Raw genomic sequence first — 57420 nt, forward strand, 5'->3', positions numbered from 1 at the left:
GCGAATATTGTCGCCGAGCACCACATAATCCTCGGTGGCGAAGTGGCGGTCCATCGCCAGCCAGATGAGAACGCCCAAGCCCAGCAGCACCACGGCAGAGCAGAGCGAAAACAGGATGGTCAGACGCATCGTCAGGGACAGGCGATGCGTCATGCCTGCTCCTCCGGCGCTTCCAGCACGTAGCCCATGCCGCGCACGGTCTGAATCAGCTTAATATCAAAGTCATCGTCGATCTTCGCCCGCAAGCGGCGAATGGCCACATCGATCACGTTGCTATCGCTGTCAAAGTTCATGTCCCAGACCTGGGAGGCAATCAACGAGCGTGGCAGCACCTCGCCGCGCCGGCGAGCGAGCAACTCCAGCAGCGCAAACTCCTTGCTGGTCAGCGTGATGCGGCGCCCGGCCCGCGACGCCCGGCGCCTGCCCAAATCCAGCACCAGATCGCCCACCTGAATGCGGTCCATCGCTAGCTGTACAGTACCGCGCCGCAATAGCGTACGTACGCGCGCCAGTAGTTCCGAGAACGCGAATGGCTTGACCAGATAGTCGTCAGCGCCCAACTCCAACCCCCTGACCCGATCGGCCACGCTGTCGCGGGCGGTCAGAAATAACACCGGAACCGGGTTGTCCGCGGCGCGGATCGTCTGCAAAATACGCCAGCCATCGAGATCGGGTAGCATGACGTCGAGGATAATCAGGTCGTACGCTTCGTTAAGCGCCAAGTGCTGTCCGTCCAGCCCGTTGGCGACCAAGTCGACCACGAATCCTGCCTCGGTCAGCCCCTGGCGCAGGTACTCGCCGGTCTTGGATTCATCTTCTACCACCAGCAGCTTCATCTTCGTGCCCTCCCCCTCGTCTTTCGGATTATGTGCCCGCCTGTTGGACCGGCTCTAATACGGGGTAGTCTACCGAGACGCTCTGTGGGTAACCCAGACCTTACCGGAATGTAATGTTTGGGTAAGTTGACGGTAGCCTCGCTGTCGTTACTCTCTTGCTGCCGCCTTCCGACGCGGCCATTCAAGCAAAAAGGACTATTTCATGCGACGTGATCGACCGTCTGGCCTTGTGCTGCCTAATCTGCCGCGCCGCCGTTTTGTACAGGGTCTGGCCGCCGGTGGCGTGATGGCGGGGCTGTCTGGCTTGGGCGGTGCGGCCTGGGCTCAGCCGTCAGGCCGACCGGCAGATGTCTTATCCGGCACAGCACCAGTGCTGCGCGGGACCGACTTCGACCTCGTGATCGGCGAGTCGGTGGTCAACTTCACCGGGACGCCACGCGTCGCGACCACCATCAATGGCATGTTGCCGGGGCCGACGCTGCGCTGGCGTCAAGGCGAAACGGTGACGATTCGGGTCACGAACCGGTTGCGCGAGCACACGTCGATTCATTGGCACGGGATCATTCTGCCGTTCGAGATGGACGGCGTGCCGGGGATCAGCTTTGCGGGCATTGCGCCGGGCGAGACCTTCACCTACCGCTTCAAGGTCGACCAGATTGGTAGCTATTGGTATCACTCGCATTCGGGCTTCCAGGAGATGACCGGCGTGTATGGCGGCATTGTCATCGATCCAGCCACCGGCGTGGATGGCGTGCGAGCCGATCGCGATTATACCGTGCTGCTCTCGGATTGGACCGACGAAGATCCGATGCGCGTGCTCTCGAAACTGAAGGTTCAGAGCGACTACTACAACTATAACCAGCCGACGGTTATCGATTTTTTCCGCGACGTCTCCAGTGAAGGGATGAAGAGCGCGCTCGCTAAGCGCAAGATGTGGAACGAGATGCGGATGAGCCCGACCGATCTGGCGGATCTCTCGGGCGCCACGCTGACTTACTTGATGAACGGCGTCACACCGGCCGGCAACTGGACCGGCGTGTTTAAGCCGGGCGAGAAGGTTCGTCTGCGGTTTATCAACGGCGCAGGCAACACGTTCTACGATGTGCGCATTCCCGGCCTCAAGCTTAAGGTCATCCAAGTCGATGGACAGAACATCGAACCGGTAACCGTCGATGAGTTCCGCTTCGGCCCGGGCGAGACCTGTGACGTGCTGGTCGAGCCGCGCGACGAGGCCTATACCATTTTCTCGCAGTCGATGGATCGCACCGGCTATGCCCGCGGCACCCTGGCAACTCGAGCCGGGCTGGCGGCACCGGTGCCCGCCGTGGATAAGCCGCAGTGGCTCACCATGGCCGACATGATGGGCAGTATGGGAGGCATGGGCGGCATGGATCACAGCGCCATGGGCGGAATGAGCCATGGCGGCATGGCCATGCAAGGCATGGACCACGGCTCGATGGGCATGCAAGGCATGAACCATGGCGCTATGGCCATGGATCACAGCCAGCATGCCATGGGTAGCATGTCGGGGGGCATGGCGACCGATGCGTCGCTGAAGGTGCCCAGCACCAAGGCGCGCCACGCCAAGACCGAGTATGGCGCCACCACCGATATGCGCGTTGACATGGCGCGCACCAACTTGGACGACCCGGGCATCGGTTTGCGCGACACCGGGCGCCGCGTCCTGACACTGGCCGATCAGCACACCATTGGCGGTCCGTTGGACAAACGCGGTCCCGGGCGCGAAGTGGAACTGCACTTGACCGGTAATATGGAGCGTTACTCGTGGTCCATCGACGGGGTGGAGTTCGGAAATTCGACGCCGGTGCACTTTAAGTATGGCGAGCGGCTGCGCGTCATTTTGCACAACGACACCATGATGACGCACCCAATGCACATGCATGGCATGTGGAGCGAACTCGAATCGCCGGATGGCGCCTTCCTCGCGCGTCGACACACGATCGCGGTGCAACCGGCGCAACGCATCAGCTTCCTCGTCACCGCCGACGCCTTGGGCCGGTGGGCCTGGCATTGCCACCTGATGTTGCACATGGACGCCGGGATGTTCCGCGAAGTGGTGGTGGCCTGACCCTAACCGATATGCACATGGAAAAACCAACAAGAACAGTACTTGCCGCCGTGCTTGCTTCCGCTGGCATGAGCGCAGCTTGGGCCCAGCACGCCCACACCGAAGCGGTTCCAACGCAAACTTCGTCGCCCGCCGTCGCGGAAAAGGCGAAGTCCATTCCGAAAGCAAAGTCTTCGGGCAAGGTTGGCGGCACCGCTGCCACCGACGGCCAGATGCAAGGCATGGACTCGATGCAGGGCATGGACCACAGCCAGATGCAAGGCATGGACTCGATGCAGGGCATGGACCACAGCCAGATGCAAGGCATGGACTCGATGCAGGGCATGGACCACAGCCAGATGCAGGGCATGGACTCGATGCAGGGCATGGACCACAGCCAGATGCAGGGCATGGGTTCGATGCAGGGCATGGACCACAGCCAGATGCAGGGCATGGGTTCGATGCAGGGCATGGACCACAGCCAGATGCAGGGCATGGGTTCGATGCAGGGCATGGACCACAGCCAGATGCAAGGCACGGGTTCGATGCAAGGCATGGATCATGGCGACATGCAGATGCAAGGGGGGAGCGCGCCCGCGGATGCGCGCGACCCGCACGGTTACTCAGGGGGCTATCAGCTCGGCGTGGGTCAATACGCCATTGGTCCGCACCGTTCGCTGCACATGGCAGACGAACACCTATTTGCCTCGGTACTCGTTGACCGGCTGGAATGGGTCAAGGGAAATGAGAGCAATGCCGCTGCCTATGAGGCGCAAGCGTGGATTGGCAGCAGCTTTAACCGCCTCGTGATCAAGGCCGAAGGCGAATCCGAGAGGCGCAAGATCCACGAGGCGCGGACCGAATTGCTGTGGGGTCATGCCATTGCCACCTATTGGGACACGCAGCTGGGTATCCGCAACGATGCCGGCTATGGCCGGCCAACCCGAAACTGGCTGGCCTTCGGTATCCAGGGCCTGGCGCCATACTGGTTCGAGGTCGACGCTACTGGCTATATCGGCACCGAAGGTCGCACTGCGCTGCGCCTGTCAGCCGAGTATGAATTGCTAATTACCCAGCGCCTGATCCTGCAACCCCGAATCGAGGCCAATCTTTATGGCAAGAACGATCCCGAGGTCGGCGTGGGCAGCGGGCTTTCCAGCGGTGCCGTGGGTCTGCGCCTGCGCTATGAGTTCAGCCGTCAGTTCGCTCCCTATATCGGCATTGAACGGTACCAAACCTTTGGCAATACCGCCGACATGGTTCGCACCGCCGGCGGCCGAAGTGGCGAAACCCGTTTTGTAGCGGGTGTTCGCATGTGGTTCTAACCACGTATTTCAATCCACACTCATATTTGGAGTTCACCATGCAAGCGCCCCGCTTCACCATTCGTGCCGCTCTGGCAGCCGCCGCTGTGCTGGCTAGTACTGCAGCCTTCGCCCATCCAAAGCTGGTATCGTCCATGCCCGCCGACAAGGCCGAGGTGGCGGCGCCGCAGAAGATCGAGCTGAAGTTTTCAGAGAACCTCGCGACCCAATTCTCCGGGGCCAGCCTCGTCATGACCAGCATGCCCGGCATGGCCAACCATGCGCCGATGAAAATTGCCGCCAAGGTTGCCGGCAGCGACGACCCCAAGACCATGGTGATCACCCCGGCCCAGACGCTGGCGCCTGGCAGCTACCGCGTCGATTGGCGTGCAGTGTCGTCCGACACGCACCCGATTAATGGCAACATCGCGTTCACCGTGAAGTGATCCGCCGATGGACTGGGCAACTGTTGCAGTGCGTTTCGCACTCTATTTCGACCTGACTGCACTGTTTGGTCTGCCGCTGTTTGGCTTGTACGCACTGCGCCGTGAGGAAATGGCGTCGCCAACGGGTGCGCGCTTTTTGACGCTTGGCGCGGCGGTCGCGGCCCTGGGCATCGTCCTGTCGCTGGCCAATATCACCATCATGGCCAAGGGCATGACCGGTGCCGCATCCTACGCCGAACTGCAAGGCCATGTCTTCGAAATGATTGTGACAGGCACCGCGTTTGGCGCGGCCTGGGTCGTGCGACTCGTTGCCCTGGTCCTCTGCGTGCTGGTCGCGTTGTTTGTCCGCAAACGGCCAGAACTTCAATTCTGGGTTCTGGCTGCAGCGGGCGGCGTCGCGCTGTCCACGCTTGCCTGGGGCGGCCATGGCGCCATGGATGATGGCATTCGACGCTACATTCACCTTGCCTCGGATATCGCGCATCTAATGGCCGCCGGCGCATGGGTCGGCGCTCTGCTCGCGTTCGTGTTGTTGTCGCATCCCTCTGCCACACCTGCCAAGGTTGCCCTACTGAGCCGCACCTCAAACGGCTTCGCTCAGGTGGGTATGATCGTTGTCGCAACCTTGGTCATTACCGGCGCAGTGAACTATTGGTTGATTGTCGGTCCGGTCTTGCCAGAACTGTCGCTGAACTCATACGGTGGACTGCTGGCGTCCAAGCTGGCGCTGTTCGGTACCATGCTCGCCCTTGCCGCGGCTAACCGTTTTCATCTGAGCCCGCGCCTGGAGCATGCCCTACGGACGGGCGACCATGCCGTCGCCGTTCGTACCTTGCGGCGCAGCCTGATGTTCGAGACCAGTGCGGCAACGCTCATTCTAGCTCTTGTCGCCTCGCTCGGCATCCTATCCCCCGCGGGCATGTAGCCACGTTTTCACGAACCGCGCAGCAAGGCTGCGCTTGTCTTGCTCTCAAACAACCGCCAAGGAGATGCCATGAAGACGCTCAAGTCGTTGCTGCTGGTGTTGGGGCTGTCGCCGATGCTGGTGTGGGCTGCCGGCAGCATGGAGGGCCATGCGAGCCCAGCTAGCGCCAGTAAGTCCGCTGCCGGTCAGCCGGGCAAGCCGGCCAAGGTCTCACGCACGGTTAACGTGACCATGAGCGACACGATGCGGTTCGCGCCCGACTCGATTCAGGTCAAGCGCGGTGAAACCGTGCGTTTTGTCGTGCGGAATGTCGGCAAAGTGGAGCACGAAATGGTGATCGGTACCGCCGCTGAGTTGAAAGAGCACGCGCAGATGATGCGCAGCATGCCTGATGCTAAGCACTCTATCCCGAACCAGATTATGCTCGCACCTGGCAAACAAGGCACACTGGTGTGGCAGTTCGACGGTCCTGGGACCGTCGACTTCGCTTGTCTGGTGCCGGGCCATTTCGAAGCCGGCATGGTCGGCAAGGTGGCCGTCAAGTAAAAAGCGCGACGACGGGTGCGTCCGGCGGCGAACAAAACGGCGCACCGATGCTGAGGGTTCGACAGCGTAGGTTGGGTCATGGTGCCGCCGTGGCGGACCCGTTTTCTTGCGCGTGATCCTCCCCACTTGGAAGCGTTGACTTGTGGGGCATGACGTGGACCACATTGTTACCTGTCCAGAATGTAACGTTTGGGCAACGTTATCGTTGGAATGCCCTGATTAGACTAGATCGTGCGGCAACTCGCGTTTGGGTGCCGGTAGCCTTGCCAGTTGCCCACAGATCAGCGCAGCACCAAGCTGCGTGCGTCCTTGGCGCGGGTGGAAGTCGGGTTGTCGCAAAGGCGGGTCCGTTAGACCTTGCCGCACATCGACAGGGAGTCTCATTATGACTACCACGCAGGCTTTACGGATCGCACTGGCACTCTCTGCCTTCGGCATGGCGTCGGCGTGTGCGCCTTTGCCACCTGCTAGGGCCGATTTGTATGGTACCGTCGCTGCCGTCGAGACGGCGACTCGGTCGATCACGCTGCGGCCAGGTGCGCGATACGTTAATGTCACCTCTGGAGAAACCGTTGCTTTCCGGGGCGCCAACCGCACGGTGGCTTGGACCTTTATGACCACAAGTAGTGGACGATCGGCAGTTGCGCTGAACTTCCTTTTGCCGGATCTGCCGGAAGCCAAAGGCATCACGGCCATCATCGCGCCAAGCCCGCTCTATCGGGGCAGCTCATGACGTATTGGTTGCTTACTGGACGCTGTGCCAGACGACCACTTCGACAGCCCTCCCCCACGCCGCATCCGGACCAGTAGGCGGTGGAACGTCCGCCTTGGTCCGCTGACTTGGCGCTTGCAGACCCGAGGGGCACCGCCGGGTCTAGCCATATCGCGGCATACTGCGCAACGCGCAACGCATAGCCTTCAGTGCGCAAGTGCGTTTGCAGACCAGCCTAATGCAATTTAGCGAGAGCATGCAAAAAGTCACTGCCCCGCGGCGTGATGTGCAGACGATCGCCGTAAGCCAATTTTTCCAGATGCACCAGCTGCCGCTCAATCAATGCCTCGATCGACGCGTGATCGAGGTCGGCGAGATTGGGGGCTGCGTCGTCGATCAGCATAAGGGTGGCCACTTCATGTGGTGTCAGCATCGTAGTCTCCAGGACCCCTAGAAGTGAATCGGCGGATGGTTCCGCTCTCGTGGCGACGCGTTTCAGCATTCATTCAATGACCGCCGTGCAGACACGTCAAGGTAAATCACCGGCGCTGGGTCTACCATATGGCAATGCTCGACTTTCCATAACGGCTATGAGACTCGTCTTTCACCGGCGAGGCCATCCAGACCAGCCCCTGCATGGCATGCGCTACTACTCGATCATTGGGGCGGCGCTGGTCGTGCTTGGGCTTTTGTATCTCTTCTGGACGACGTAAGGGGATTAGTGCGGCGCAGCGTTCGCCGATCTTCGCCCACGACGAGTCATCGGCGTAGCGGCACGCGTGTTCGAGCCGTTTCGACGGCGCGCGACCGCTGCTCGCATACAGCTGTGTGCCACGCGCGAGCGGGCAGGCAGGCAAGAGACAGAAATTACCAGGCGCGATCCAAGCGCCTGAATACCAGCAAGCCGGCCGCTCAACGCGACATGTTCGTCAGCTGTGGCGTACACACCGCGACAGCTCGTGCAGGGTCACTGCAGCAGCCCAGGCTAGGCTCGAAACGGACGTAGGCGCCATCGCTGACCGGAGCGCCTGCTTGCGGTGTTTGCTTGGGTCGCTACTTCGGGCTCGCATACTGCGCGGTCGCTTCGCGCTGCGCTACTGCCATTTTCTCAGGCCAAGTGCTCTTGATGTACGCGAGCACGGCAATGATGTCGTCATCCGACATCGACTGGCCGAAGGCTGGCATGTCACTGACATAGCCTCTCGGCGCGGTCACGCCGGCAACGAGCCCGTTCTTGGTGATGGCAAACAGCACCGCGTCCGCATGGTGCCAGGTATGACCCGATGCATCATGCGGGGGCGCCGGCATCCGGCCATTTGCGAGCCGCTCGCGCCAGTTAGGCTGGCCTTCGAGCTTGACGCCATGGCACGACGCGCAGGCCTGTGCGTACAGCTGCCTGCCGCGACCGAGCTGCGCGGCATCCGTGGCATCGATGCGCAGTTGGCGCCCTTCCCTGAGCGTCTGCGGTCCACCGGAGGGTGGCTCCAGATAGCGTTTCGCCTTGAGCGCGACCCCGGTGGCCGCCGCGGCGGCCACCACCAACACGCAGGCCACGATCCAGCGCGACTGAGTTGACTCTTCCATGTCCTTTGTCTGGCAGTTCTGAAGTTCTGGCAACGCTTACCCGCGCAGCCCCGCTGCAGTCCTAGTCTTTCGAGAATGGCTTGCCGCTAAAATCCACTGTCACAAGCTTTCCGTCCATCTGCCCCATGCCTGGCGAGTTTGCCGGCATGCCGGGCACTGCGACCCCTTTCAAGGTCGGCTTCGCAGCGAGCTTGCGCACCGCTGCTGCCGGCACGTGCCCCTCCACCACCTGCGCGCTGCCATCGATCACCGCGGTATGGCAGGAGCCGAACTGGGTCGGGACGCCGAGCCTGGCTTTGACCGCCGTCATGTCGGACGAATCAATGACCTTGGTCTGGATGCCGGCCTGGTTCACGTGTTTGACCCATTCTGCACAGCAGCCACAACTGGGATCCTTGTACACCGTTAGCGTCGGCGAGGCCGCTTGCGCGCCGGTGGCGGCCGCGAGCAATGCGGCAGTGGCCAAGAAATACTTCATGGATTCTCCGAAAAACATCATGTCAATAGACAAGTCAGCACCGGTCGAGTGCCTCATCGCCAGCTTAAATCTCTGCCTGCCGCAGGCGTAGCGCATTGGAGATCACCGAGGCCGAGCTCAGGCTCATTGCCAACGCGGCAATCATAGGCGAAAGCAGCAAACCGGTGAACGGGTACAGCACCCCTGCCGCTAACGGTACCCCGAGCGCGTTATAGATAAACGCGAAGCCAAGGTTTTGTTTCATGTTGCGAATGGTTGCCTCGGATAGCTCGCGTGCGCGCGCAATGCCACGCAGGTCGCCTTTGACCAGCGTCACCTGAGCACTGTTCATCGCCACATCGGTGCCCGTGCCCATGGCGATGCCCACATCCGACTTGGCCAGCGCCGGGGCATCATTGATGCCGTCACCGGCCATGGCGACCACCGCCCCGCTTTGCTGCAGTTGGCTCACCAGCTGAAGCTTGTCCGCAGGCTTCACTTCGCCGTGGAACTCCGCAATGTCCAGCCTTGCGGCCACCGCCTTTGCCGTGGCCACGCCGTCGCCGGTGGCCATGACCACGCGGATGCCCTCGGCCTTCAGGGCCGCCAGCGCTTCGGGCGTTGAGCCTTTGACGGGATCCGACACCGCCAGCAGCCCGGCCAGACGGCCATCGACGCCAAGATACATAACGCTCGCGCCTTGTACGCGCAGCGTATCGGCTTGGGCGCGCAGCGCCTCGGTGTCGATGCCGTCGGCTTGCATCAGCGCCGTGTTCCCAATGGCGAGTGTCTTCCCACCGACCGTACCGCGCACACCGATGCCCGTGCTCGATTCAAAGTCCTGTGGCTTCTCCAGCGCCAAGCCACGAATGCGGGCCGCCTCCACCAGCGCCGCGGCCAGCGGATGTTCGCTGCCCTGGTCCAGGCTCGCCGCCAGCCGCAGGACCTCGTCGTCGGCATAGCCATTGGCGCCAATTGCACGCTCGAAGGCTGGCCGCCCCTCGGTCAGCGTACCGGTCTTGTCGACGATCAGGGTGTCGACCTTGCGCAGGTTCTCGATCGCGGCGGCATCGCGGAACAGCACGCCGTTGGTGGCGCCCTTGCCGCTGGCAACCATGATCGACATCGGCGTGGCCAGCCCCAATGCACAGGGACAGGCGATAATCAAGACCGCAACTGCATTGATCAGACCGAACACCCAACTCGGCGGTGGACCGAACAGGCCCCAGGCAAAGAACGTCACCACGGCGACGCCGATGACGCCGAGCACGAACACGCCCGCGACCTTATCGGCCATGCGTTGCATCGGCGCCTTTGAGCGCTGCGCCTGCGCCACCATCTGCACGATCTGGGAGAGCACCGTTTGTGCGCCAACCTTCTCCGACCGGATGATCAGGCTGCCTGAGGTATTCATGGTGGCGCCAATAACGCGGTCGCCTTCGCGCTTGGTGACCGGCATCGGTTCACCGGTGATCATCGATTCGTCCACCGAACTGCTGCCTTCGGTCACGATGCCGTCGACTGGCACCTTTTCCCCGGGCCTGACGCGCAATAAATCGCCGACATGCACATGAGTGAGAGGCACATCCTCCTCGGCGCCATCGCGCCCGATGCGGCGCGCCGTCTTGGGCGCGAGCCCGAGCAACGATTTGATCGCCGCGGAGGTTTGCGATCGCGCCTTGAGTTCAAGCAGCTGGCCGAGCAGCGTCAACGAGATGATGACGGCCGCGGCCTCAAAGTACACGCCGATGCGGCCGTGGGCGGCAAAGGTCTGCGGGAACGCATCCGGTGCCACGGTTGCCACCACGCTATAGGCATAGGCCGCACCGGTCCCCAGACCGATCAGCGTCCACATATTGGGGCTGCGATGCAGGAACGACTGGGCGCACCGCACGAAAAAAGGCCAACCCGCCCAAAGCACCACCGGCGTCGACAGGACCAATTCGACCCAGCTCTGCGTCGCCGCCTGCATCCACCCGAATCGATGGCCGAGCATGGCCAACACCGTGGTCACCACCGTCAACGGCAGCGTCCACCAAAAACGGTGCCGAAAATCCACCAGCTCCGGATTCTCGGTCTCGTCCAGGTCTGGCAACAGCGGCTCCAGCGCCATGCCGCATTTCGGGCAGTTGCCGGGATGATCCTGCCGGATCTCGGGGTGCATCGGACAGGTGTAGATCGTGCCCGGCGGCCCCGATTCCGCATCCGGGGCGGCTGAAGGGGCCGCGGCAGGCGCTGCCGCAGCCACGGCATACTTGGCCGGGTCCGCCTCGAACTTGCGCTGACACGATGCGCTGCAAAAATAATAAGGGTTGCCAGCGTGTTGGGTCTGGAATGCCGAGTCAGCCGACACCACCATGCCACAGACCGGATCTTTGGCCGTGCCGACACTTGACACAGGGCTCTCGTGCGGCGCACCGTGGCCATGGGAATGGTGCTGGTCAGCATGCGCGCCATGACCGGGGCTTGTTGCGTTGTCATGGTGGCCCGCTTTCGGTGGGTGGCGCTGGCTGCTGGGTTCATTCATGGAAGGCCTCCTGTTAGTCGTGGCGCTGTCCGTCCACTGGATCGCCGCCCTCTTTCGAAGGCGCGCTGCGCCCGTGGCCGCCATGGAATAGATGCATCAACGGGCACAATAACACTAGCGCAAACGGCAACCAGGAAGCAACCGCACTCCAACGCGGCATCCCGAGCGCGATGGCGGCGATCATTGCCACGGCAGCAAGGACGATCCCCCAACGCAGCGACCAGCGAAACCGACGGACTTGGCCGGCGTTGGTGCCGTGATGCGTCGATGGGGAATGACATGCTTTCATGACAGACTCTTTACTTGACCATGACGGGAAGCTGACCGGCAGTCAATCGCCGCGCCCAGCTTTCTTGTGATAACGGTAGAGCTTCCGATAATGGGAAGGTCAAGCCGGTTCGCGTCAACATTGCGCCAGGTCAAAAGGCCTCACGGTGATACACTGCCCGGCAAAAATGCACACCATGACCGACACCATCCGCATCCTCATTGAGCGCTGGAAGACCGATCCCGCCGGCGCCTATCAAACCTGGTTTCTTTGGCCGGAGCGGCTGAAGAATTTCCGCTCGATTCGGCGTGGCATCGGCGCGGTGGTCGACGAGATCCAGGCCGGTACATTCGGCAACGCGTATCGGGGGTCATCGCTCGAGACCGTGGTGTCTTCAATCGCAGAGCAACGGCAGATTTTCAAAGGCGCGGATCACGCCTTTCTGTGGAAGCCAAAACTGCGCATTCCAGACATCTATGAGCATGCCGACAATCAGCGTGCTTTTGCCAGACTGCTCCATACCTGCAACTGCTGTGACACCGAATCCGAAGTCCTTGATGCGATTCGCCAGCTGAGCAGCCTCGGCATCAAGGGTCTCGGGCCGGCGGCGGCCAACCTGCTGTATTTCATTCATCCCACGCTGGTGATGCCATTCAATACCGCGATTGTCAATGGCTATAACGCCCTGACAGGCTCGTCGGTCAAGCTTGGCAAATGGGATCACTATCTGGCGATGCGCGAGGGGGTGCTCGCCCTGAATCAGCGTTATCGGGATTTGCTCTCCAATGACCTTGGCGCGATCGCGGGCCTGCTGTTTGACATCGGCATGCAGCGCTATCCGCTGCCACCGCGGCAAGCGCAGGCCCACGATGTGGCCGTCTGGCAGCAGGAACTGGCCAAGGTGCGCGAGCAGGCTGCCGCGCTTGCCAGGCAGATTCAGCTGGGGCAGGCCGAAGACGCCACCCATACCGAAGTGCAGGGATGGCTGCGCGATCTCGGCAAGTCGCTCGGCTTTGCCGTTTGGATTGCCACGAACGACCGAAGTCGGCTGTACAACGGCGAGCCCTTGAGCCAGGGCTGTCTCTCAACGTTGCCGCCGGCGCTGCTTGTGGCGGGAGGCGATACCGTTCCATTGATTGACACTGTCTGGCTAAACGCCACCACCCTCGAGGTCGAAGCCGCCTTTGAAGTCGAACATACCACCTCGATCTATTCCGGCATCGTGCGCATGCTGGATCTGGCGCTCGGTTCCGACCAGTCCGCCCGCAAGCATCTCTTCCTCGTCGCACCCGATGATCGCGAAGGCGACGTGCGCGCGCAACTGAGCCGCCCGGCCTTTAGCCGTGTGTCGGCACTTAATATCCGCTATGTCCCCTATTCCAGCCTGCGCGAGCATCGCGAAAGCATTGCGCGCTTTGGCAGTGGCTTAAAGCCGATCGAGGCCATCGCGAGACAGTTGTGAGTCGCGTTCTGGCGGTGGTCTGCGATGGCGCGGGCAGTCTTCCTGGCTTTGGCGCGGCGCGGCGCTGGCTAACCGCACGTCGGCTCCCAGCGCCCACGCGAGTAGCAAACTTACCGCCCACGCCACCCAGAGGGTCGCGAGCGTGTGCGACAGGAAGTGCGCGCCCTGCGCCATGCGGGCCGCGCCAAGTGTGCCGCCCAGTAGCAGTCCGCCAGCCAGCCCAACCCACGCCCAACGACGGCCGGCGGGACGCAATGCGATCCCCCACACGACCCAGAGAAAGCCGGTGGCCGCGTGACCGGCAGGAAAGCATTGTCCCGGCTTGACGTCAGCTGGCAGCGGATCCAGCAGCCGCATATAGGGCAGGCTGCCGCCGAACTGAGCCATGTCCCAGGGACAATGGCGTCCCGTCATGAGCTTCAGGAGCGTGACGCTCAACGGGATCACCACCATGCCCGCAGCGGCAAGCAACACATTGCGACGCGGCAGCCAAGGCAGACGCCCTCGCCAGCCCAGCCAGCAGACACCCATGGCCGCGGCTACGGCGAGGTAAGTGAGCCACTTCGCGCCTTTGTGGAGCACCGCTTCAAATAGCCAGTGCTGGCGCAATGGGAAGACCGCCCGACCGGCATCGTAGAAACGGCCCTCAAGCCAGAGGTCAAGTTCGGTGCGCTGGAACACGTAGGCCAGCACCAGCGCGGCCGATGCCAGCAGCCACCATTGCTGGCGCAGCCAACGCTGACTGGCGGGCGTCTGAACCAACGGCATTTCTCTCATGAGCGGCATTATCCGTTGCGGCAGCGTGCCGACAAATCCATGGTGGCATCCCGGGTCTGGGTGCGGATATCCAGCAGGCCCAAGACCGTGGAGAATAAGTGGTCATGCGTGGCGGGTTCGCGCGCACGCGCGCGCAGGCAGGAGACATCGAGCCGCATGCGGTGGGCGAATGAGGCTGAGAACCACATCACCATCGGTACATCGGTCTGCTCCCGCGGAGCAATCGCGTAAGGCATGCCATGCAAGAACAGTCCGCGCTCTCCCAGCGACTCGCCATGGTCGGATACATAGATCATGGCCGTGTCATAGCGCGCCTCGAGTTGTTGTAGCCAGTCGATGGTGCGTGCGAGCATATGATCGGTGTACAGCAATGCATTGTCGTACGCGTTGCGAATTTGCTCTGGGGTACAGCGCGAGAGATCATCGGTGTCGCAAGTCGGACCGAACTGCGCGAATCGGGCCGGATACCGCCGGTAGTACGCGGGACCATGATTGCCGAGTTGGTGCAGGACCACGACCAAGCTGCCAGGTAGCTGGTGCCGCAAAGCTTCCGCCCCGGCTAACAACACTTCATCCAGGCAGCGGTCGCGATCGCATAACGCCGACATAGCCTGAGGATCCGGCTGCCACGTGGGCAGGCCTGCACAGACGCCTTTGCATCCCGATTGATTGTCTGCCCACCCCACCTTCAGTCCCGCTCGTCCGATGACGTGTAGCAATGACTCGCTGGCCTTGATGGCATCTTCGTCGTAATTGCGACGTCCCTGGGACGAGAACATACAGGGCAGAGAGACCTCGGTATTGGTGCCGCAACTGGTGACTTGAGCGAAATTGATCACAGCGCGCTGCGCCAGGTTCGGCGTCGTGTCATGAGGCGACCTGCCACTGAGCCCCCAGTTCGCCGCTCGTGCGGTTTCTCCCACGACCATCACGAAGAGCAGGGGCTTGTTGTGCTCGCCCCAGCTAGCGCCGAGCCGGGCATCGGTGCCCACCGGCTGGCGCGGCCGGTTCGCGATACTGGCATCGCGTGCCAGCGCCCCGCTAAAGGCGTACACTACATTGACCGGCGCGAGCAGATAGCGGATCTCCTTATGATTGCGCATCTGGGCTGCGAAATCCTTAAACACCAAGGACAGCGTCCCCACGCCGACAACAACGGCCACCAACATCGCGACCACGCGCAGGCCAACGCTTCGCGTCAGTGAACGCTGGCGCAGCGTCACCCACGGCAACAACAACAATGGTGGTAGTGCCAAGAGCGCGATGCTGCCCATCATACGCAGCGTCAGCAACTCGCGAGCTTCCGCCACGTCGGTGCGCAGCACATTGCGGGCCATGCTGGGGTCAAGGTAGATGCCGTATTGACCCATGAAATAGCTGGCACCGGCGGCCACTACGACCAAAATTGTCAGCAACGGTTTGGCCGTCCAGCGGTTTATGAACGGCGCCAGCAGCACAAAATGCGCCGTGACCAGCGCGGTGCCCACTGCCACGCCGTAGCCCAGATCACGGAGCCCGCTCAACGTCCGTTCGGCGAATAGCGCCCGCCAGAACGGACCGTTCAGGACGAGAACAAAGTATAGGCAGAAGCCGAGTAGCAAGGTCTCGACGCCGACCTCCAGACGCCAGGGGCGACCCACCTTTGCGCGCGCGCCGCTTGGTGGTGTGTCGGGCGAAGCCGGGTCACGGCGCGACCGGTTTAGATTCGGTTCCATCATTGGCGCATGGCGCGAAAGGCGGGACATTACCAGCCCCAGGCGTTGCAGTACGCAACGCTGTGTTGAGCCAGTGGTGGACAAAAAGAATCGCGCCGAAGGCGCGATGATGACTCGCTGGGCTGGGTGCGGTCCGACCGCTGCAGCCTATGCCGTCTGCCTAGATCAGGGCCTGGTCCGACCCGAGCCGGCGCATCGGCAAGGCTGAATCTCGGCGCGTGCGCAAGCACGATAACGGGTATCGGGACAGTTTCCCCGATACCCGCCCCGCGTCAACGCACCGGCCCACCGAGCGGCCCATCGCCCCGGCGAGTCGGCGCGTTGCCGAGATTTAGGCGCCGTCGCTGAACGTGTCGCGAGGGCCTACGGCGTGGCTACCGTCGGTGAACGGGTCCCGCGTGCCCATGGTGTGACTGCCATCGGTGAACGGATCGCGCGTGCCCATGGCGTGCCCGCCGTCGGTAAAGGGGTCTCGCGGCGAATTGACGCCAGCATTCGCGATGCCCGCGACGCCACCAAGGGTTGCCACGGTCAATGCCACCAAGGCAGTCTTCTTCAATGTACGCATTCTATTTCTCCTTGTTTCGATAGTGGCTCAGTGAGCCTGCACTTGCAGTGTAGAAAGATGTACCCCACCAGGGCCTGACGACAAAATTACAAATGTGTCATGTTTTCACTCCTGGCAAACCGGCCTTTCTTAGCCACCGGTATAGAGCTTGCTGCGCTCGATATAGACGCGCACGCCTTGGGCGTTGGGCATCGCTGGGAACAGGACGCCAAGATCCACGGATTTTCCTTGAACAAGCTCGGCGAATGTCCAGGTGGCTTCCTGCGCGCCGCTGCGAAAAGTAACGGTGTCGCCGGAGGCCACATTGACAGACTTCAGGCCGGGAGCGAGCGTCACCGCGCGTGCAGCCGTGTTCGCTGGCGCCAGGCTACCGAAGAGCGTCGCCTGCGGCCCCAATGGAGTAGCAGCCTGCGCTATAGCCATCGCGCTGGGCACTGTGAGCGGTGCCGGTGAGCTGGCTTGGTCGGCGGCTTGCCGCCGCACGTGCTCCGCCCAGTTGTCGCCCGCATTGGTTCTGGTCTGGTCCGCACTCCACGCCGGTGAACTGGATAGGACGGAGAGGGCCGCCAGCGCCAATGCAGTCAAAGCGGTCAAAGCGGTCTTCTTGGTGTTCATGATGCGCTCCATAACGTTTCGAGGCATAACCTCTTAGGTGTCATGGTAGGCGGCTGGGACTCACGACGACGTTACTCGCGAATTACATCCCCGTAAGCTTTCCCGCATCCATCTGCGTTGCAGAAATGGGTACGTCGTCGCGGTTAACGACCTGGATTGTCAGTCGCGAGGGCCGCGCCTGCGACGCTTGCCCTGACGGCAGCGCGAGCCAAGGCATTCCGGAAGAAGGTCCGCTCTTGCGCACAGACGAGCCTGGCGAGCGCTTGAGACGCGGCCCGCGGCGTCCTCGTCGTTGACGCTAAACGCCGCGATGGGCCCATGCGTGACTGCGCTCTCTACAAAGAACATCCCTTCTTCCTGGCCACCAGCAACAGCGAGCCGCCTGCCGGGAAACGCAAGCCGGCCCGTATTAGGTTGTGCTCGAGGGTGCAAACACACCCGAGCGTGCCGTTCATGGCCGCCCCAATGCGAAACCCGTCGTCCATGGCATCGCCGGGCGGCTTGGCGCGCTGCCACAACCGGGAGATGGCCATCGCAGGCAGCAGCAGCGTCATGAAGGAGGTGACGTCCACGATTTCGAATCCGGCCGCCTCCACTTTCTTCACCAGTTCTTGGCGGGTATAGCGCCGCTTGTGCTTGGCCGCATCGTCCATATGGCTCCACAGCGACGGATGCTGGGGCACTGTCAATACGATTCCCCCATCATTCCTGCAGGCACGGTACATCTCCGCTAGCACTTGGGCGTCGTCGTCGACGTGTTCGATGACGTCAAACGCCCCGAGGACATCGAAGGCGTCGCTGTAGGGAATTGCGCGGGCATCCATCTGCAACAACTGAGCTTTGCATTTGCGCTGCCCCTTCATCAGTGCGCGCAACGAGGCCTCGCCGCCGACCAGGCGTGCACGCGGGAAGCGGGCCTGGACTGCGCGCAGGTTCTCCGCGGTCCCGCAACCGACGTCCATGAACGAGCGCAAGGCCGGAAAGTAGCGCTGCAGTGCGTCCAGGATCAGTTTGCGGCGATAGACGAACCAGAAGTGCGTCGCTTCGAGCTTCTCATACTCGACAAAGAGCGGTTCGTGAAACCCATCATGGTCGACCATCATGGCAGGTGCCAGGCAGAGCACGCCGGCGAGAACACGGGGCTGCCAACCGCACGCGGTGCACGCCCACACGTCAATTTTGAGCGGGGCCTTACATTGATTACAGATGCGCATCGCTGTCTCCAATATCGTGCTGCGCGCGCGACCGCCAGGCGACATCGCACGCCGCACCATAATTGCCCTGCCTTGCTCTCGCACAGGGACGAGCGCAGGCAGGTTTGTTTCGTCTTCGGTCAGGCCGAAGGACGACATCTACGAAGGTGGAGGTAGCCAGCCCAGGAGTTGCGTGGGCGGCGTCAGAGATGGCGGGAAGGCGGGCGCAGCAACGTCTCAGGCGTTGTGCTGGCAAATATCCACAGAAGAGACGCAGGTAGTGCGCCGTTCATGGGCAACGCTTGGGTCCCCAAGAAGGCAAAGATGGCAAGTGGCGAGGCGGCCGAGCAGGCAGAACACGCCTGACAACCGCGCGCCTTGCCGCGCGCTTTGCTTGCTGGACAGTGATGCGACCTCGGATCGCAGTGTGCGTCGGCCTCGTCGGCGCTCGCCTCGTCAGCGACGTCGATGGTGGCAAGGGTGGCAAAGAGACCGGCGCCCTGCCGCAGCTCGGTCAGCTCGCCGCACGAAAGAGTAGCCGCTGCGCCGACGTTCTGCATCGGCAATGCAAATACAACGAGCCAAAGCAATAGGTGGCGCAACAGCCTTCTCATCCGGCGGCATCAAGCATCAATTGAGTCGGGAGTCTATACGAGCCGCCTGTCAGTAGAATGACGGGGACATGACAGACGCAGCGCTTCCCCTGACTTTTTCCAACGGACGCCGGCGTCACTACCGGCGTCGGCACGCCTGCGGGCAATCAATATGACAGGCGAGTGCGTCAGTGGCCGCGTGAACCGTGAGCGGCATTGTGCCGGCGGCGCTCAGGCTCACGTCGCCCATGTTCGATGCCGTGGCGCGGCTGGCGATGCGCCTCGCGCAGCGCAGTGCCATGCCCGTACGAGGGCTGCGCATCATGTACCACCGCAACCGCGGGCACGACGTGCACAGCGGCAGGCGCCGGCCGTGACGGGTAGAGGCCTGCCCGACCATAGCCATCATGCGTGTAGACATGCGTCTGCGCATTGGCGTAACTGAACCCGATGACCAGCGCGGTGCCGACCAGGATTGGAAGCTTTTTCATGTTTTCTCCTTTGCATGTGTAGAGGGTGGGAGCATACGACTTCTGCATTGCCGGCAGTGTTCGCGTTTCCCTACAAATGTGAGCGCTTGTAACGCTATTGCCCTGGCAATGACGCGCGAGTCGAATTTGATGACTGCCGCGTAATGCTCGGGTAATGATGGCGGCAATTTCCAAACGGAAACGCTTGCTGCCAGGCCAAGACAACACAGAAAAAATTTCCTGCACGTAATGGTCGCGTAATACGAGCTGGTCGTGAATGTCAGCCGAGGAACATCATTGGGACGAAAGCCCAACCGAACATGGATGACCAGCTTGAAATGGTTGGGTAATTGCATAGCAATCTGAAGTAAGGTCGCTGAAAGATGGCCCGCAGCGGGCCATTCTGCAAAGGCAGATCTTGGTGCAAAAGCAATCAGAACCTAGATTCACGATAACGGCATCGCCGTTTGCACACCGCTTCGCTGGTTCCCGGTCGTGTCGCGCCCTGGACCACCGCAACGGACTCCCTTCATCTAGGAGCAAAGGAGAAATTCATGCGTGTCTTATTACTCATTACCGTCATGTTGTCCGGGTGCGCGACCGTCGCTGAACGTACCGCGCACGCCGAGCGCGATATGGAGACCTCATTACGCGTTGAGGGGCCTGCTTGCGAAAAGCTCGGCTATCAGAAAGACTCGGATCCGTGGCGTGACTGCGTGTTACGCCTCAGTGCCGGAAGTGGACCGTGTATGCATCGACGGTTTTGAAACGCATGCGCCGCGAATGCCGGGGCGATTCACGGCGGGTTCGCTCTCTACACCAGCCTGACGCCTAGCGCCTGCGCATGGGTGGCGCTTACCGGTCGTCTTCAATCGACGCGCGACGCCAGCCTACGCACTGCTTGACCTTACCCCCGTGGGAAGGTCCATAGTGCAAATGAGGACGGCATCGCGGCGATCACGCCTTGGCCGAACCACGCATCCAGCGGGGAATGCATGACGACTGCAACGCCAACGTTATTTGATGACGTGTTCGCCGCGTTCCGTCTGGCATGCGCACAGCAGCAGTACGGCGTGGCCGAGCACCTCCTGGCTGCCCTGGAACAATTGGCCGGCGACAAGCATCGCATGCTCGACGAGGTCTACCTGTCGTTCGCGTCGAACTGCCCTGCGGGCAGCGCCATGTCGGACTCAACCGTGTCTCGCGCAAGATGAAGTTCCATACTCAATATGGTTCCCGCGACGGCGCTACCGCACGTCGGCTCGGAGGGGCCCAATGTGTAAGCCCATGAATCGCCTTTGGCGTCTCGTCGTGCTGCTGACCCTGGCGCTGGCTTTGCCCCTGCGGGCTCAGGCCGGGCCGTTGGACAGCTGCTGTATCGCTGGCATCGCTCAAATGCCAGCACACATACCTGCTCAAGCGGCGCAAGCCAGTGTCGAGAGCGGCAGTCCCCATGACTGCGTCAGTCAATTCAGTTGCGCCGATGACCGACATGTCAGCGGCCCATCTCGTCTTCCCTGCACGATTTCCGCTTGTGCAATCCTCGCGGGCACGCCGTTGGCCACCGCCGCCGCCACGGATGCATGGACCAGCGTGTTGGTCGCGCATCCGGAGTTCGCATATCGCTCCGTCGTTCCGCCTCGCCTCGAGCGCCCGCCCAAACGGTTCTGTCTGTAGGGCGGTCCCGCACGGCAGGGTGCCGCACTGGGTGCCATCGCACCAACGTGCTCCTGTCTGATTTCGACATTTGCAGTGTCGCCTGCCGCTCGCTGGTGGGTTTAGGCGGCGCGCTGCATACCCAGAACGAGGAACATCATGAAATTCTTTCTTCACGCGCTAGGGGGCGCCGTCGCCCTGGGGCTCTCGCTGTCAGCGGTCGCCGGTCCGGACTGGTATGTGATCGAAAAGGCTCGTAATGCCAAGCGGGCTGAGGCGCAACAACAAAAACAGCAGACGGAGGACCACGCGGCGATGATGCAAAAGTGCCGCGAAATGTTGGGGCAGCCCAAGTAACCGAGCCTGGAAACCGGCGAGCTAGTTTGCGTGGCTCGCCGGAACGCTCCCCGGATGGGCTACCCCGTCTGCATTTGATCTGCGGCAAACGGCCGCGAGGGCAAAGTGCCGAAAGCGGCCAAACGCTGCTACCATTCGGCTCAAATCGGACATCTTCAACGTGCGTACCCGTTTTCGCCGGCTTTGGCTTGCCGCCTTCCTGCTGAGTACATTCCTGACAGTTCAGCTGGCAGCGGCCGCCTACGCCTGCGCGGGCAGCCGGTATTCGATGGACGGCATGGCGGACATGGCCGGGATGACGGAGTCCTGTCCCGAGATGACGCAGAAGGCCGAAGCGCCGGCTGCCCATGATGGCTTGTGCCTGGAGCACTGCCAGCTTGGCTCCAAGTCGGCCGACCACCCCAGCCCGCAGATTCCTGCGTTCCAGCCCGTGCTTGTCAATCTGGTTGAGCCGGCGATGGTGCCGATATTCGTCAGCCAGCGAGCGGTCTACGCCGACGCGGTGCCGCGCGCGCCCCCTCGCCCCCTGCCCATTCTCCACTGCTGTTTCCGAAACTAGCCTCCGAAGCAATGCTTGCTATCGTGCCCTGAAACCATGGTGTTCAGGGTGGTCGTTGCTTAGCGGAGGCTTTATGCATTTGCGTTTTCCCTTTGCGTATGGGTGCCATCTGACGCTCGCCCTTACGCTGTTCGCCGCTGCCCATCCCGGATGGGCGCAACCCGCGGCCGCACTCTCCTTGCAGGAAGCCGTGGCGCTCGCGTCTTCCCACTCGACGGATGCCGAAACATCGCACTCGGCGGTCCAGTCCGCCATCGAGATGGCGGTGGCTGGCCGGCAGTTACCTGACCCAGTCCTGAAGGTTGGCGTCAATAACGTGCCGGCGAACGGACCCGACCGGTTTTCCCTCGGCACGGAATCGATGACGATGCGCTCGATCAGCCTGATGCAGGAGTTCACGCGATCGGCCAAGCGTGAGGCTCGCGCCCAGCGCTTCGAAGCCGAGGCGTCTTCGGCAGAGGCCCAGCGTACGGCGGCGCTGGCGACGGTGCAGCGCGGCGCCGCGACGGCCTGGCTGGACCGCTGGAACGCCGAACGTGCCTACAGCGTGCTCAATGAGCAAGCGCAATCCATCAAGCTGATGGTAGACGCGGCGCAGGCCGCCTATCGCGGCAACCGCGGCTCCCGTGCCGACATCCTGGCCGCCGAACTGGAGCTCCGTCAACTGCAAGATCGCGAAGACGAGGCCCGCGCCGCACTGGTATCAGCCCGAGCGATGCTGCGACGCTGGGTGGGCGAGGCTGCAGAACTTCCCCTGGCCGAACCCCCTGGCTTTGAGGCGCCGGCCTGGCTCAATACCTTGGATGCCGGCGGCGTGGCGCAACTGCCGGAGGTGGCGGCGGCCGAGGCACAGGTTGGCGTCGCCGAGGCGGAAAGCCGGGTCGCTCGGGAGAACAAGATCCCGGATGTGAGCGTGGAACTGATGTACAGCCAGCGCGGCCCCGCCTACTCCAACATGGTTTCGCTCAACGTCTCACTGCCGCTTCCCTGGGACCAGAAGCATCGCCAGGATCGGGAACTGGCCGCAAAGCTTGCGCAGGCCGACGCCGCGCGCGCGCAAGCCGAAGTCGTACGCCGCGGCTTGCTCGGGCAGTTGCGCGGCAAGCAGGCAGAGCTGGCGCTCAGCCAGGCGCGGCTCGAGCGCTATCGGAGCACCACGGTGCCGCTGGCCAAGGCACAGACCGAAGCGGCCCTGACTGCCTATCGAGCGGGTGCCGGCACCCTGACCGCCGTGGCCGATGCCAGCCGCAAGGCGCTCAATATTTCGCTTGAGCGCCTCAAACTTGAGGCCGCCACCGCCCGACTCTGGGCGGACCTGACCTTCCTGATGCCGTTACCCACCGCAGTCCAGCCCACGTCACTGCAAGGAGCTCAACCATGAACAAGACCACGATTGCACGGACGGTGGCAGGCCTGATGGTGGTGGCAAGCGTTGGGGCTGCCTATTACCTCGGTCAACAGCAAGGGCGCCAGCAGTCGCCCGCGTCGGCAACCTCTGGCAGCAGCGCCAGCGGTGCCGCCCTCAAGGCTGGGGACATTGACCCGAAAACTGGCAAGCGCATTCTCTACTGGCACGACCCGATGGTGCCCGGACAGCGCTTTGACAAGCCGGGCAAGTCGCCGTACATGGATATGCCGTTGTCGCCGGTGTACGAAGAAGCCAGCGGCGGCGCGGCCGTCACCATCGACAGCCGCGTGACACAGAACCTTGGCATCCGCACGATCGAGGTGAAGACCGGCCGACTCGAGGCCGCACTTCAAGTGCCGGGCAATGTCGCGTTCAATGAACGCAGCATCGAAGTGCTGCAGGCCCGCACCAGCGGATTCGTGGAGCACGCGTACGCTCGGACCACCCTCGATCCGGTCAGCAAAGGTCAAGCGTTGGCGCAAATCTATGCGCCGGAATGGGTCGCGGCGCAGGAGGAATATCTGGCCGTGAGCCGGATGGACGGCAGCCTCCAGCGCGAGCTGCGCGAGGCCGCCATTGCGCGCATGCGTCAGGTGGGCATGACCGAGAGTCATATCCGGTTGGTGCAGTCCACCGGCAAACTGCAGCCGCGGCTGACGGTCACCAGTTCGGTCGACGGCATCGTCACCGAAATCGGTGCGCGCGATGGCATGACGGTTTCGCCGGGAACGACCCTGTTTCGCATTGCGAGCCTAGCAACCGTTTGGGTGATCGCCGAGGTGCCTGAGAGTCAGGCCGCCCCGTTGCGGCCCGGCCAGACCGTGTCGGCCACCGCGGCAGCCTTGCCCGGCCAGACGCTGTCGGGCAAGGTCGACGCCATCCTGCCAGATATCAGCGCCGGTACCCGCACGGTCAAGGTGCGCATCGAATTGCAGAACAAGGCCCGTCAGCTCTTGCCCGGCATGTTTGTCTCGGTGCGCTTTGACGCCGCTCCTGGGCCGGATCGCCTGCTCGTGCCCACCGAGGCGCTGATCCGTACCGGCACACGCACGGTCGCGATGGTGGCATCCGGCCAGGGCGGGTTCAGCCCCGTGGAGGTCAAGACCGGCGCGGCTGCAGGCGGCCAAACCGAAGTCATTGAGGGCCTCAAAGCGGGCCAGAAGGTGGTCGTGTCCGGACAGTTCCTGATCGACTCGGAGGCGAGCCTGCGCGGCACCGCGCAGCGCATGACCGCGCCCACGGCCGCCTCTGCAGCCGGCGCGTCGGCGCCTGGCGCCGCTGCAGCGCCCGGGCCGGAACATCAAGGCGTCGGCCGGATCGAGACCGTCACCGAGCAGAGCATGACGATCTCCCATGGCCCCATTCCGTCGGCGCAGTGGGGCGCCATGACGATGGAGTTTGCCGCGCCGCCAGCCGGCATGCCCAAGGGATTCAAGCCAGGGGATCAGGTCCGGTTCCGCTTCGGACTGGACAAGGACGGCGTGGCGACCCTGTCCGCGGTCGAGTCGGCCGCCGCCGTTGCAGGAGCGAAGCCATGATTGCCCGGCTCATCCTCGCCTCCATCCGCAATCGCTTCCTGGTGCTGCTCGCCACGGTCATGGTGACCGCCTGGGGGCTTTGGGCGGTACAGAGTACGCCGCTTGACGCGCTGCCAGACCTGTCCGACGTGCAAGTGATCATCCGCACGCCCTTCCCTGGCCAGGCGCCGCAGATCGTGGAAAACCAGGTGACCTATCCGCTCACCACGACCATGCTATCGGTGCCCGGCGCCAAGACCGTGCGCGGCTACTCGTTCTTCGGTGACTCCTATGTCTATGTGCTGTTCGAAGACGGCACGGACCTGTACTGGGCGCGCTCGCGCGTGCTCGAGTACCTGAATCAGGTGCAGTCGCGGCTGCCGGCGGCAGCCAAGCCCGCGCTCGGTCCCGATGCAACCGGCGTCGGCTGGATCTATGAGTATGCCTTGGTGGACAAGACCGGCCAGCATGACCTCAGCCAGCTACGGGGGCTGCAGGACTGGTTCCTGCGCTTCGAGCTCAAGTCCCTGCCCAACGTCGCCGAAGTGGCCTCGCTCGGCGGCATGGTCAAGCAATACCAGATCGTGCTGATGCCGGATCGACTGCGCGCCTATAACCTATCGCAGGCCAAGGTGCTGGCAGCGCTCAAGGGCGCCAACCAGGAAACCGGCGGCTCGGTGCTGGAGTTGGGCGAAGCGGAGTACATGGTGCGGGCGACCGGCTATCTGAAAACGCTGGACGACTTTCGCCAGATTCCGCTGGTCACCAGCGACGCCGGCATCCCGGTACGGCTGGGTGACGTTGCCACTGTGCAGCTCGGCCCCGAGATGCGGCGTGGCATTGCCGAGCTGAATGGCCAGGGCGAAGTGGCCGGCGGCGTCATCGTGCTGCGCTCGGGCAAGAACGCCCTGGAGACCATTGAAGCGGTCAAGGCCAAGCTCGCCACCCTACAGAAGAGCCTGCCCAAGGGCGTCGAGATCGTTACGACGTACGACCGCTCGGCACTGATCAAGCGGGCGGTGGCCAATCTCACCACCAAGCTGATCGAGGAATTTGCGGTCGTGGCGCTGGTCTGCCTGGTGTTCCTGTTTCACCTGCGCTCGGCGCTGGTGGCCATCGTCTCGCTACCGCTGGGCGTGCTGGCCGCCTTCCTGGTGATGCGCTACCAGGGCGTCAATGCCAACATCATGTCGCTGGGTGGGATTGCCATCGCCATCGGCGCGATGGTCGATGCCGCGGTGGTCATGATCGAGAACGCGCACAAGCATCTCGAGCACTGGCATGCCGACAATCCGCAGCGCGAACTCAGCGCCCATGAACACTGGCGCGTCATCGGCAAATCTGCCGCCGAGGTTGGGCCGGCCCTGTTCTTCTCGCTGCTGATCATCACGTTGTCGTTCATTCCGGTGTTCACGCTGGAGGCGCAGGAGGGCCGGCTCTTCTCGCCGCTGGCCTTCACCAAGACCTATTCCATGGCAGCCGCTGCCGGATTGTCCGTCACCTTGGTACCGGTGCTGATGGGTTACATGATCCGCGGAAAAATTCCGTCGGAGCAGGCCAATCCGCTCAATCGCTGGCTGATTCGCGGCTACCAGCCATTGCTCGGCAAGGTGCTCACGTATCCGAAGACCACGCTGGCGATCGCCGCCGTGCTGCTGATCGCCACCGCGTGGCCCATTATGCGCATTGGCGGCGAATTCATGCCGCCCCTGGATGAAGGCGATCTGCTCTACATGCCCTCTGCGTTGTCGGGCCTTTCCGCAGGCAAGGCCTCCCAGCTCCTGCAGCAGACTGATCGGCTCATCAAGACAGTGCCAGAGGTCGCGACGGTGTACGGCAAGGCGGGCCGCGCCGATACCGCCACCGATCCGGCGCCGATCGAGATGTTCGAGACCACCGTCCAGTTCAAGCCCAAGGACCAATGGCGTGCCGGCATGACCACCGACAAGCTGGTGGAGGAGCTCGATCGGGTCGTCAGGGTGCCAGGGCTGTCCAACATCTGGGTGCCACCGATCCGCAACCGCATCGACATGCTCGCCACCGGCATCAAAAGCCCGGTGGGGATCAAGGTCGCCGGTACGGACCTGAAGGAAATCGATCGACTGGCCACGCGCATCGAGGAGGCCGTCAAGTCGGTTCCCGGAGTCACCTCCGCGCTGGCCGAGCGGCTCACTGGCGGGCGGTACATCGACGTCGATATCGACCGGGCGGCTGCGGGCCGGTATGGCCTGAACATTGACGACGTTCAGGCGATCGTCTCGTCGGCCATCGGTGGCGAAAACGTCGGCGAAGTGGTCGACGGGCTTGCGCGCTTTCCGATCAATGTCAGGTATCCGCGCGACTATCGGGACTCCATCGAGCAACTGCGCAGACTACCGATCGTGACCGACAAGGGGCTGCAAATCACGCTGGCCGACGTTGCGCGCATCCAGGTTGTGCAAGGGCCGCCCATGTTGCGCAGTGAAAATGCGCGGCTCTCCGGGTGGATCTACGTCGACATTCGCGGCAGGGACCTGCGCTCTGCCGTGCAAGACATGCAGGTGGCAGTCGCCAGAGCCGTCCCGATGCCAGCCGGGTACTCCCTGAGCTGGTCGGGACAATTCGAGTATCTCGAGCGCGCCACCGCGAAGCTGAAGGTAGTGGTCCCGTTCACCCTGCTGATCATCTTCGTCTTGCTCTACCTGGTATTCGGCCGGCTGGATGAGGCGCTGCTCATCATGGGCACTCTACCGCTGGCCTTAATCGGCGGCTTCTGGCTACTCTATCTGCTGGGATACAACCTGTCGGTGGCCGGGATTGTCGGCTTCATTGCACTGGCCGGGGTCGCTGCGGAATTCGGCGTCATCATGCTGCTCTATCTGAAGCATGCCTGGCAGGAACGGCTCGAGGATGGGCAAAACAGTCTTGCGGCCCTGCTCGATGCCATCCAGGAAGGCGCCGTGCTGCGTGTGCGCCCGAAAGCGATGACCGTAGCTGTAATTCTGGCCGGCCTGCTTCCGATCATGTGGTCGCACGGAACCGGCTCAGAAGTGATGCAGCGCATCGCTGCACCGATGGTCGGCGGCATGGTGACGGCGCCGCTGCTGTCCATGTTTGTGGTCCCGGCGGTGTATCTGCTGCTACGCCGCCGTCAGATCAAGCAGGCTTCCCTTTCCCCCAACCTCACACCTCAGGAGGAATCACAATGAAACACCTCAAGACCTTCGCCGCCGCCCTGGCCATCATTGCCGCGCCGGCCGTGTTCGCCGCGGGTTCGATGGACGGCATGGACATGAAGGCGCCCGCCGCCTCGCAACAGGCAGCTCGGCCGGTGCCCGCAGAAATCAAGAAGATTGATGCGCAAACCGGGAAGGTCACGCTCAAGCACGGCCCGATCGAGAATCTGGGCATGCCCGGCATGACCATGGTGTTCCCGGTCAAGGATCGCGCCTCGCTTGGCAAGTTCAAGGAAGGCGATGCCGTGTCGGTGACATTCGACAAGGTGGATGGCGCGCCGACGGTCGTGGATATGCAGCGCAAGTAATCGCCCCATGCGCGCACGGGTTCGCCGCCGGCGGCCGTGCGCGTCACGGCATGGCCTAGCAACGTCACGCTGGCAGCCATGGGCGCCACTGCGCAACGATCCTGGCAAGCCAACTCCGAATCGAATCAGACCGTGCGCCACAACCCTTTTGATCTGCCCCACGATGTCCTCGTCGTCGTCCTGAGCTCACTGGCCATCCTCCTTTGTATGCTCGGACTGTTTGCTTGGTATCTGCGACGACGGCACGGCCCCCGGCGAATTCGCGACCAGCATGGCACGGTCTCGCGCAAGCGCACCAGGAAGTCGAGCAGACGGAGCAAATAGCGGTCGGAAAGGGGGCGTCCACTGGTTACCTCCTTGCAATGGCTCGCACGGCTGGGGGCTTCCATTCCGGTGCCCAGGCGCCGCTACGTTGCTTACCCGGACTAGCAACAGCTCAGACCGCCCATCATGCGCTGATGCATCAAAAGCATCCCTACCACACCAAGGATGGCAATCACGCCGACGGCGGCGCACACAATCAAGATGACTTTCCAAATTGACGATTTGTTCATACTCTCGCTCCTAGCGGCCTGTGTACGCTTTCGCGCCAATTGATGTGCCGCACCTGGTGCTGATCGTCGCCCCTGATTTCCTTGACAAGGATCTTTTGTATGACTGTTTGGTAAGCGGTCTTTTGAGGGCGTCCCTTGCGGCCGCCGGCGGTATCCGCTAGGCGTCTGAGGACTTGAGCGTCCAGGGCAGCAGAGCCTCGTAGTCGTCGGCGGTCTGTGCGTGTGGCAACGCCTTGAACAAGGCAACGAGATACTGATACGGATCGACGTCGTTGGCCTTGCAGGTTTCCACCAGTGAGTAAAGACTTGCGCTGGCGTTGGCACCGGCCACGGTGTCGCAGAAGAGGAAGTTTCTCCGTCCGATCACGAATGGCCTAATCGCGTTCTCGCAGGGATTGTTCGAGATCGGCCAAGTTCCGTTCTCGATGTAGCGCACGAGCTTTGGCCACTGCCCATGCAGGTAGTGCAGCGCCTTGCCGAACAGGCTTTGCGGCAGTACGGTATGCAGGTGTTGCAGCAGCATCGTTTCGATCTCGGCCAGCAGCGGCTGGCTTTGTTCGGCGCGAACTTGCTGCCGTTGTTCCGGCCTCATCTCGAGCGTGTGGCGTTCGATGGCAAACAGCTTGCCGATGCGCTGCAGGAATCCGGTGACCGTGTGGTCGGCGCGCTTGTCCTTGGGCAAGGCTTGCTCCGCCTCGACCAGGTAGCGCCGCGCGTGCGCCCAGCATCCGAGGTGCACCAACTGATAGGTGTTTGCGACGTCGTCGTATGGTGCATAGCCGTCGGTCATCAACACCGACCCAGGCTTGATGCCGGCATAGAGAGCCGTAGCCTGCTTTGTCTCGCGTGTGGGGCTATAGGCAAACAACCGTACCGGCGGGCCCGTGCCATTCATCTGCGCCCATAGGAAGCTCTTTCTCTGGGCAGGCCTGCCGGACTCCTTGAGCACCTGTACCGTTGTCTCATCACCGTACACGACGTCTGCTTCCAGCAGATGGTCACGCAGCAGGTTGATGATTGGCTGCACCGCTTGGCCTACTCGCACTATGCTTGCGGCCAGGGTGCCGCGAGAGAGGTCCCCGCCGAAGCGATGCAGCAGCGCTGCCTGGCGGTACAGCGGCAGGCCATCCTGATACTTCGAGGTGATGCACCAGGCCAGCGCCGATTCGGTAAGGAGTCCCTTGGGAATAATGCGTGCCGGTGCCGGCGTCGTCTTGATGCCGCCGTCGCAGCATGGGCAGGCGTACTTGACCCGCTGGTGCTGGATCACGCGGACCTGTTGCGGCACGATGTCGAGCTGTTCGCTGACCTCAACGGCAATCTCGACCAGAGTCTGGCCATCGAGGGGGCAGACGCGTTCCGATTCGGGTAGTTCGTGACGAACCTCGACACGGGGCAGCGCCGGGTCGAGCGGCTTACGGCCACGCTTCTTGCGTGTGTGCCCGGCCACTTCGGTCTCGGGCGTACCTTCTTCTTCCTGCGCCGGCTGCGCGGCCGCTGCCGCCATGGCTTCGGCCTCATTGAGGAACAAGTCCTTCTGCTCCGAGCCTCGCGCCTCGCTCTTGGCGGCGAACAGCTTACGCTGGAACGCCTTGAGCTGTTCCAAGAGCAGGTCTCGCTGGACCGTCATCACACGCAGCTCGCCCTTGATTGCCTCGCGTTCCGCGAGTATTGCCTTGAGCTCGCGCTCGGCGTCTCGCAACAGTTGCAGCTCGGCGGCGGTAACGGTGACGGGCGTGGATGGCATGGCGGGTTAGACCGCTGCCGCCAAGCAGCGTTCACGCAGCGCGATGGTATTCTCGGTGCGGGTGCCGGCGCATCGCCTCGATGTCGATTCCCTCGAGCAGCCAGTGCAACTGTTCGACCGTCAGCGTGGCCACCGACGCCTCGCGTGGCCAAGCAAACCGGTCCGCCTCCAATCGCTTCAACAGTAGCCAGAAGCCGTTGCGATCCCAGCCGAGAATCTTGATGCGATCGGCCCGCTGGTTGCGGAACACAAATACAGCAGATGCAAACGGATCCAGCCCGAGCGCCTGCTCGACCAGCAGTGCCAGGCCGTTGATGTTCTTACGGAAGTCCACAGCGTCGCGATGCAGGTACACCCGCAGCCCAGCGTCGAGGCGGAACATCAATGGCCTCCATTCAGGGCTTCGATCATTGCCCTTACGAGCGCCACGTGTCGCTCGTCGCATTCGAGCTCGAGTGATACCCCGTTGGGTAGCTTCGCGCTCAAGAGTGCCAGCGGTAGCGCTCGCTGCGGTGGCGAATCGGCAGTCGCTGAGGCCGCTTCGCGGCGAGGCACCACGACCTTTGCAGGTGTCTCGATCGGCCGCGAATCCAGAACCTCCTGGACAACCGGCACGAATGCCGGCAATGCACCTCGCGCCTGCGCTGAATCTCGGTACTCCCGAATCCATTTGCGCAACTGATTAGCGTTGATGCCAGCCTTGAGAGCCGTGCCCGAAACCGATGCTCCCGATTGAAGGCAGAACTCAATCAGACGCCGCTTGGCCGCTGGCTCGTAGTCGCGCTTCCCATTGGAGCGGACTCGCACCGCCTGCAGCGGAAATAGGTCAATCTCGTCTTGGATCATGTTTGCGTCCGCAAAGTCTTTGCGGACGCAAGCCTGCCAACGTTCAGCCTTCAATACCAGACGTCGTCAATTGAGCGCTTACACTGTTTGCCTGGTATCCGCGACGCCCACAAGCCCGACCGAAGGCTGCCCAATCAATGCGGCGCCGACTCACTGGCGCGCACCAGAAAGTCAGAAAAATAGCTGCAATTTCCTACACCAACCTCGACTGTACACATCTGATGATGTCCGAGCTTGTTCGCCTGCCATGCCCGACAGGCAATGTACTGCCAGTTGATCGCATCGCTGCAAGCGGAAAAAGTGCGCCGAAGGGCCTAATGGACGCGGCTAAGTTGCTCCGGCTATCGTACTGACTTTTGTCCTGCTGCTTCGTCGGAACCGGCCTCACATGCGCCGTCTCGACGCGCAAGCGACCTAGCCGAGTCAGCTATCGTCGCGAGGGCGAAGCGGCTCCAGCGGGCGCAGCGCTTGAACGGCGCGCTTGAGCAGCAAGATCCAGTCATCCAACTCCTCTATGATGGCCTCGGTTTCGTCCACGAGGGTCGGGCCAGTGGTTGGATACGACAATGCGGCGCCGTTGATCAGAGTATGTGCCATGCCGTGCAAGCGCAGCAGATCGTCGCGCAGTCCGGCTGGCTCACAGCAACGCGCGCGGATCGCATCGAGTTGTTCCACCACGCGCAGGATGGTGGTCGTGTCGAACGTGTCCCGAAGCGCTTGCAACGCCTCAGCGTCGACCCTGCCGTAAGGTGTATCGGTATCAGGCATGGCGAGGCTTGCGGACGGAATGGGCGGGAGCGGCAAAGAGGCTGTCGCGAATCCAGGCTTCCGGCACCCGCTCCAGGTTGAGTTTATAGTCGCCGAAGCGCTTGATGTTGCTAGTGAGGTAGGGACTCAGGAAGCCGATGTCGGCCACGTCGACTTTGATCCCTTCCTTCACCATCGCGCGCAGGGCCTGCATCATGTCCGCCGTGTTCTGAAGAATCACGGCCGAGGCGATCAAGTCGTTGTAGCGCAGACGCTTCTGCTGCTCATCGGGATCGTTCTCGGCCAGCACATCGCCGCCGAACGAGAACCATTTGGCAAAGCCATTGTAGGACTCGATCTTGTTGGTGGTGGCGGTGATCTCCTGGCGCAACTCGCGGCTGCCAATCCATTCGAGCAGGAACGCCGTGCGCACGACCTTGCCGAGTTCCTGCGCCGCCAGAAACAGGCGGTTGCGGCGGCTTTCCGAGCCGAACCGGCGCAGCAGGAGCGGCGAGGAGATTGTTCCGGCCTGAATCGATAGCGCCACCTGCATCAGGTCCTTCCAGTGGAAGGCGATCAGGTCCCAGTCCACGGTGTCCGAGAACAGCCGGTCGATGTGCTTGTATTTGATGTTCGCATCGGCACGGTAAAGCTTCAGATCCTGCCAATTGCGGATGCGCGGCATCAGGTTGATGCCCAGCAGATGCGTGAAGGCGAACACCGCGGCCGACTGACCCTGGGTGTCGGCATGCACGGTATCGGCCTCGACGCTCAAGCCGGCCTTGAGCAGACCCTCGATCACGTAGATGGCTTCCCACACGCCGGGCGGAATGAAATGCCGGAACACCGCGATGTAGTTGTCGGCCACATGCCGGTAGGCCACCGCGCCCATCTTGCGGTACCGAAAGTGGTAGCCGGCCAGGAGGTTGTTGTCGTAGAAGTCGTACTGGGTGCCGTCAGCCGCGACGGTCTTGCCATCCCCCCAGTGCTTGGGCAGGTCGAGCCGCAGATACAGCTCGATCAATTCCCGCTGCGCGGTTTCGAGACGCTCCAGGCTCAGATGCCGGCGGTTGACGAACGACATCATGTGCGGCGTGACCCGTTCCCCCATATGGCGGGCCGCCTGGGTGGGTCCCAGGTTGCAGCCCATGGCGAAGATGGTCAGCAGGTAGCGCTCGGCCGCATTGCGGATCTTCGGGTCGCTGCCGGAGAGCGGGCCGAAGTGCCGTGTGAAGCGGGTCCAGTGCTCGATGTTGGCCAGCACGTCCAGCAGGTTGCGCGTCGGCATACGTCGGATCAGCGCCTGCTGCAAGGCAACGGCGCTGGCCGGAATCTCCCGGGCGACGGTGCGCTTGAGCACCGGCTCGCCATCCTGGCCGATGGTGACGTGCTGGCGCTTGTCGGGAAAACCGGCATCCAGCGTGCGCGCCGTGTCGGCGAGCCACTGGCGCAGATACACCACGAAGTCCTGCGCGTTGGCTGGCATGTCCAGCTTGGCGCAGTATTCCGGCAGGCGCCGTTCGCATTCGCGCCAGGGCAGCAGGTGCGCACGGTAATCGGCAAAGGCATCCGAACCCACCACGCACAAGTCGCCGGATCGCAGCTCGTTGACCATATGCGACAGCACACAAAGTTCCAGATAACGGCGGTTGGTGGGCGCGCCCTGGTCGTGGGGGCGGCGCACCAGCTTGCGCCAACGCTCCGAGGCGAAGCTGACATCGACCTCGTCGGCGATCCATTCGCGGTGCAGGGATTCGTTGTCCAGCACCACCTCCAGCGCTGCCAGCAGGGTGCGAGACTGGCTGGTCGACTCCCATTCCAGCACCTGTGCCAGACGGAGCATCACCGAGCGGTGCGCCCGGAAATGCCGCCATAGCAGCGGCAGGTAGTTGTTGCCGCTGAAGGCCCGCACCTCCGCGCAACTCTCGCGCAGCGGCTCCAGATCGCCGGACGGCGCGAGGAAGCGGCGCACCTGCCGGCCTATCAGCGCGTCGTCCTGGCCATCGGCGACGATATCGACCACGCCGTCGAGCACAGTGACGAGTTTCTCCATCTGCGCGCGCTGACGCGACTGGATGCGCTCCATCTCGTCGCGCGCCCGCTTGTGGATCGCGCCCATGCGACGGATGAACATCTCCGCGAGGTCGTCGCGGGTGCGCACGCGCATATGATTGAGCAAGGCGACGATCAGCGTGTAGCGCTTCTCAGGCAGGATCTCCCGTAGATTGGCCGCGTCCAGGCTCATGGCCTGGCTGGCCAGCGAGCGCAGCTTCGAGGCAGGTACGCCTGCGATTGCTCGAGAGAAATCGCCAAAACCGTCCAGTAAGGTCAGGTGTTCTATGAGTAAGTTGAGATGCTTGCGTGATGGACGGCGCGCGTGGCGCTTGATGTTGTTGTAGGCGGTCAGGCGGTTGGTGAATTCCCGGGTGAGAAGCCGGTCCAGCCGCTGCTGATCCTCATCCGACAAGCGCCTTGCGACGCGTCGAAACAGCGCGGTCTGCGTGCGGCTGTGAATCTGCTCGGCAATGTTGACCAGGGTGGAAAACGCTGGCAGCTCGACCTGGTGCAGGATCAGCGCATCGATCGTGGCGTTGATGATGTCCACCTGCTGGTCCATCGTTTCCGCGGCTTCGCGCGCGGCGCGGATCGTGACCTCGTTGGCATCGGTGCCAATATAGGGCTGGACGCCGAGAAATTCGCGCACCGCCGTGTAATGCCGGTACAGCGTGGGGGACAGCTTGCGGTCATAGCCAAACGCGGCATCTGACGCCAGACCAGCGCTGGCGCGCACGTGGTCGATCACGACGACGGGAATGCTGTCCAGGTTGGGGAAGTAATGCAGTTGCTGGAAGACCTTCAGCAGCACCAGCAAGCCAAGTCGCGGACCTTGTCCACGGGTTGAGCGGGTGGCCCACTCCAGTTCCTCGGCATCCGGCGTGTAGCACGCCTGCAGCTCCTTGGTGGAGAAAACCTTCGGGAAACGCGGGTAGGCGGTACGCTCGACGGTGGCCATACAGGATCTCGGCAATCTCTGAAGGGCCAGCCAGTCTAGCCGAGAACGGTGGCAAAATTCTAGACCAGCGTTATAACTAACCTGAATGTTTTTGCTTGTCTATATAACCTCAGGGATTATGATAGCCGATTGCCCGCATCTTGGCACGACCCGCATCATGGTCACACCATGGGTGGTGGAGGAGGCGATCAGGACATGCACCGTTCGATGGCGCCTGGCATGAACAACATGATGTCGATGCAGTCGACCGGTGACATTGATCGCGACTTCGCAAACATGATGAAGATGCACCATCAGATGGCGATCGATATGGCGAGAACGGAAGCGGAAAAGGGTAAATCGCCTGAGATGAAAAGGATGGCCGACGATATCATCAAGGAGTCTCAACGCGATATCAGAAAGATCGACCAATGGCTGGAGCAGAGGAAATAGCGGTAAAACGAACCGGCTATTGGCATCCGGTTCCGGAATGCGCGGTTGCTTGCGCCCCGGCCAATCCTCAGTGAAGTGAACCCTGTACCCGGAGAATGGAAATGTCGACGCAAAACGCTAACGAGTCCCTCCGGGACAGCCAATCACCGCTATTCCAACTGAGCGACTATCTCGCTCGTCGAGTTGCTATAAGGGCAATCGGTCTGGGCTTGGTGATGGCATTGATCCCTCCGCTGTCCCACGGGTCGCAGCCGGGCAGAGGGATCACTGCGGGCTTCGAAGTCCGACTGATTCAATTGATTATTGACCATCACTATTCCGCATTGCGGATGACGGAGTTGGCGGCAGGTACCGACCCACAACGCACCGGCAACCTTACGCCCGACGAAGGCACGTCGCCAACGCCTGGCTACCCGGTCACCCGCCCGAAGTCTTCCCTTGATGAAGTGAAGTCAATGGCGAGGATGGAGAATCGCTCGCAGCGCGAAGAGATCGCACATCTGCGCGTGTTGTTGCGGCAATGGTACGGCATCGACTATGAACCTCGTGTGCGACAGGAACAGCAGCAAATGCTGGCTTTTTTGGACAACGCGCAACCCGGTAGGCAATTCGACCATGTTTTTCTGGAAGTCTTCAGCCGCCATCACTACACGTTGCTCCAACCGTTGAACGCATGTATCACCGGGGCGGACCGGCGCCATGATGAGCTGATCCGCCTTTGCACCCAGATGTGGCACGTCCAGACAGCGGCCGTCGACGAGATGCGACAGCTGCTTGAACGCCATTTCCACATTGCCGACTATCAGCCCTTCAGCGTAGACCGCCCACTGCACGGGCAAGCGGGTAGCCCGAGAGGGCAGCATAGCGGAGGAGACTAGTCCCAAGCGGGGACCAACAGGGCCACGGTCGAGGAGGCACTAGTGCCCCAACACGTAAACCGACCGTGGCTACAGCAGTCACTTTACTTGACGAACGCCGCGCATCGAGTGTGCGCCCACGCCCATTGTTGTCTGGCCAAGCCACGGTGTCATGCGCGCGCCACCAGCGGCTCATCGAAACCGCTCGGTGCAACGGCGTGTCGGTAGGCAAGGTCGCCAGCCGGATGGCCAAGCTCGATGTAGGTGCAACCCGGCGGGCATTGCTGTAGGACCGCGCGTGGAACTGGGTTAGCGACGCAATGCGGCCCGATTCAAGCAGTGGCGCATCGGGGAGAATGCAGATGACCGATTTTGTGTTCGACTGAGGAGCGTGCGAGCAAATCTTGCCGCTCGAGCCGGTGATCGCATTGCGTGTCCCGCGTGCGGCTCGACCGAAGGCAAAATAAGAATGCCGACTGGCCCTTTGGCGCACTTGTCGACTGGGTCTTTGGCCAAGCCCGTGGGCTCACGGACTGCAGCGCCCACTAGGATTGCTGACGGCTCCATTCGATGGCAGAATTCCCCCGCCCGCACCCCAATGCGGACATTGGCGCGACGCTCCCAGAAAGCTCGCGCTTTTTTTTGCGCCAGCTCAAGGCCGTCATGACGGGGCTTGGCGATCGGCCTGCTCCTGGTCGTCGCGTTCGTATGGCAATCCGTCAGGGGAAAAACTGGCGAACTTCTGCACGACACCGGCAAGCGAGCGCCGTGCAGGTCGGATCCGCAATTCGTCGCCGATGCGCTCGATCTCCAGTTCGATATCCGTATCCTCGTATGCAAGCGCGGCCGGAATACAAACCGCGAACGCGTCGCCATACTTGAAGGCTCTCGTGATGGCCATTTTTCCTCCGACGGTCGTCACGTTGCAAGCGACCGGGCTTAGCGCTGCGCACAATAACCGGCAGCTGCTTCGCCGGTGACGGCAGCCCGCGACGCACCTAAGGCGAAGAAGGTAACAGAGTCTCAGCGATCCAGCCAAGCCGTGCACGGCCGCGCCCGGTTCACTGCAGTGGGGTAGCTCCGCCTAAGGTGAACGTCATCAGCCCCTCATCGAGCGCCTTTTTGATGCAGCCAATCAATTGGCCTGAGGCCTGCGGCGTCAAGCTCAACACGGTGGGCAGCCCCTCCACCTGGCCAGAGACGCCCATGACGATATTGATGTCGACGCGGTCACCTTTCAGCGTCACGCTCAACGGCCCATCAACAGGAATGGTCAACGAGCGGTTTTGCGCCGCGGCGTCTTCGGCCCGCTGCTGTGCGCTCGCGTCATTGTTGTCTTCGGCCACTTGATGTCCTGGTTGATTATAGGGAAATGCCGTAACGCCACGCCACGCCCTGGTCCGGCACCGCGCATAACGGGAAGAATCCGGCGTTGCGCGCCATTATGCCCCGCCGAAACGTTGACGATGGAGGCATCCTGTGGGCGAGCCGTGAGGGCGCTGGGACATGTCTTATTTGTATCTAGTCATGGCAGTCCTCGGCCTTGACCGAACACCACCGCTGAAAAAGACGCCCGCCGCAGCGGGCGCTACGCCGGGTCGGGAATCCGGCGAAATCGATCGTCCGGTGAACACGGCGCGCTAGCGACGGTCCGAAAAGGGGCCTGAGTGTGCTGTCAGGCGCTGCAGCAGCACGGCGTCCTCCAACGGCGCCGGCGCTGGCTCCAGGTGCAACACCGGGGCGTCGGGAAATATCGCCGCGATCAGATCGGTCGGCATCGGTTCGGTGGGCAACGGGCCCAGTTGCAAGACCCGGCTGCCTTGTACTTCCGCCACCATCCAGCCTTCTGGTACATGGTAGAGGGCGGCAATCAACGGGTCGTCGGCTCGGTCGGTCATCGCACACATGAAAGTGGGCACGGCAGCGATTGTAGAGTCCAGTCGCCATAAAGTGCCAGAGACGGTACATAATCGGCGTCGGGAAAACCACACTGTCCCGCGCAATGAATCTGGCCCGACTTGAGGCAACTCTGCTCCTGCTGCACACGCAGGCGGCCGCACAACGCCGTCGCCTATTCAGGCAACGCTGGCGCCCTGGCCGCATTTGTGTGGCGCATGCGAACAGCGTGCTGTGGCGCTTGCATGCCCGTATCGCCCTGCTCGAGCGCTACCTGGCGAGCGCGAAGGCACAACGCCAATCCGACGAGCGAGCGTGGATTTGCCGCCCATGGCTACGGTGTAGCGAATGGGCAACCCGCGGACGACAACGATGACCTCAGCTCCAGACACCGCCATTGCCCCCTTGCCGCCGCAGCCGATGACGGCTGCCCGCTTTTCGCCGGCCGCGTTGATGGTCCCGCTTGCCTTGATGCTGGTGGCCGCGATCACGGCGCTGACAGCCACCGCACTCCTGCAGATGCGCCGGGACGCGCTCGCCAGCGCCCGGGAGGCGTCAGCCAATCTTGCTTTGACTCTGGAGCGCAGCATCGCGCGCAACCTCCAGTTGCACGAGGCCTCGATGCGCCATGCGCTCGATGCCATGCGCAATCCGGCCGTCATGGCGTTGGCCCCGTCGCTGCGCCAGCGCGTGCTGTTCGGTGCGTTCAACGAAGGCGAAGACATCGGCGCACTGCTGGTGGCCGACGCACAAGGGCGCCTGATCCTCGATTCCCGGCACTGGCCGCCGCGCGCGGTGAACCTGGCCGATCGCGACTACTTCATCGCGCAACGAGACCTGGGGCAGTCCGCGGTCTACTTGAGCCGGCCGTTCCAGCCTCGCTTAGTCCCCGACAACCCGACATCGATCGCACTGAGTCTGCGCGTGCCGGGCCCCGACGGCCAATTCGCGGGCATCGTGGCCAGCACGCTGCGGCTGGAGTATTTCCGCAAGCTGTTCGCTGGCGTGGCCCTGGGCGAAGGCGGCGCGCTGGCGTTGATGCGCCATGACGGCACCATCCTCATGCGCCGGCCCCTGGATGCCAGCCTGATCGGCCGCACGGTGCCGACCACGCCCGCGTTTGCCCCCATGCTTCGTGAACCGCATGGCGAACTGATTGCGGCAGGCACAGTCGACGGCATACGGCGCCTGTACAGCTTCCGCCGGGTCGATGGTTTTCCGCTGACGATTGTGGTGGGGCGTGCGATGGACGACGTGCTGGCCGTCTGGCGCACGCGAGCGTGGTGGTTTGCCGGGCTGGTGATGGCGATGAACCTGGCCATCGTGACACTGGCCATCTCGCTGGCACGGCAATGGCGGCGACGCCTCGCGGTCGAAGCGCACCTGCGCTGGCTGGCGGACACTGACGGCTTGACCGGCCTGGGCAGCCGCCGCGCCCTGGATGAAATCGCCGACCGCGAATGGCGCCGCAGCCGGCGCGAGGTGCGGCCGCTGTCGCTGTTGATGATCGACGTGGACTATTTCAAGCAGTTCAACGACCGCTACGGCCATGTGGCTGGCGATGATGCGCTCGCCGCCGTGGGCAAATGCGTTCGCCAGCAGTTGCGCCGTGCGGGCGACTACGCGGGCCGCTATGGCGGGGAGGAATTTGCCGTGTTGCTGCCCGGCACTGACGCGGCGCGCGCAGCGGCCATCGCAGAAGCCGTACGGGCGTCGGTGCTTGCGCTCGGCATAGAGAACGCGGGAAGCCCCTTTGGCCGAATCAGCGTCAGCGTTGGCGTGGTGACTGAAGGCAATGGTAGCGCATCGCCCGTCTATCCGGACCTGCGGGCGTTCTTTCGTGCAGCCGACGAGGCGTTGTACCGGGCCAAGCGCGCCGGCCGCAACCGCGTGTTGAGCTTGCGCGCTGCCGATTCACCAGCATGATCGGCTAGTGGCCGCACCCATCAGGGAGGCTCCTTGCCGATGGGCGGGCCGAAATCCACCTCCCCATGGAAATTCTCAGGCGTGATGCCAGCTTGCAGCCCATCGAGGTCGTACTGCGCCTCGCGCAGCGGCTCGATGACAATGTGCTCTCCGCGTACGTCAACGGCCGCATTCACGCGCAAGTTAGCCGCTTCCATGATCGCGGCCGGGATGCGCACTGATGCGCTATTCCCCACTTCTTTCCTCCCTCACAGGCTCTCGCCGCGTTTTACTTCAATGGTCCAGGGGCAAAAACGCGTGGTGTAGGGCGATGGCCTCGGATGGCGGGGTTCGCGCATGCCGACTTTGCCACGTTTGCCCCTCAATGATCATGGCTGGCGCTAGGCGGTCCGCGTGGCGCGAGACACGGGACAAGTAGGCGTTGACGCCGCGCACCGCCGCTGCACAGGTGCCCGAGAGCACATAGCCAACCATGAAACCGACCGCGTGGTTCCCACCATACTTGCCGGCAGCGAATCGATCGACGCCTTCGATCACGTACTCGCGACACAAATGCGTATTCGATCCGGCGATCCGCTTGCATTCGATGATGGCATGGGGATCGTGCTCCTGCGTGCGCAAGAACACTTCGATTAAAACCAGCGGAATGTCGGTGCGCCCATCCGGCAGCACCACGCTGGGCGTCGAGCGCGACTCGGTGCCCGGCAGCACGACCAACTGCAAGGGCGAGTTCTTCAGTGCATGGCGCATGCCATCGCGCAAGCGCTCGGTCATCAGTACCTCACCTGCGTCGGTGTTCACGTCTGCGGCCGCACACGCGTGCTGCCAACCTGCTGCCACCGTCACCAAGATAGCAGCCACCACCTCGGGAGCCAGTTCGATGAACTGCCTGCCAAGGGCCGATGACGTCTCATAAGGAATCCTCAAGCGCGCCCCCCTACAAAACTCTCCGCCACAACGGCATCGGCATCCTCCAATGCGGCAATGTCCATCCAGTGACGGCGCGCTGCCGGCTTGATGATGACCACCTCGTTGCGCCCGTGCACGCGCAGTTCTCGCTCGGCACTGACTGCCGTGGCAATTTTCACTTGCAGACGATTGCCGATTCCCGCCAGCACGTCGCGCAACTTCCCGCCCGGACGGATCATGGACACGCTGCTCTTTCCCGGCCCCTCCTCCAAAATGAAGCGCACGACGCGAAGCGCGGCCTCCTTCGGCAGATCGATAATCTCTGCGCGCATATGCCGCTTCTTGCGCACAGAAAGCCACGCGTCCATGACGGACAGGAAGGTCCCTGCATACGAGGTCACTTCCACGTTACTGTCCGATGGCGCCATGGCGGCTTCACGCCCCTGCTCCCATTGCCAGCCCGCACGCAATAGTCCGTCTTGGATCACTACGCGGTCGGCCTGCCCTAGCTCATACAAATCGAACACGGCATCATCCAAGGCCTTCCAGTCTTCGGCCTGGACTTCGCGTTCGCGCAATGCCCGTGCGAGCACCAGAAGCCGCTGGCCTGCGGCCGAACTGACGGCGGACGAGAGCTCCGGCACCGGCAGCATCTCAACGTCTCGAATCAGCAGCTTTCGCTTGTAGACGCCGAACTCGGAAGCAGTCAGGCCGAAGAACCACGAAGCCAATGCGGAACTCAGAATCATGGCGAGCAGATCGGCCACCGGCTTCTGGCGCGCAGGCAATGACGCTGCGAAAAATGCGTCGGTGAAGATCAGATCCTGTTCAGCCACCGCCACGATCGCCCTTGGCTGAGCGAGCAGCATCTCCTTGACGATCAGCAGGGGCGCCCGATAGATTTGGCGTGCGCGCGGTCGTTGCGCCTTGGCATGGTGGTATCTCGCAAGACCGTCGGCAATCTGGAAGTGCCGCATATCACGGGTCTGCAGCAGCCCCAATCCGTTGAGCTCGCTGGCATCGAGCGTCCAGTTTTCCCGTTTGCCTTGGGTCAGCCCATCTCGGAATTTGGCATTCAGGACGGCAAGCCGCTCCCCCAGACTGCCATGCGTCATCGTCAGCTCATCGAGCAACATCAGATCCCGGCGACGCCCCACCGCGGCCGCTTTGAGCTTCAGGGGCTGCTTTTCGATTTCACCTAGGGTGAGCTTGAGGATGTCACTTGGAGCGACTTCGAACGAATGAGTTTTCGCGCCGCTGGGTGTCCATGGAATCTGCACGACGGTGATCTGATCGGCCCGCTGCTCGGACCGATGACGGGCGAAAAGCACCACTGCCGGCATCGTGGCGGTGGCGAACAGCCAGCTGCACAAGTTCGATAAATTGACCAGCGTCACCGGCGCCAGCATGCGCATGACATGGTGGGCCGCCTTCATTCCCGTGCCACTGCGGCTGAAGAACGGCGTGGCGCTCAGAATCACGCCAAAGCGAGTCTGCGCATGCGAAAACTCGGCCGCCCGCAGTACAAAGTCCAGGCCCTCTCCCCGCGGCTGCGTGGGTACCCCGGTGGTCATCGCTTGGCGCCGTGCCTGCGTACCGGATTGTCCCTTGAAGCTCCAGGGGGGATTGCCAACAATCAGGTCGAACTGCCTGAGCCCCGTCGACGTGGTTAGCACCGCCTTGCCGTCGCCTTGCCGTTCGATGGTCCTGGCATCGCCCACGAGCAACGTTCTGCCAATCAACGGCTCGAATTTGAGCGACTGTGATGGCTGCGGATCCGGATCGAGTTCGAGCGCGGCCAGGTACAGGCTGAAGGCGGCCACCCGGATCGCGGCTTCGCTGATGTCCACACCATGCACTTGTCCATAGAGGGTGGAGCGAATCAACTCCCGCGTGGGCGGTTTGCCACCGGCGCGCAGATACACTAGGCGCCGCAGTGCTTCGACTAGGAAGACCCCTGACCCGCAGGTCAGATCGAGCACCGATTCCCGTCCCGTCAGGCCATCCATGACCTCGTCGAGAATCAGCGACACGACTGACAGGCGCGTGTAGTGCACGCCGTTGCGCAATGCCTCCGATTTCTGCCCGTTCGCGTCCGGATCGGCATGCGCGAACTGTTCATAAATCGAACTGATCAGTTCGACCGGGATGACGTCGAACTGATACGGGAAGAATGTAAGCTGGCCAGTTTGCGGATCGACCGCTTCGAGGAACTCGGCGACGCGCTGCAAATGCTGAGCGGCCGGCGTCGTTCTCACCGACGACGGCGGGAACATGTCCCCGTTAAAGGTTTGCGCCAACCACTGAAACAGCTTGGTTGTAGCACTGCGGTCGCGCAGAATCGCCGGCAGCGCCGTGTAGCCGCACACGCGCCGCAGGCGCGCGGCACTGACGATGCCGCGGTCAATCAGGTATTGGGTAAAGATCACCCGTCCGATCAGCGCTTGCGCCGCGCTGCGTACCAGATTGCCGGCGACCAAATCCCGTTCGAGAAAGGCCAGGTCCGAAAGCAGCTTCTGGTCGACACCGGTCTTGCGATCCACCGCCGGTACTTGCGCCCAGAACTGACCGGTTTCAATCGCCAGTCGCCCGGCCAGTTCGTCCAGTCGATGCAGGGAGTCTTCGATCGTTTCGAAGCGCCCGATCAAGTGCTTTTGCGCGTCGCCCTCCTGCAGCGGGGTACCAAAGCCGTTGTACAAGTCGATGCGCTGGGGGGAAACGACCCACAGCAGTGGCGAAAATCCTTCGTTCCATACTTCACGCCGCCATTGGCTGACAACGTCATCGGTCGGGGGAGTCGCCTCGAACTTGAAGTAGACCGTCAGCGCCGAGGCGCTACGCCATGATGCATCCGGCACGAAGGCGCGGCCGCGCCGGGAAGCCTGGGCATCGCGGCCCAGTCGCAGGCCGGCTGCGGGTTGTCCGTCGGGAAGAAAACCCGTTGCCGCAAGAACGTGCTCTAGCGTTGCCGATATCACGCCCGGCTCCGTACGGCTTCGGGTGGAAAGGGAAGCGCAGCTTGCGCCGGCGCGCTCATCGCGGGCAACACCTGTTGTTGCAAGCGGGCAATCAACGGATCGAGCGCAACCACCAGTGTCGGTTCCGTCAGTACGTCTTTGCCGCTCCACGAATCGGCCCCATGCAGGCTGGCCGTGGTCGGTGTGACCAGCACGATGGCGCCTTCCATCAGTGGCGCGCTTGCGGCGAGCACCCGGAACAACGCATCCACACCGACACTGACCGAACCGATGTGAACGCCCAATGAACTAACCAACGCCTGGGTGACGGACAAACCGAGCAAGTCGGCGAAGCTAAAGCGGGCCGCTTTCCCCGTCTTCGAAGCGAGGTAGGGGATGGCCTTGCGCCAATGCCTGACGGTTTCCGTCGACACCCCGGTGAGGGTACGCATTTGATCCTGCGTGAACTGAATAGCGGTAACAGTCGGCATTCGCGTTGCTAACAACATAAATATGCGTTGATTCTCCCATGTACTTCCGTTTGAGGCAACGGCATACTGCGATAACAATCGCGGCACGACGGAGTTCCATGCGGGCGACGCTGGAATGACAAGACATCTACTAGGCCACAGCCGGCGCTTGACACGGCCGGCTTGGTCTTCGACGGCGCGGTCACCCTCGCTCTGCTGGTTTCCTTGGAGACCGGGGGCAATCTTGCGCTGACGCTCGAGCGCAGCATCTCCCGCACCCTGCAGGTGCATGACTTGCGATCGCCGGCGTCGCAACTTCGTTGCAGGAACCCGCTGTCGTGTCGCTGCCCGCCTCCTGCGGGAGCGCGCCCTCTTCGACTTCGCCATCAATGCCCAGGACACGGGATCATTGTTCGTCAGCGATGCGCAAGGCAAACTTGCGCTTTGACTCGCAGCAGTGGCCGTCAAGTCGCTCTACGTCGCACATCGCGATTACTTTTCAGGCGCGCCACTGGGATTACGCCGGGCTGTATATCAGCCGGCCGTTTCAAGGGCGCCTGCAGCCGAGCGATAAATTCCTGGAGCTGAGCCGGCGCCTGATTTCGCCTGACGGCAGCCCGGCGCTGGGTACAGTGGCGTAACCCCTTGCTAAGCCCACCGGAGGCCGGGATTGCCGCTGACGGCATGAGCGCGCTTGCCCCGCTTGGCAACGGGGGCACGGTATAGTATCGACGGGGTGGCAACGTCGGGAGCATCGGATGCGAACAAGAATACGGAAGTCGGGCAAGGGCGCCTCGCTCCGGCTCCCGGCCGAGATCGTGGAAGCGGCCAGGGATGAGTATGACGTAGAGGCTCTGATCACCGGCATCACACCTGAAAACCGCCACGGTGAAGTGGATTTCGGCCCGGCCGTGGGCCAGGAACGGCAGACCTCCGGCCATCAAACGGCGTCTGCCCAGCCCCATTCACCGAGCAGACGCCGGCCCTGATGGCTGCCGGCCACCGCGGGCACAGCGGCTCCTCTTCCAGGCTGCTATACAATCGATGCATGAAACCCGTGGATGGCTCGCGCATACGCTATGGCGACCAAGTGCGCCTTGCGTTGATTGATGGCCATCACTATTCGATGGCTGAGGCGACGCGCGCTTGTGGTTTGTATGGTGGGCTGATTGAAACAGGGCGCCGCCTCGCCAGCCCGGCGTCACTCGTAGCGGTGCAGATCGCGCGCCGCGACCGCGCTGCCGCCAGTGCCCTGCAGCTGGAACGGCGCGGCAAGGCACCTCCGCGTCGACCGTCTTAGCCCGCCTGCCGTCACAGGCGGGCTTTTTGTCGCCTCACCGTATCGGCAGCCGATCGGTGCGCTTCATCCCTGGTCGCACCAGCCTACTCGCTACGGCCGACTGACCCAGAACATCCGCAAAACGCGACCACGATGCCCAACGGATAGCTGCCGGCCCGGTGGTGCCCTGATTTCGGGACCGTAGACGGTTGACGGCCGCCGGCGGTCCCTCGTGCGCCCGGCCCGCCAGCGCCGCCCCTCACCCTCGAGACTGGTGGTCGGCCGATCGCCAATGCAGAAGCGACGCTCCCTGTTCATCGCTGCGCAAGCGCACACAGTAGAGGGGATCCTGGCGGTGGGAAGGGTGGCTGCCGGCTTCAATATCGTCCAACCAGCGCGTGATGGCGCGATGCTCGCTATCGATCTCCCAGCGCGCGGCAGTCCGGAACAGGTCAAGCAAAGGGGAGTCCCGATTCCATTCGCAGCAGGGCCATACCCGTTGCATGAGGTAAAGATAACCGTCCGGGGACACCTGCGCTCCCTCCTTATAGGAGAGCACGCCAGCATCGCGCATCGCGTGCGATTCCTTCAGAAAGCGATACATCTCTTGCTGCGCGAGCCGCGACGGCAGCGCCCTGCCCTGGCTTCCCCAGTCCAGCTCCAGGTCCTGCACCGCCACTTCAAACGGGCATTGCAACGGCTCTTGTCCCAACTCATCAGGCTGGGTCTGGATCCAACAGAACGCGCCGAACCCGGCGTTGACGCGCTCCCACCGACACCCGCAGGTGCCATGGCGCTGCCGGATCTGCTGCTGAACGGCCTGGCAGTACCACGCTGGCGAGCCTTCGGACGTATCGCCGCTGTCCTTGTAGAACGCAAACAAAGAGTCAAACCGCAAGCCACGTTCGCCAAGACGCGCCAGCTCGCGACTGACTGCGCGCGGAAAGCGCGCCTGATGGACGACCCACGCGCCACCGCGGTCGGCAAGCAGTGGCTCGAGCTCGGTGGGCAGGGGGGCAAGCGTATGCAGCTGGCCAAGGGCCTGCGTCATCGTGACTGCGCCACGATGCGTCCCTGCCTCGGACCGCCACAACTCGCCTGCCTGCATCCGCTTGGAAGCGTCGCACGCGTCGTGCACCCACGCTGCCAAGGTCAGCAGCGCCCCGGGCTCGCGCGTCGGAAATCCGTCCGGGGCGAAGTGCGGCCAAGCGGCGCAATGCCCCTGCATCAGGCGCTTGAACGCCCCCAGGCGGCGCTCGCCTATGTTCCCGGTCCGGTTGGCCGGTACGGTGGTCAGCGCCGTCAGGTGGATGGGGCACTTGGTTAGCCAGGGCACCTCATGCAGGTAACTGTGATAGCCCTGTTGCGCACAGGCTGCGCAATACCGGACGCTCGGCCCCTGACTGTAAGCCGCAGGGGGCGCATAGGTGCCGCACTGACGAAAATTGAGCGCGTGCTGGAGGACATCGGCCAACCGAGCCGGGTCCTCGCCCAAGAGCGAAGACACCCGCGCGACGTCATCATCGGAGGCGAACCCCAGATGGCGCGGTTCGACGCCCAGGAACGCGGTGCCGGCCCGCACGGGGACGCCATTGAGCGCACAAAACCTGGCGACGAACGACAGCGCCGACTCGTAGGGGCGCAGATTGTGTGGCCACCAGTTGACCGAGGGATAGCCCGCCACTGCTAACTGCCCGCGGCGATGATTCTCATGTGGTCAGAGAAATTGGTCTTGGCCAATTCTCTGAGCCAATTCTCGTAGCAGGTCGCCTCGTCCCAGTCCATGCCGCGGGCCAGTTGGAACAGCACGCTCTCGGTCGCCTTGGCAACGTGTTGCATCGGAAACTCATGCCGCCGTCGCGCCTGCTGCGGTGACAACTCGACCAGGGCGTTCCAGAGAAGCTTGGCGCTGCCGGCCAGCCGGCGCCCGCGGGCAAAGTCCTCTGGCGCAAAATACGCCAGAAACGGCACCCCGCTGTCGACCGGCCATTCGGAGTCGACGTCATAGCCGTTCAGCACATACTCGACCTCCCGCACCGAGCGCAGACCGTGAAAGCGCGCATGGGCTGCCATGAAGCGGGCGGCCACGTGCGCGTTGCCGGTGCTGGCCATGTATTCATGGCGATAGTTCAACTGATGCGTGCCGACCGAGAAGACGCTGAGCAGGTAACCGTCGTAATCGAGATCGTTCTGCAGGCCCACCAGCCACTTCCACTCGCGCAGCGTCAAATCCTGCGCTTCGTCAATCAACAAGACGACATAGTTGCGACACGCATTGTTGGCGATGGCAATGAAGCGTTGCCGACAGAGATAGGCCGCCTCGACCCGCTTGGGCACCTTGGCCGGGTTGACGAACTCGAAGTGCGACGCCATCAGAATCTGATGCCAGAACGCCGCTTCGTTGGAATGACTGTCGGGGCGTCGGCTCCATACCACCAGGGGCACGACTGCGCTAAATCGTTCCTCCAGCACCTTGCCGACATACCACTGCACGCAACGCGACTTGCCGAGCCGCGACGCCCCATAGATATAGCCGCCCGGGCGCTGCTGATCGATCCATTCGCCCATCTGCTCGATCATGGCATGCATCGGCGGCGTGTAGACCGCATACTGCTTGGTCACAATGCAGTGACGCGGATCGATGCGCTCAGGCAGCGAGAACGACACGTTCTACTCCGTTCGCGCCATGCGCCGCGGGGGAAGCTCACCCTTCCGATCCGTGCCCAGGTCACCGGTTGTGTCAGCCCGTGTCACGGCCGGCGCGACCTCGGGCGCCTGTCCACCTCGGGATGACCCGCCGCGACCGCGCTCCAGTGCGGCATCGAGCATCACGGCACCAATGGAAAGCTGGGAGGCGGCCGCCAGGATGCGCCTGGCTTCCAGGTACGCCGGATGAACCGGGAGCTTCTTGTGCGGCTGCATCTCGACGTACTGGATGAAGGCTTCGATCGCATCGCCGCCGGGGGAAATCGCAAACTGGCCTCTGGCACAAGCGCGGCAGATGGCCGCGCGTACCGCCAGGCTATGCGGCGATAAGTGCCATGGCGGCGCTGCGCGCAGCACCCCCAACGGCACACCATCGAGCGTTGAGGCCAGCGCAACGCGGCAATCGTCCTCTTCATGGCAGATCACCCAGATCTCGGTGCCCACCAGATCCTGCCGGTTGTGCAGTACCTCGTTGCTGTAGCGGCCATAATGGAAGTTCACGTACGGTGCCCGCCCCACCGCCGCGCCGCCCCTGACCACACAACGCCTTCTCACGCTAAACAAGCCTTGCATGGCGGCGGCATCCACCCGGCGCCACGTCTCGCCGCCATGCCGATGCAGGAAGGCCGCATACTGCAAGGGCGTCCGGTTGCCAATGCCGCGGTGAGGGGTAGCGTTATAGTTGGCGATCAGCACGCCCAACAGCTCTTCGGCATATTCGTACTGGAAGCGGCTGGCCAGCGCCACGCCGTCTGGCTCACGGCCCTGCCGATCTTGCGGCTTAGCCCCGGTCGTGTTGGTCAAGCGCTGAAAGCCACGTCCGGCGAGGTTGCGGAAAAACGACTCAATGAACGGGCGATCGTCTTTGCTTCGTCGTGCCGCGAACGAATTGCGCGGCTCCAGCAGGGTCGAACCCACGGCCTGTTGGAGCGCAGCGCGAACGTGCTGGCAGGTTTCCGCCAGTGCGCCGTCGACGCTGGTTTCATCCCAACACAGCCCCACAAATTCCTCGCCGAGCGAGCCAAGCAGCCCTGCATCAGGCAAGTATGGGGTGGCGGAAAAGGTCACGGGACGCAGCTTCGGCCGGCTCAGTCCGGTCTTGATCGCCCGCAGCACATCGTCTTTGGAGACTTCTCGCCCGGTGCTGAAGTAATAGCCAACCACCGCGCGCGAAACCACTTCGAGGATCACAATCACCCAGAGCCGGTGCACGATCTTCTCCGTGAAGCCCCCGCCGGCGAGCGGCAGCGACACGCAGAAACGACCGTCCAGTTTGTGCGCGTCCATTTCGACCCGCTGCATGAACCGCAGCGCGGGCCGGCCGGACCCATCGCCGGCCTTCAGCTTGCGCACCAGATCGGCTCCCCCGATGCTGGCCGCGAGCGATTTCGGATCCGAGGACAGCACCTGTTCAACGAAGCGACAGATCGTAAAGTAAGCGCGAGTCGATGTATTGAACGGCCAGTCGCCGCGTGCCTCATAGCCGCGCTCGCGCAGTTGGTCAAGAAACCACAGCCAATGCCGTCGGGGCGATCGCCTGGCCTCGGATAACCGTTTGGACGATGGGCTGGAGCGGATGCGAGATTCGAACGACAAGCGCAGTTCCGGGTGCGCATCCAGCGTGGCTTGCAGTGCTCCGGCTGCCCCGCCGCCGAACCGGTCGACACGGATTTTCGTGCGGCGGCGGTATGGCCGTACTCTTAGCCACGGCACCAAGCCACGCCACCCATACGGCCGGCCATCGGGATGCGCCTGAAGACAACGCTCGGAAATCAAACGATAAACTTGCTTGTCGCTGAACGAGGTCAGACGCTTGATGGTGTGGGCGTCGGCGCCGGAAAGATAAAGCTGGACCGCGTGTTTTCTGGAAAAGTACAAGGCGCGCCGCGGATCGTCGAGCGCGCCCTCGTCTGGCGTTGGCCAACCCGACGTGTCGACGCGTTGGCCACGAACGACTCGCCCGCCGCCGTAATGTTCATCGTTGCCTGGATCCATGAACCGGTCCTCGACTTGGCAGGACGGGCGACATTGCCTAGGAAAACGTTTGAACGATAGAAGGCTTGCACGAGAATGCAAGCGACGCATCGGGCCAGGGCTGACACGCAGTCAGGCTCGGCGCGTCTCACAGGAGAAGTCCGTAGTGAACTTGCTACAGCCTTTCCCGCCCCGTCTGCCGACCGTCGCTGCGGTCCTCTTCCGGACAGTCGTGCGAGGCTGGCAAACTTCCCCAGGACACCAGCAAGCGAGCGTCGTGCCGGGCGGATACGCACAGTTCATCGCCTACCCGCTCGATCTCTGCACAGATTTGTTACAATTTTTAACTCGATGAGCCAGCCCTCTTTTCAAATGGGAAGCCCCGACGAACTAAGCAGAGAAGAGCTGTTGCTCCGCCTCATCGAGCGCTACGTCATGATTGGTGGCCGTTACTACCGTGACATACCGGCGGAGCAACAGGCGCAATACCTACCCGACGTCTGCGAGAGCGAATCGTATCGATGTGAACGGTTGCGACAGCTGCTATATGAGCACGGCGCATTTCGAGGAGTGCCTTTCCGAAAGGGACCGATCGAGGTGATGGACGCCTTTATTGCCCAAGGTCCGCAGCGGCTTGCGGCAGAGCGCGAGAGACAGCGCGCCAGTGCCGAAGAAGACGAGCAAATGCGGAACCGACTTCTTGCACGGCAAAGAGAGCGGGAACCTGAGATTGACAGGACCGCAGACAAGCACCGCCGGCTGAGCTGGCTACCTCATGAGTCGGGGCCCGAAGGCCAGATTCTCGACCTCGTCAGTGCGAGCGTCAAGAAGTTGCACGCGGTCCAAATCGCCAAGCTGCTCGAGATGGAAGTAGCCGATGTTCTGGAAGGACTGGCGTCGCTGATCAGGTCAGAACGCATTATTGCGAGGGGCGACGGCACGTTTAAACTGGCAAACGAATAACCTGCCGGGGAGACACGCCCCTTCGCACGCTACCTGACAGACTGAAGACGTAACATGGCCGCCGTACATCCAAAGAACACTTTAAGTTGAACCGTTCAACGGAGTAACAATTTTCTGCAAAGTTTGTTCAACTAAATTTGTTACTAGGCAAGCGACAAGCAGCGTCACGCCGTCAGTGTGTGAGTAACAAAATTACGCAAAACAACGGCTAAGCCGTCTGCAATGCACCGCGCGCCATGCGGCGGATCGCCTGCGGCGGTTGCCCGAAAGCCCGCAAGAAGGCTCGCCGCATGCGCTCCGCATCGCCAAAACCGGTATCCCTTGCCACCACATCGATCGGGTGGCGCCCGCCTTCCATCATCAGCCGTGCCGCCTCCACGCGCAGGCGCTCCACGGCTTTGGCCGGACTCTGGCCGGTCTCGTCGCGGAATGCGCGCGAGAACTGCCGGGCGCTGAGGTGCGCTGCCTTCGCCAGTTGCTCCACCGAAAGATCCAGCTGCAGGTTCTGCCGCGCGAAGTCCAGCGCGCCACGAATGCGATCCGAGCGCGGTTCCAGATCCAGCAGTGCCGAAAATTGTGACTGACCGCCTGCGCGGCGATGGTACACAACCAGGCTTTTGGCCACGGCGCGCGCGATCGCGGCGCCCAGATCCTTCTCCACCAGTGCCAGCGCCAGGTCGATGCAGGCCGACATGCCGGCCGAGGTCCATACCGGACCATCGATGATAAAGATGCGGTCCTCCTCCACGCTGACTTCCGGGAAGCGCCGCCGCAACGCGTCCGCGTAATACCAGTGCGTGGTGGCGCGACGGCCGGCCAGCAGCCCCGCCTCCGCCAGCGTGAAGGCCCCGGTGCAAGTCGCGCCGATGCGCCGCGACGTTCGCGCCGCACGCTGCAAGAACTTCACCAAGGCGGGCGGCGCCGGCAGGACGTCATTGTCTCCCACCACCAGAACGGTATCGAAGCGGCGCCGGCCAAAGGCCTCGGTACTGACGGCAAAGCCACCGGAACTCAACACGGGGCCGCCATGTTCGGACAGCAAGTGAACCTGGTACAGCGGCGCGTCAAGAGCCCGGTTCGCAAATTCGAGCACCGTGGACACCGCCAGGTTCAGCGCCTGGAAGCCGGGATAGAGGGCAAGGGCCACATGTTGCATGGTGAACTCCTCATGGCAGCGGAAGGCACTTCCGACATGGCATAAAAGGTGGGATCTACGACATTGTAGCCATCGCCATTGTGCGCCTAATCTTGGATACACGCAGCCGACCTGTTCTGCCCTCTTCCCGGCTCTCCCGCCGGCTGCCACGGACCTTCTCACTGCCTTCTCACTGTTATGGAGCTTCAACGTGACAACTCACACCTACGCCGGCACCGCCCTGATCACCGGGGCTTCTTCGGGTATCGGGGCCATCTATGCCGATCGCCTTGCGCACCGCGGCCATGACCTGATCCTGGTGGCGCGCAACCGCGGCCGGCTCGAGGCGCTTGCGCGGCGGATCACGGACCACACCGGCCGCTCGGTCGAAATCGTGACGGCCGACCTGGGCCAGGCGGCCGAGGTGCGGCGCATCGAAAACATCCTGAGGACGGACGCCAGCATCACCACGCTTGTCAACAATGCGGGGTTCGGCGGCGCGTGGCCGTTGCTGGAGTCGGATGTGGACACGATGCAGGCGATGATCGAACTCAACGTCACTGCGCTGACTCGCCTCACCTATGCCGCTGCCCCGGCCTTCGTTGCGCGCGGCCAGGGCACGATCATCAATATCGCCTCGATTGTGGCGATCGCGCCCGAGGTCCTGAACGGCGTGTACGGCGGTTCCAAGGCCTTTGTGCTGGCCTTTACCCAGTCGCTGCAACATGAGCTTGCCGGCAAGGGCGTGCGCGTCCAGGCGGTGCTGCCGGGGGCGACCCGCACGGCGTTCTGGGACATCGCCGGACAGCCGGTCGAGAACCTGCCGGAATCGCTGGTAATGGACGGCGACGACCTGGTGGACGCGGCGCTGGCGGGACTGGATCAGGGCGAGGTGATCACGCTGCCGTCGCTGCCTGACGCTGCGGACTGGCAGGCATTCGAGGCGGCACGCGCCGCGCTGGGGCCCAATCTTTCGCATGCGCAGCCAGCCGCGCGGTACGGCATTGCGCGGTGAACGTCATGAACGTTGAACTGAAACGGAAAATCGCCTTCGCGCTGTCGATGGGTGTGGTGACTACGGGGATCATCTCGTTCGCCCTGCTCGCTCTCAATGTGGGATTCACCGAAGACTTTGCGCTGACCTGGTTGCGCTCCTGGGGCGTCGGTTATGTGATCGTCATCCCTGCCATCCTTCTGGTCGGGCCGCGCCTGCAAGCGCAGGTCGAGCGCTGGGTCCGTTGACACCTGAAGACCCTCCGCATCGCGACATTCAACCTGTACCACTTCAACCAGCAACGCTACGGCAACAGCCGGCGGCGTCGCTGGCTGTTCGACGGACTTATCGTCAACAACGATCACTTCCAACGCCTCTACTGGGGTTAGTCAGTACGCAATATTCCGATAGCGTGCAATAAACGGATATCGCCGCATCGTGCCCGTCGCTAGCATTCAACGGTCCCACGCCCGCCTCAATGACGGGTCGGCAAGGGAGCCCAAAGACAGGTACGAGAGTTCATGGAACAGCGCACCCACACCGAGCAAAGGAAGTCGCGTCAACGACGTCCATACCTTGCGCTGACCGCCGTCGCGGCAGCGCTGATGCTTACCTATGGCGTCGCCAGGTATCTTGCATGGGCGTCCCCGATGCCTCAGGAACAACAACAATTCACCGTCTACGTCGATCGAGACAAGGCCCCGTGGGAGCGGCCGGTGCTCGCGCTTCGCGAAGGCGTGCCGTCGCACCTCAACGTGCATTCCACGCTGTCCGGCGTCCTGATGGTTCACGAAATTCCTGGTGCTTTCGCCGCATGCGGCTCCGGGAACGCGCAGTCACTGGACATCTTCCCTGTCGGCATAACCGGACGGTTTTCTCTTCATTTCCACACCCAGGACGGCGAGCAGATCGAAGTCGCGACCATCGAGATTTATCCGCGCTGATGAGGATGAGGTTCCTGGCACTGGAGCAGTAACCCGGCTTTTCGCCGTGACAACGAAATGGAGCCACGACTCCTGGGAGACAGTTCATGCGACGCGATCACGCCGTTGTTCGATAAGAAGAAGGCAAAGGCTCAAGTCAGCTACAAGAGGAGACAAGCATGCAATTACCTATCCGGGTCGCGATTGCGATATCGCTCAGCCCATTCTTGCTCACCGGCTGCGGTGGGGGTTCTGACGATCCGGTTGCCGCCGCGACGCCCACCGTGTCGGTGGCGGACTACGTGGTTCCACGGGTTCAAAGCTGCAGTCCCGGCGACACCCCCGAAACCGCACTGCAAGGCCAGGTGCCTGCGGCGCTTCGCCAGTCCGGGTTCAGCGGTTTCAACTGCAACCTGAAGCTCGTCAGCCAGGTGCAGGGCGAAGGCGCATCGTGGTCCTCCGCGACCTACACCGACAAGCGGGGACAGACGTGCTTCTACCACTCGACGATGGGCCCAAGCCCCGTATTCAATAATCCGGCCGCGCCGTCTCGTGTGAACCCTGGCGTACCGGTAATCAATATCACCGACCCTGCCCGCCCGGTGTGGGTAAGCTCGTTGACCTCCACCGCAATGATCGATCCATGGGAATCTCTGCGGGTGAATGCTGCACGCGGCATTCTGGCTGCGGATAACGGACTCGGCGGCGCCGGCGGCCCGGAGATCGACTTGTACGACGTTTCCACCGACTGCACCCGGCCGCAACTACTTGCAAGCGTCCCGATTGGCACCGGGGAAGATGGCGGCATCATCCCGTCGACCAGAGCACTGGGGCACGAAGGCGGATTCTCCCCGGATGGCTTCACCTACTATATCGGTGGAGCCGTTTCGAAATCCTACTATGCGGTCGACCTGACAGTGCCAACGCACCCCAAGCTGATCTCCGCGATCACCATGGCCGAGCTCGGATTCGGATCCGTGCCCCACGGCTTGTCCGTGAGCCAGGACGGTACCCGCGCATACTTCGTCGCAACCGGGAACGGAGGCGCGGCAGCTGGCCAGGGTGCCCCGCCGCTCAATAATGCAAACGCAACTGGAGACAACGGGTTCTTCGTCATCGATACCAGTGAGGTGCAGAGTCGCCGCCCCAATGCGAAGATGCACCGCATCACCACGGTGCCGGTACGAAATGGCAGCGTGGCGCAACATACGATTTCGTTTTCCGTGGCAGGCAAGCCGTACGTGATCGAAGTGGATGAAGGCGGAGCGGGCGGCCTGCAGGAACCTGGCGCGACGAGTGTGAAGGCCGCGTGCAATGCCGGCATGACGCCGTTCCCGCTGGGGCATATTTACGACATGTCGGACGAAGCCGCGCCGAAGCTGGTCTCTGAACTTCGGCTCGAAACGCATGCGGTTCAGAACTGTGACAAAGTCATTCCCGACATCCTCGGCCTTTCCATCTTCACTTACGGCAGCCACTACTGCAGCGTCGACAACCGGGAGAACGCCACCGCTCTTGCCTGCAGCTACTTCAACTCGGGAGTTCGCGTGTTCGATATCCGCGATCCGTCCAAGCCCAAGGAAATCGCGTACTACAATCCGCCTGCCGGGAAATACCCTGGCGCGGGTTCCGCGCATCTCATGCTTGGCCAATATCGCGCGGGCGGTCCGGACTGGTGTGCCTCGCGACTGGATTTCGACTTCGACCGCCGACTGCTGACCACGGCATGCCAGGACAACGGCGCCCTTGTGCTGTCCTTTGCCAATGGCACGTGGCCGTTTCCGGAAAGTACGAAAGCGACGGGGAACGGCAATTGAAGCGCAGCGTCCAGGCAACCGTCCGGTCTTCGCCTGCGAAGGGCATAACCAGCACAGCCGCGATACCGCCCTCCGCTCCGCGAAAGCATCGACTCTCAACGCTGCTATTTCTTGCCGCGCTCGCCACGCCATTGACGTGCAGTGGCTTCGAGTCCGATGTGCACTTCGGACTCACTTACTGGCTGGCGAAGCAGGCGGGGTTCGCGCCACGCGAAGCAGAGGCGATCGCGCTGGCGAATCAGCGACTTGATGCGGGGTCGATCGAGTATATGGCGTCACCGTTGCAGTTTGCGTGCCTATCGCGCTTCGCGCCCGAGGCCAGGGACAGCCAGGCTCGGCACTATCCGAGCGAGAGCAAGGTGCCGTCGCGCGCGCAGTCCCGGCCGGTCGTGCCCGGTGGGCCCGCTGCGCAATCCATGGTGAATGCTGCGCTACGTCGGGCGGACGCAGGCAAGGCGGCTTTCATGCTTGGCGAGTTCGGGCGTTCACTCCATGCGCTGCAGGATTCTTGGGCGCACCAGGGCACGCCGTCCATTCCAGATTGGAGTCGCCATGGCATCGAGTGCGACGCCAATCTGGCCATGGCCGCGCCGGCCGATCGGGGCACGCCGCAGAGCCACGCTGCTGACTTGACCTGGCGCTGGCCCGGCGACGTGGAAGAGATGGCGAAGTCCACCTATGCGCAAATGCTGAAGTACCCGCGCATCCATGGCGCGCACCGCACCGCGGCGCCCTGGAATCAGCTGCAGCCGGCGCTCGCCGGCTTTATTGGTGCGCGAACCAAGCGTGCCAAGGCCGACTGGTTTGCCGCGAACGACGTGGCCGACGCCTCCTTTCTCGACGGAACCAGCCTGCCAGACGGCCCAAGATGGAAGGCGGCCCGCTGGCAAGGCCGGCGCGATATTCCAGCGCCAATGCCGCCGGCAGCGCAGTCTGGCGTGGACAAGGCGCTTATCGATTTCTATACGCATTTCTTCAACGACTGGGTCACGACCTCACCTGTCGACAAGCGCTGGCTGTCCGCACTCGCCTCTGAACCAGACGGCCGGATCGACCATGCGCTCGTCGACCAGCTCATCGGGTGGCGGCTGCGAGACCGCGGGACCCACCTGGCCCTTGCGGCGCAGCCGCATTCGGCACGCAGTGCAGCATCACCGCTTCGCCAGCGCGCATCGTTCGAGGTGTTCAA

General features: G+C 62.7%; 54 protein-coding genes (2 of these 54 running past the window's edge). 23 read left to right on the plus strand and 31 right to left on the minus strand.

The window, feature by feature from the left end; translation table 11 throughout:
• Together LIN44_RS09885 and LIN44_RS09890 are read right to left on the minus strand one after the other, a co-directional pair.
• On the minus strand, positions 1-153 hold the 5' portion of the coding sequence (locus tag LIN44_RS09885) for a heavy metal sensor histidine kinase (protein WP_053821778.1). Its footprint begins 1242 nt before the window's first position; only the first 153 of its 1395 coding nucleotides appear in the window; it begins with the start codon at positions 151-153; the stop codon falls past the left edge of the window.
• A complete protein-coding gene (locus LIN44_RS09890) occupies positions 150-836 on the minus strand; it encodes a heavy metal response regulator transcription factor (protein ID WP_053821777.1) in 687 nt (228 codons plus the stop codon). The genes LIN44_RS09885 and LIN44_RS09890 overlap by 4 nt, the downstream gene beginning before the upstream one ends.
• A gap of 202 nt (positions 837-1038) precedes the next feature.
• On the opposite strand from LIN44_RS09890, the gene LIN44_RS09895 reads away from it, so the two are divergent.
• The 6 genes from LIN44_RS09895 (at position 1039) to LIN44_RS09920 (ending at position 6858) form a co-directional block, all read left to right on the plus strand.
• Positions 1039-2925, plus strand: coding sequence for a copper resistance system multicopper oxidase (locus LIN44_RS09895; protein ID WP_053821776.1), 1887 nt, complete (start codon positions 1039-1041; stop codon positions 2923-2925).
• Positions 2926-2942: 17 nt separating this feature from the next.
• A complete protein-coding gene (locus LIN44_RS09900; RefSeq protein WP_223819834.1) occupies positions 2943-4229 on the plus strand; it encodes a copper resistance protein B in 1287 nt (428 codons plus the stop codon).
• 38 nt (positions 4230-4267) lie between these two features.
• Positions 4268-4654 carry a copper homeostasis periplasmic binding protein CopC gene (gene copC / locus LIN44_RS09905; protein ID WP_053823086.1) on the plus strand — a complete coding sequence of 129 codons (387 nt, stop codon included), beginning with the start codon at positions 4268-4270 and terminating at the stop codon, positions 4652-4654.
• A gap of 7 nt (positions 4655-4661) precedes the next feature.
• Positions 4662-5579 (plus strand): copper homeostasis membrane protein CopD, encoded by a 918-nt coding sequence (copD, locus tag LIN44_RS09910; RefSeq protein ID WP_053821775.1) that lies wholly within the window; start codon positions 4662-4664, stop codon positions 5577-5579.
• Between the two features lie 69 nt (positions 5580-5648).
• Positions 5649-6125: a plastocyanin/azurin family copper-binding protein gene (locus LIN44_RS09915; protein WP_053821774.1), complete on the plus strand. Its 477-nt coding sequence runs from the start codon at positions 5649-5651 to the stop codon at positions 6123-6125.
• Between the two features lie 385 nt (positions 6126-6510).
• Positions 6511-6858: a CzcE family metal-binding protein gene (locus LIN44_RS09920; RefSeq protein WP_082371461.1), complete on the plus strand. Its 348-nt coding sequence runs from the start codon at positions 6511-6513 to the stop codon at positions 6856-6858.
• Positions 6859-7072: 214 nt separating this feature from the next.
• Here the strand turns inward: LIN44_RS09920 and LIN44_RS09925 are convergent, their stop codons facing one another.
• From LIN44_RS09925 to LIN44_RS27640, 5 genes are all read right to left on the minus strand, one after another.
• Entirely contained in the window at positions 7073-7270 is a 198-nt protein-coding gene (locus LIN44_RS09925) for a hypothetical protein (protein WP_082371627.1), read from the minus strand.
• A gap of 620 nt (positions 7271-7890) precedes the next feature.
• Entirely contained in the window at positions 7891-8421 is a 531-nt protein-coding gene (locus LIN44_RS09930; RefSeq protein WP_053821772.1) for a cytochrome c, read from the minus strand.
• A 61-nt stretch (positions 8422-8482) separates the two neighbouring features.
• Positions 8483-8899 (minus strand): DUF411 domain-containing protein, encoded by a 417-nt coding sequence (locus LIN44_RS09935; RefSeq protein WP_053823085.1) that lies wholly within the window; start codon positions 8897-8899, stop codon positions 8483-8485.
• A gap of 64 nt (positions 8900-8963) precedes the next feature.
• Positions 8964-11405, minus strand: coding sequence for a heavy metal translocating P-type ATPase (locus LIN44_RS09940; RefSeq protein ID WP_116359819.1), 2442 nt, complete (start codon positions 11403-11405; stop codon positions 8964-8966).
• A gap of 13 nt (positions 11406-11418) precedes the next feature.
• Positions 11419-11694, minus strand: a complete 276-nt coding sequence (locus tag LIN44_RS27640; RefSeq protein WP_082371459.1) for a DUF2933 domain-containing protein — start codon at positions 11692-11694, stop codon at positions 11419-11421.
• A gap of 175 nt (positions 11695-11869) precedes the next feature.
• Here LIN44_RS27640 and LIN44_RS09950 point away from each other — a divergent pair, with 175 nt between their 5' ends.
• The gene (locus LIN44_RS09950) at positions 11870-13135 is read left to right on the plus strand and encodes a type II restriction endonuclease (RefSeq protein WP_116359826.1); all 1266 of its coding nucleotides are present in this window, start codon (positions 11870-11872) and stop codon (positions 13133-13135) included.
• Here the strand turns inward: LIN44_RS09950 and LIN44_RS09955 are convergent.
• The 7 genes from LIN44_RS09955 to LIN44_RS09985 form a co-directional block, all read right to left on the minus strand.
• Entirely contained in the window at positions 13100-13903 is an 804-nt protein-coding gene (locus LIN44_RS09955; RefSeq protein WP_217435659.1) for a phosphatase PAP2 family protein, read from the minus strand. The two genes, LIN44_RS09950 and LIN44_RS09955, sit on opposite strands and share 36 nt — an antisense overlap.
• 17 nt (positions 13904-13920) lie before the next feature.
• Positions 13921-15657 (minus strand): phosphoethanolamine transferase, encoded by a 1737-nt coding sequence (locus LIN44_RS09960; RefSeq protein WP_227311958.1) that lies wholly within the window; start codon positions 15655-15657, stop codon positions 13921-13923.
• Between the two features lie 301 nt (positions 15658-15958).
• Positions 15959-16195: a hypothetical protein gene (locus LIN44_RS09965; RefSeq protein WP_116359816.1), complete on the minus strand. Its 237-nt coding sequence runs from the start codon at positions 16193-16195 to the stop codon at positions 15959-15961.
• 129 nt (positions 16196-16324) lie between these two features.
• Entirely contained in the window at positions 16325-16810 is a 486-nt protein-coding gene (locus LIN44_RS09970; protein WP_116359825.1) for a CzcE family metal-binding protein, read from the minus strand.
• 335 nt (positions 16811-17145) lie between these two features.
• Positions 17146-17913, minus strand: a complete 768-nt coding sequence (locus tag LIN44_RS09975) for a bifunctional 2-polyprenyl-6-hydroxyphenol methylase/3-demethylubiquinol 3-O-methyltransferase UbiG (RefSeq protein ID WP_227311959.1) — start codon at positions 17911-17913, stop codon at positions 17146-17148.
• A 293-nt stretch (positions 17914-18206) separates the two neighbouring features.
• Positions 18207-18605: a hypothetical protein gene (locus LIN44_RS09980; protein WP_144200244.1), complete on the minus strand. Its 399-nt coding sequence runs from the start codon at positions 18603-18605 to the stop codon at positions 18207-18209.
• Between the two features lie 179 nt (positions 18606-18784).
• Entirely contained in the window at positions 18785-19087 is a 303-nt protein-coding gene (locus LIN44_RS09985) for a hypothetical protein (protein WP_035862553.1), read from the minus strand.
• A gap of 974 nt (positions 19088-20061) precedes the next feature.
• Between LIN44_RS09985 and LIN44_RS09990 the strand changes: the two genes are divergently transcribed.
• The 7 genes from LIN44_RS09990 (at position 20062) to LIN44_RS10020 (ending at position 28086) form a co-directional block, all read left to right on the plus strand.
• Complete coding sequence (locus LIN44_RS09990; RefSeq protein ID WP_116359815.1) at positions 20062-20280, plus strand: hypothetical protein; 219 nt, start codon at positions 20062-20064, stop codon at positions 20278-20280.
• Between the two features lie 601 nt (positions 20281-20881).
• Entirely contained in the window at positions 20882-21079 is a 198-nt protein-coding gene (locus LIN44_RS09995) for a hypothetical protein (RefSeq protein ID WP_053821766.1), read from the plus strand.
• A 160-nt stretch (positions 21080-21239) separates the two neighbouring features.
• On the plus strand, positions 21240-21638 hold the full coding sequence (locus tag LIN44_RS10000) for a copper resistance protein (RefSeq protein WP_116359814.1): 399 nt from the start codon (positions 21240-21242) through the stop codon (positions 21636-21638).
• Positions 21639-21711: 73 nt separating this feature from the next.
• Positions 21712-23019 (plus strand): TolC family protein, encoded by a 1308-nt coding sequence (locus LIN44_RS10005; RefSeq protein WP_116359813.1) that lies wholly within the window; start codon positions 21712-21714, stop codon positions 23017-23019.
• Entirely contained in the window at positions 23016-24584 is a 1569-nt protein-coding gene (locus LIN44_RS10010) for an efflux RND transporter periplasmic adaptor subunit (RefSeq protein WP_053821765.1), read from the plus strand. The genes LIN44_RS10005 and LIN44_RS10010 overlap by 4 nt, the downstream gene beginning before the upstream one ends.
• The gene (locus LIN44_RS10015) at positions 24581-27751 is read left to right on the plus strand and encodes an efflux RND transporter permease subunit (protein WP_116359812.1); all 3171 of its coding nucleotides are present in this window, start codon (positions 24581-24583) and stop codon (positions 27749-27751) included. The genes LIN44_RS10010 and LIN44_RS10015 overlap by 4 nt, the downstream gene beginning before the upstream one ends.
• Positions 27748-28086, plus strand: coding sequence for a copper-binding protein (locus LIN44_RS10020; protein WP_227311960.1), 339 nt, complete (start codon positions 27748-27750; stop codon positions 28084-28086). The genes LIN44_RS10015 and LIN44_RS10020 overlap by 4 nt, the downstream gene beginning before the upstream one ends.
• Before the next feature lie 425 nt (positions 28087-28511).
• Here LIN44_RS10020 and LIN44_RS27550 read toward each other — a convergent pair whose 3' ends face one another.
• The 6 genes from LIN44_RS27550 to LIN44_RS10045 all read right to left on the minus strand — a co-directional run bounded on the left by LIN44_RS27550 (position 28512) and on the right by LIN44_RS10045 (position 34993).
• The gene (locus tag LIN44_RS27550; RefSeq protein ID WP_255637895.1) at positions 28512-28640 is read right to left on the minus strand and encodes a hypothetical protein; all 129 of its coding nucleotides are present in this window, start codon (positions 28638-28640) and stop codon (positions 28512-28514) included.
• 157 nt (positions 28641-28797) lie between these two features.
• Positions 28798-30387: an IS66 family transposase gene (locus LIN44_RS10025; RefSeq protein ID WP_034021473.1), complete on the minus strand. Its 1590-nt coding sequence runs from the start codon at positions 30385-30387 to the stop codon at positions 28798-28800.
• 31 nt (positions 30388-30418) lie between these two features.
• On the minus strand, positions 30419-30769 hold the full coding sequence (gene tnpB, locus LIN44_RS10030) for an IS66 family insertion sequence element accessory protein TnpB (RefSeq protein WP_017514072.1): 351 nt from the start codon (positions 30767-30769) through the stop codon (positions 30419-30421).
• Positions 30769-31233 (minus strand): transposase, encoded by a 465-nt coding sequence (locus tag LIN44_RS10035; RefSeq protein WP_017514071.1) that lies wholly within the window; start codon positions 31231-31233, stop codon positions 30769-30771. The genes tnpB and LIN44_RS10035 overlap by 1 nt, the downstream gene beginning before the upstream one ends.
• Positions 31234-31656: 423 nt before the next feature.
• Positions 31657-32001, minus strand: a complete 345-nt coding sequence (gene tnpC / locus LIN44_RS10040) for a Tn3 family transposase post-transcriptional regulator TnpC (protein ID WP_053821762.1) — start codon at positions 31999-32001, stop codon at positions 31657-31659.
• Positions 31994-34993: a Tn3 family transposase gene (locus LIN44_RS10045; protein ID WP_116359811.1), complete on the minus strand. Its 3000-nt coding sequence runs from the start codon at positions 34991-34993 to the stop codon at positions 31994-31996. Before LIN44_RS10045 ends, tnpC begins: the two co-directional genes overlap by 8 nt.
• Positions 34994-35188: 195 nt before the next feature.
• Between LIN44_RS10045 and LIN44_RS10050 the strand changes: the two genes are divergently transcribed.
• A complete protein-coding gene (locus LIN44_RS10050) occupies positions 35189-35425 on the plus strand; it encodes a DUF305 domain-containing protein (protein ID WP_232346781.1) in 237 nt (78 codons plus the stop codon).
• A gap of 101 nt (positions 35426-35526) precedes the next feature.
• Positions 35527-36303: a DUF305 domain-containing protein gene (locus tag LIN44_RS10055; RefSeq protein WP_223819833.1), complete on the plus strand. Its 777-nt coding sequence runs from the start codon at positions 35527-35529 to the stop codon at positions 36301-36303.
• 640 nt (positions 36304-36943) lie between these two features.
• On the opposite strand, the gene LIN44_RS10060 is transcribed toward LIN44_RS10055, so the two are convergent.
• From LIN44_RS10060 to LIN44_RS10070, 3 genes are all read right to left on the minus strand, one after another.
• Positions 36944-37183, minus strand: coding sequence for an AbrB family transcriptional regulator (locus LIN44_RS10060; RefSeq protein WP_116359809.1), 240 nt, complete (start codon positions 37181-37183; stop codon positions 36944-36946).
• 160 nt (positions 37184-37343) lie between these two features.
• Complete coding sequence (locus tag LIN44_RS10065) at positions 37344-37628, minus strand: hypothetical protein (RefSeq protein WP_116359808.1); 285 nt, start codon at positions 37626-37628, stop codon at positions 37344-37346.
• Between the two features lie 294 nt (positions 37629-37922).
• The gene (locus LIN44_RS10070; protein WP_147310448.1) at positions 37923-38180 is read right to left on the minus strand and encodes a hypothetical protein; all 258 of its coding nucleotides are present in this window, start codon (positions 38178-38180) and stop codon (positions 37923-37925) included.
• Positions 38181-38550: 370 nt separating this feature from the next.
• Between LIN44_RS10070 and LIN44_RS10075 the strand changes: the two genes are divergently transcribed.
• Positions 38551-40104 (plus strand): diguanylate cyclase, encoded by a 1554-nt coding sequence (locus LIN44_RS10075; protein ID WP_223819832.1) that lies wholly within the window; start codon positions 38551-38553, stop codon positions 40102-40104.
• Positions 40105-40124: 20 nt separating this feature from the next.
• Here the strand turns inward: LIN44_RS10075 and LIN44_RS10080 are convergent, their stop codons facing one another.
• From LIN44_RS10080 to LIN44_RS10110, 7 genes are all read right to left on the minus strand, one after another.
• Positions 40125-40301, minus strand: a complete 177-nt coding sequence (locus LIN44_RS10080; RefSeq protein WP_223129713.1) for a PbsX family transcriptional regulator — start codon at positions 40299-40301, stop codon at positions 40125-40127.
• Positions 40302-40377: 76 nt separating this feature from the next.
• Positions 40378-41031: a hypothetical protein gene (locus LIN44_RS10085; protein WP_223819830.1), complete on the minus strand. Its 654-nt coding sequence runs from the start codon at positions 41029-41031 to the stop codon at positions 40378-40380.
• The gene (locus tag LIN44_RS10090; protein WP_116359805.1) at positions 41028-43991 is read right to left on the minus strand and encodes a class I SAM-dependent DNA methyltransferase; all 2964 of its coding nucleotides are present in this window, start codon (positions 43989-43991) and stop codon (positions 41028-41030) included. Before LIN44_RS10090 ends, LIN44_RS10085 begins: the two co-directional genes overlap by 4 nt.
• Complete coding sequence (locus tag LIN44_RS10095; RefSeq protein WP_227311961.1) at positions 43988-44422, minus strand: hypothetical protein; 435 nt, start codon at positions 44420-44422, stop codon at positions 43988-43990. Before LIN44_RS10095 ends, LIN44_RS10090 begins: the two co-directional genes overlap by 4 nt.
• Before the next feature lie 1556 nt (positions 44423-45978).
• Positions 45979-47403: a TniQ family protein gene (locus tag LIN44_RS10100; protein ID WP_116359802.1), complete on the minus strand. Its 1425-nt coding sequence runs from the start codon at positions 47401-47403 to the stop codon at positions 45979-45981.
• A gap of 2 nt (positions 47404-47405) precedes the next feature.
• The gene (locus LIN44_RS10105; protein ID WP_116359801.1) at positions 47406-48386 is read right to left on the minus strand and encodes an ATP-binding protein; all 981 of its coding nucleotides are present in this window, start codon (positions 48384-48386) and stop codon (positions 47406-47408) included.
• Between the two features lie 3 nt (positions 48387-48389).
• A complete protein-coding gene (locus LIN44_RS10110; RefSeq protein ID WP_198048231.1) occupies positions 48390-50420 on the minus strand; it encodes a hypothetical protein in 2031 nt (676 codons plus the stop codon).
• Positions 50421-50807: 387 nt separating this feature from the next.
• Here LIN44_RS10110 and LIN44_RS10115 point away from each other — a divergent pair, with 387 nt between their 5' ends.
• A complete protein-coding gene (locus LIN44_RS10115; RefSeq protein WP_147310447.1) occupies positions 50808-51362 on the plus strand; it encodes a hypothetical protein in 555 nt (184 codons plus the stop codon).
• Between the two features lie 208 nt (positions 51363-51570).
• On the opposite strand, the gene LIN44_RS10120 is transcribed toward LIN44_RS10115, so the two are convergent.
• Positions 51571-52518: a GlxA family transcriptional regulator gene (locus LIN44_RS10120; RefSeq protein ID WP_227311962.1), complete on the minus strand. Its 948-nt coding sequence runs from the start codon at positions 52516-52518 to the stop codon at positions 51571-51573.
• 190 nt (positions 52519-52708) lie between these two features.
• Here LIN44_RS10120 and LIN44_RS10125 point away from each other — a divergent pair, with 190 nt between their 5' ends.
• The 5 genes from LIN44_RS10125 to LIN44_RS10145 form a co-directional block, all read left to right on the plus strand.
• Positions 52709-53512, plus strand: a complete 804-nt coding sequence (locus LIN44_RS10125) for an SDR family oxidoreductase (protein WP_227311963.1) — start codon at positions 52709-52711, stop codon at positions 53510-53512.
• Positions 53513-53517: 5 nt separating this feature from the next.
• A complete protein-coding gene (locus tag LIN44_RS10130; protein WP_227311964.1) occupies positions 53518-53739 on the plus strand; it encodes a DUF2798 domain-containing protein in 222 nt (73 codons plus the stop codon).
• A gap of 273 nt (positions 53740-54012) precedes the next feature.
• Entirely contained in the window at positions 54013-54435 is a 423-nt protein-coding gene (locus tag LIN44_RS10135) for a hypothetical protein (RefSeq protein ID WP_227311965.1), read from the plus strand.
• 158 nt (positions 54436-54593) lie between these two features.
• Positions 54594-56231, plus strand: a complete 1638-nt coding sequence (locus tag LIN44_RS10140) for an LVIVD repeat-containing protein (protein WP_227311967.1) — start codon at positions 54594-54596, stop codon at positions 56229-56231.
• Positions 56228-57420: the 5' portion of a DUF6765 family protein gene (locus LIN44_RS10145; RefSeq protein ID WP_227311968.1), read on the plus strand. Its footprint extends 226 nt past the window's final position; 1193 of the gene's 1419 nt are visible here — the first part of the coding sequence; it begins with the start codon at positions 56228-56230; its stop codon lies off the right edge, out of view. The genes LIN44_RS10140 and LIN44_RS10145 overlap by 4 nt, the downstream gene beginning before the upstream one ends.

This window comes from Cupriavidus sp. MP-37, assembly GCF_020618415.1.
Lineage (GTDB): Bacteria > Pseudomonadota > Gammaproteobacteria > Burkholderiales > Burkholderiaceae > Cupriavidus.

Bases quoted from the DNA above. Each gene is read 5' to 3' on its own strand.
- LIN44_RS27550 (WP_255637895.1), bottom strand. From the start codon at position 28,640: ATGAACAAATCGTCAATTTGGAAAGTCATCTTGATTGTGTGCGCCGCC.
- LIN44_RS10015 (WP_116359812.1), top strand. From the start codon at position 24,581: ATGATTGCCCGGCTCATCCTCGCCTCCATCCGCAATCGCTTCCTGGTG.
- LIN44_RS27640 (WP_082371459.1), bottom strand. From the start codon at position 11,694: ATGAAAGCATGTCATTCCCCATCGACGCATCACGGCACCAACGCCGGC.
- LIN44_RS09935 (WP_053823085.1), bottom strand. From the start codon at position 8,899: ATGAAGTATTTCTTGGCCACTGCCGCATTGCTCGCGGCCGCCACCGGC.
- copC (WP_053823086.1), top strand. From the start codon at position 4,268: ATGCAAGCGCCCCGCTTCACCATTCGTGCCGCTCTGGCAGCCGCCGCT.
- LIN44_RS09900 (WP_223819834.1), top strand. From the start codon at position 2,943: ATGGAAAAACCAACAAGAACAGTACTTGCCGCCGTGCTTGCTTCCGCT.
- LIN44_RS09950 (WP_116359826.1), top strand. From the start codon at position 11,870: ATGACCGACACCATCCGCATCCTCATTGAGCGCTGGAAGACCGATCCC.
- LIN44_RS09965 (WP_116359816.1), bottom strand. From the start codon at position 16,195: ATGCGTACATTGAAGAAGACTGCCTTGGTGGCATTGACCGTGGCAACC.
- LIN44_RS10135 (WP_227311965.1), top strand. From the start codon at position 54,013: ATGGAACAGCGCACCCACACCGAGCAAAGGAAGTCGCGTCAACGACGT.
- LIN44_RS10005 (WP_116359813.1), top strand. From the start codon at position 21,712: ATGCATTTGCGTTTTCCCTTTGCGTATGGGTGCCATCTGACGCTCGCC.
- tnpB (WP_017514072.1), bottom strand. From the start codon at position 30,769: ATGTTCCGCCTCGACGCTGGGCTGCGGGTGTACCTGCATCGCGACGCT.
- LIN44_RS09940 (WP_116359819.1), bottom strand. From the start codon at position 11,405: ATGAATGAACCCAGCAGCCAGCGCCACCCACCGAAAGCGGGCCACCAT.
- LIN44_RS09955 (WP_217435659.1), bottom strand. From the start codon at position 13,903: ATGCCGTTGGTTCAGACGCCCGCCAGTCAGCGTTGGCTGCGCCAGCAA.
- LIN44_RS09895 (WP_053821776.1), top strand. From the start codon at position 1,039: ATGCGACGTGATCGACCGTCTGGCCTTGTGCTGCCTAATCTGCCGCGC.
- LIN44_RS10095 (WP_227311961.1), bottom strand. From the start codon at position 44,422: ATGCGTACCCTCACCGGGGTGTCGACGGAAACCGTCAGGCATTGGCGC.
- LIN44_RS10075 (WP_223819832.1), top strand. From the start codon at position 38,551: ATGACCTCAGCTCCAGACACCGCCATTGCCCCCTTGCCGCCGCAGCCG.
- LIN44_RS09920 (WP_082371461.1), top strand. From the start codon at position 6,511: ATGACTACCACGCAGGCTTTACGGATCGCACTGGCACTCTCTGCCTTC.
- copD (WP_053821775.1), top strand. From the start codon at position 4,662: ATGGACTGGGCAACTGTTGCAGTGCGTTTCGCACTCTATTTCGACCTG.
- LIN44_RS10045 (WP_116359811.1), bottom strand. From the start codon at position 34,993: ATGGCCACCGTCGAGCGTACCGCCTACCCGCGTTTCCCGAAGGTTTTC.
- tnpC (WP_053821762.1), bottom strand. From the start codon at position 32,001: ATGCCTGATACCGATACACCTTACGGCAGGGTCGACGCTGAGGCGTTG.
- LIN44_RS10050 (WP_232346781.1), top strand. From the start codon at position 35,189: ATGCACCGTTCGATGGCGCCTGGCATGAACAACATGATGTCGATGCAG.
- LIN44_RS09915 (WP_053821774.1), top strand. From the start codon at position 5,649: ATGAAGACGCTCAAGTCGTTGCTGCTGGTGTTGGGGCTGTCGCCGATG.
- LIN44_RS09985 (WP_035862553.1), bottom strand. From the start codon at position 19,087: ATGAAAAAGCTTCCAATCCTGGTCGGCACCGCGCTGGTCATCGGGTTC.
- LIN44_RS10060 (WP_116359809.1), bottom strand. From the start codon at position 37,183: ATGGCCATCACGAGAGCCTTCAAGTATGGCGACGCGTTCGCGGTTTGT.
- LIN44_RS09990 (WP_116359815.1), top strand. From the start codon at position 20,062: ATGACGACTGCAACGCCAACGTTATTTGATGACGTGTTCGCCGCGTTC.
- LIN44_RS10070 (WP_147310448.1), bottom strand. From the start codon at position 38,180: ATGACCGACCGAGCCGACGACCCGTTGATTGCCGCCCTCTACCATGTA.
- LIN44_RS09995 (WP_053821766.1), top strand. From the start codon at position 20,882: ATGAAATTCTTTCTTCACGCGCTAGGGGGCGCCGTCGCCCTGGGGCTC.
- LIN44_RS09960 (WP_227311958.1), bottom strand. From the start codon at position 15,657: ATGTCCCGCCTTTCGCGCCATGCGCCAATGATGGAACCGAATCTAAAC.
- LIN44_RS10140 (WP_227311967.1), top strand. From the start codon at position 54,594: ATGCAATTACCTATCCGGGTCGCGATTGCGATATCGCTCAGCCCATTC.
- LIN44_RS09930 (WP_053821772.1), bottom strand. From the start codon at position 8,421: ATGGAAGAGTCAACTCAGTCGCGCTGGATCGTGGCCTGCGTGTTGGTG.
- LIN44_RS10110 (WP_198048231.1), bottom strand. From the start codon at position 50,420: ATGGATCCAGGCAACGATGAACATTACGGCGGCGGGCGAGTCGTTCGT.
- LIN44_RS10025 (WP_034021473.1), bottom strand. From the start codon at position 30,387: ATGCCATCCACGCCCGTCACCGTTACCGCCGCCGAGCTGCAACTGTTG.
- LIN44_RS09975 (WP_227311959.1), bottom strand. From the start codon at position 17,913: ATGATGGTCGACCATGATGGGTTTCACGAACCGCTCTTTGTCGAGTAT.
- LIN44_RS10035 (WP_017514071.1), bottom strand. From the start codon at position 31,233: ATGATCCAAGACGAGATTGACCTATTTCCGCTGCAGGCGGTGCGAGTC.
- LIN44_RS09970 (WP_116359825.1), bottom strand. From the start codon at position 16,810: ATGAACACCAAGAAGACCGCTTTGACCGCTTTGACTGCATTGGCGCTG.
- LIN44_RS10055 (WP_223819833.1), top strand. From the start codon at position 35,527: ATGTCGACGCAAAACGCTAACGAGTCCCTCCGGGACAGCCAATCACCG.
- LIN44_RS10020 (WP_227311960.1), top strand. From the start codon at position 27,748: ATGAAACACCTCAAGACCTTCGCCGCCGCCCTGGCCATCATTGCCGCG.
- LIN44_RS10130 (WP_227311964.1), top strand. From the start codon at position 53,518: ATGAACGTTGAACTGAAACGGAAAATCGCCTTCGCGCTGTCGATGGGT.
- LIN44_RS10010 (WP_053821765.1), top strand. From the start codon at position 23,016: ATGAACAAGACCACGATTGCACGGACGGTGGCAGGCCTGATGGTGGTG.
- LIN44_RS10080 (WP_223129713.1), bottom strand. From the start codon at position 40,301: ATGGAAGCGGCTAACTTGCGCGTGAATGCGGCCGTTGACGTACGCGGA.
- LIN44_RS09925 (WP_082371627.1), bottom strand. From the start codon at position 7,270: ATGCTGACACCACATGAAGTGGCCACCCTTATGCTGATCGACGACGCA.
- LIN44_RS09890 (WP_053821777.1), bottom strand. From the start codon at position 836: ATGAAGCTGCTGGTGGTAGAAGATGAATCCAAGACCGGCGAGTACCTG.
- LIN44_RS10120 (WP_227311962.1), bottom strand. From the start codon at position 52,518: ATGCAACATGTGGCCCTTGCCCTCTATCCCGGCTTCCAGGCGCTGAAC.